48 protein-coding genes (1 of these 48 running past the window's edge) are annotated in these 56,807 nt (G+C 72.3%); 20 read left to right on the top strand and 28 right to left on the bottom strand.

Annotated features, from left to right (window positions below):
- Positions 1-1,512, top strand: partial view of a penicillin acylase family protein gene (locus tag ACIGXO_RS26685; RefSeq protein WP_399791756.1) — the 3' portion only. 834 nt of this gene lie to the left of the window's left edge; the window shows 1,512 of its 2,346 coding nt (coding positions 835-2,346); its start codon lies beyond the left edge, outside the window; it ends in the stop codon at positions 1,510-1,512.
- Between the two features lie 26 nt (positions 1,513-1,538).
- Here ACIGXO_RS26685 and ACIGXO_RS26680 read toward each other — a convergent pair whose 3' ends face one another.
- The gene (locus tag ACIGXO_RS26680) at positions 1,539-1,973 is read right to left on the bottom strand and encodes a YchJ family protein (RefSeq protein ID WP_399791754.1); all 435 of its coding nucleotides are present in this window, start codon (positions 1,971-1,973) and stop codon (positions 1,539-1,541) included.
- A 263-nt stretch (positions 1,974-2,236) separates the two neighbouring features.
- On the opposite strand from ACIGXO_RS26680, the gene ACIGXO_RS26675 reads away from it, so the two are divergent.
- Entirely contained in the window at positions 2,237-3,529 is a 1,293-nt protein-coding gene (locus ACIGXO_RS26675) for a YeeE/YedE family protein (RefSeq protein WP_399791752.1), read from the top strand.
- Between the two features lie 70 nt (positions 3,530-3,599).
- Here ACIGXO_RS26675 and ACIGXO_RS26670 read toward each other — a convergent pair whose 3' ends face one another.
- Positions 3,600-5,774: an OmpL47-type beta-barrel domain-containing protein gene (locus ACIGXO_RS26670; RefSeq protein WP_399791750.1), complete on the bottom strand. Its 2,175-nt coding sequence runs from the start codon at positions 5,772-5,774 to the stop codon at positions 3,600-3,602.
- Complete coding sequence (locus tag ACIGXO_RS26665; protein WP_399791748.1) at positions 5,771-8,251, bottom strand: ThuA domain-containing protein; 2,481 nt, start codon at positions 8,249-8,251, stop codon at positions 5,771-5,773. The genes ACIGXO_RS26670 and ACIGXO_RS26665 overlap by 4 nt, the downstream gene beginning before the upstream one ends.
- Before the next feature lie 194 nt (positions 8,252-8,445).
- Between ACIGXO_RS26665 and ACIGXO_RS26660 the strand changes: the two genes are divergently transcribed.
- Both ACIGXO_RS26660 and ACIGXO_RS26655 read left to right on the top strand, forming a co-directional pair.
- Complete coding sequence (locus tag ACIGXO_RS26660) at positions 8,446-9,450, top strand: multicopper oxidase domain-containing protein (protein ID WP_399791746.1); 1,005 nt, start codon at positions 8,446-8,448, stop codon at positions 9,448-9,450.
- Between the two features lie 57 nt (positions 9,451-9,507).
- Positions 9,508-10,812, top strand: coding sequence for a DUF4185 domain-containing protein (locus tag ACIGXO_RS26655; RefSeq protein WP_399791744.1), 1,305 nt, complete (start codon positions 9,508-9,510; stop codon positions 10,810-10,812).
- 43 nt (positions 10,813-10,855) lie between these two features.
- Here ACIGXO_RS26655 and ACIGXO_RS26650 read toward each other — a convergent pair whose 3' ends face one another.
- The 11 genes from ACIGXO_RS26650 to ACIGXO_RS26600 all read right to left on the bottom strand — a co-directional run bounded on the left by ACIGXO_RS26650 (position 10,856) and on the right by ACIGXO_RS26600 (position 21,225).
- On the bottom strand, positions 10,856-12,541 hold the full coding sequence (locus ACIGXO_RS26650) for a GMC family oxidoreductase (RefSeq protein WP_399791742.1): 1,686 nt from the start codon (positions 12,539-12,541) through the stop codon (positions 10,856-10,858).
- Positions 12,542-12,618: 77 nt separating this feature from the next.
- The gene (locus tag ACIGXO_RS26645; RefSeq protein WP_399791740.1) at positions 12,619-13,173 is read right to left on the bottom strand and encodes a hypothetical protein; all 555 of its coding nucleotides are present in this window, start codon (positions 13,171-13,173) and stop codon (positions 12,619-12,621) included.
- Positions 13,170-14,603, bottom strand: coding sequence for an ATP-binding protein (locus ACIGXO_RS26640; protein WP_399792165.1), 1,434 nt, complete (start codon positions 14,601-14,603; stop codon positions 13,170-13,172). Before ACIGXO_RS26640 ends, ACIGXO_RS26645 begins: the two co-directional genes overlap by 4 nt.
- A gap of 98 nt (positions 14,604-14,701) precedes the next feature.
- The gene (locus ACIGXO_RS26635; protein WP_399791739.1) at positions 14,702-15,409 is read right to left on the bottom strand and encodes a response regulator; all 708 of its coding nucleotides are present in this window, start codon (positions 15,407-15,409) and stop codon (positions 14,702-14,704) included.
- Between the two features lie 95 nt (positions 15,410-15,504).
- Positions 15,505-15,915, bottom strand: a complete 411-nt coding sequence (locus ACIGXO_RS26630; RefSeq protein ID WP_399791737.1) for an SsgA family sporulation/cell division regulator — start codon at positions 15,913-15,915, stop codon at positions 15,505-15,507.
- Positions 15,916-16,258: 343 nt separating this feature from the next.
- Complete coding sequence (locus ACIGXO_RS26625; protein ID WP_031060309.1) at positions 16,259-16,672, bottom strand: SsgA family sporulation/cell division regulator; 414 nt, start codon at positions 16,670-16,672, stop codon at positions 16,259-16,261.
- A 393-nt stretch (positions 16,673-17,065) separates the two neighbouring features.
- Complete coding sequence (locus ACIGXO_RS26620; protein ID WP_399791734.1) at positions 17,066-17,311, bottom strand: DUF2630 family protein; 246 nt, start codon at positions 17,309-17,311, stop codon at positions 17,066-17,068.
- Between the two features lie 139 nt (positions 17,312-17,450).
- Entirely contained in the window at positions 17,451-17,957 is a 507-nt protein-coding gene (locus ACIGXO_RS26615; RefSeq protein ID WP_399791732.1) for a MarR family winged helix-turn-helix transcriptional regulator, read from the bottom strand.
- A gap of 152 nt (positions 17,958-18,109) precedes the next feature.
- Positions 18,110-20,035 (bottom strand): FUSC family protein, encoded by a 1,926-nt coding sequence (locus ACIGXO_RS26610; protein WP_399791730.1) that lies wholly within the window; start codon positions 20,033-20,035, stop codon positions 18,110-18,112.
- A gap of 76 nt (positions 20,036-20,111) precedes the next feature.
- Positions 20,112-20,432, bottom strand: coding sequence for a hypothetical protein (locus tag ACIGXO_RS26605; RefSeq protein WP_399791729.1), 321 nt, complete (start codon positions 20,430-20,432; stop codon positions 20,112-20,114).
- Positions 20,433-20,679: 247 nt separating this feature from the next.
- Positions 20,680-21,225, bottom strand: a complete 546-nt coding sequence (locus ACIGXO_RS26600) for a TetR/AcrR family transcriptional regulator (protein WP_399791727.1) — start codon at positions 21,223-21,225, stop codon at positions 20,680-20,682.
- A 269-nt stretch (positions 21,226-21,494) separates the two neighbouring features.
- Here ACIGXO_RS26600 and ACIGXO_RS26595 point away from each other — a divergent pair, with 269 nt between their 5' ends.
- On the top strand, positions 21,495-22,283 hold the full coding sequence (locus ACIGXO_RS26595) for an SDR family oxidoreductase (protein ID WP_399791725.1): 789 nt from the start codon (positions 21,495-21,497) through the stop codon (positions 22,281-22,283).
- Positions 22,284-22,403: 120 nt separating this feature from the next.
- Here ACIGXO_RS26595 and ACIGXO_RS26590 read toward each other — a convergent pair whose 3' ends face one another.
- The 4 genes from ACIGXO_RS26590 to ACIGXO_RS26575 form a co-directional block, all read right to left on the bottom strand.
- On the bottom strand, positions 22,404-23,258 hold the full coding sequence (locus tag ACIGXO_RS26590; protein WP_399791723.1) for a DeoR/GlpR family DNA-binding transcription regulator: 855 nt from the start codon (positions 23,256-23,258) through the stop codon (positions 22,404-22,406).
- A gap of 98 nt (positions 23,259-23,356) precedes the next feature.
- Positions 23,357-24,238 carry a class II fructose-bisphosphate aldolase gene (locus ACIGXO_RS26585; protein WP_399791721.1) on the bottom strand — a complete coding sequence of 294 codons (882 nt, stop codon included), beginning with the start codon at positions 24,236-24,238 and terminating at the stop codon, positions 23,357-23,359.
- 105 nt (positions 24,239-24,343) lie between these two features.
- Positions 24,344-25,258, bottom strand: coding sequence for an SIS domain-containing protein (locus tag ACIGXO_RS26580; protein WP_399791719.1), 915 nt, complete (start codon positions 25,256-25,258; stop codon positions 24,344-24,346).
- Between the two features lie 429 nt (positions 25,259-25,687).
- Positions 25,688-25,987 (bottom strand): YciI family protein, encoded by a 300-nt coding sequence (locus ACIGXO_RS26575; RefSeq protein ID WP_399791717.1) that lies wholly within the window; start codon positions 25,985-25,987, stop codon positions 25,688-25,690.
- A gap of 223 nt (positions 25,988-26,210) precedes the next feature.
- On the opposite strand from ACIGXO_RS26575, the gene ACIGXO_RS26570 reads away from it, so the two are divergent.
- Positions 26,211-26,366: a hypothetical protein gene (locus ACIGXO_RS26570; protein WP_399791715.1), complete on the top strand. Its 156-nt coding sequence runs from the start codon at positions 26,211-26,213 to the stop codon at positions 26,364-26,366.
- Between the two features lie 72 nt (positions 26,367-26,438).
- Here the strand turns inward: ACIGXO_RS26570 and ACIGXO_RS26565 are convergent, their stop codons facing one another.
- Together ACIGXO_RS26565 and ACIGXO_RS26560 are read right to left on the bottom strand one after the other, a co-directional pair.
- The gene (locus ACIGXO_RS26565; protein WP_399791713.1) at positions 26,439-27,008 is read right to left on the bottom strand and encodes a flavodoxin domain-containing protein; all 570 of its coding nucleotides are present in this window, start codon (positions 27,006-27,008) and stop codon (positions 26,439-26,441) included.
- Between the two features lie 90 nt (positions 27,009-27,098).
- Complete coding sequence (locus ACIGXO_RS26560) at positions 27,099-27,809, bottom strand: response regulator (RefSeq protein WP_399791711.1); 711 nt, start codon at positions 27,807-27,809, stop codon at positions 27,099-27,101.
- 193 nt (positions 27,810-28,002) lie between these two features.
- On the opposite strand from ACIGXO_RS26560, the gene ACIGXO_RS26555 reads away from it, so the two are divergent.
- Entirely contained in the window at positions 28,003-28,707 is a 705-nt protein-coding gene (locus ACIGXO_RS26555) for an endonuclease V (protein WP_399791709.1), read from the top strand.
- Positions 28,708-28,766: 59 nt separating this feature from the next.
- On the opposite strand, the gene ACIGXO_RS26550 is transcribed toward ACIGXO_RS26555, so the two are convergent.
- The gene (locus ACIGXO_RS26550) at positions 28,767-29,954 is read right to left on the bottom strand and encodes a saccharopine dehydrogenase family protein (protein WP_399791707.1); all 1,188 of its coding nucleotides are present in this window, start codon (positions 29,952-29,954) and stop codon (positions 28,767-28,769) included.
- Between the two features lie 133 nt (positions 29,955-30,087).
- Entirely contained in the window at positions 30,088-30,831 is a 744-nt protein-coding gene (locus tag ACIGXO_RS26545) for an MgtC/SapB family protein (protein WP_399791705.1), read from the bottom strand.
- A 146-nt stretch (positions 30,832-30,977) separates the two neighbouring features.
- Here ACIGXO_RS26545 and ACIGXO_RS26540 point away from each other — a divergent pair, with 146 nt between their 5' ends.
- The 4 genes from ACIGXO_RS26540 to ACIGXO_RS26525 are packed head-to-tail and all read left to right on the top strand — an operon-like array spanning position 30,978 to position 36,770.
- Positions 30,978-32,150, top strand: a complete 1,173-nt coding sequence (locus tag ACIGXO_RS26540; RefSeq protein ID WP_399791703.1) for a CaiB/BaiF CoA transferase family protein — start codon at positions 30,978-30,980, stop codon at positions 32,148-32,150.
- A gap of 14 nt (positions 32,151-32,164) precedes the next feature.
- Positions 32,165-33,307: an acyl-CoA dehydrogenase family protein gene (locus tag ACIGXO_RS26535; RefSeq protein WP_399792163.1), complete on the top strand. Its 1,143-nt coding sequence runs from the start codon at positions 32,165-32,167 to the stop codon at positions 33,305-33,307.
- 43 nt (positions 33,308-33,350) lie between these two features.
- Positions 33,351-34,565 (top strand): acetyl-CoA C-acetyltransferase, encoded by a 1,215-nt coding sequence (locus tag ACIGXO_RS26530; protein ID WP_223734244.1) that lies wholly within the window; start codon positions 33,351-33,353, stop codon positions 34,563-34,565.
- A gap of 33 nt (positions 34,566-34,598) precedes the next feature.
- Positions 34,599-36,770 carry a 3-hydroxyacyl-CoA dehydrogenase NAD-binding domain-containing protein gene (locus ACIGXO_RS26525; RefSeq protein WP_399791701.1) on the top strand — a complete coding sequence of 724 codons (2,172 nt, stop codon included), beginning with the start codon at positions 34,599-34,601 and terminating at the stop codon, positions 36,768-36,770.
- Positions 36,771-36,812: 42 nt separating this feature from the next.
- On the opposite strand, the gene ACIGXO_RS26520 is transcribed toward ACIGXO_RS26525, so the two are convergent.
- Positions 36,813-37,550 carry a MerR family transcriptional regulator gene (locus ACIGXO_RS26520; RefSeq protein WP_399791699.1) on the bottom strand — a complete coding sequence of 246 codons (738 nt, stop codon included), beginning with the start codon at positions 37,548-37,550 and terminating at the stop codon, positions 36,813-36,815.
- A 128-nt stretch (positions 37,551-37,678) separates the two neighbouring features.
- Here ACIGXO_RS26520 and ACIGXO_RS26515 point away from each other — a divergent pair, with 128 nt between their 5' ends.
- From ACIGXO_RS26515 to ACIGXO_RS26505, 3 genes are all read left to right on the top strand, one after another.
- Entirely contained in the window at positions 37,679-38,893 is a 1,215-nt protein-coding gene (locus ACIGXO_RS26515) for an ATPase/DNA packaging protein (RefSeq protein ID WP_399791697.1), read from the top strand.
- A complete protein-coding gene (locus ACIGXO_RS26510) occupies positions 38,890-39,669 on the top strand; it encodes a hypothetical protein (RefSeq protein ID WP_399791695.1) in 780 nt (259 codons plus the stop codon). The genes ACIGXO_RS26515 and ACIGXO_RS26510 overlap by 4 nt, the downstream gene beginning before the upstream one ends.
- A gap of 296 nt (positions 39,670-39,965) precedes the next feature.
- Positions 39,966-41,345 carry an amino acid permease gene (locus ACIGXO_RS26505; RefSeq protein ID WP_399792161.1) on the top strand — a complete coding sequence of 460 codons (1,380 nt, stop codon included), beginning with the start codon at positions 39,966-39,968 and terminating at the stop codon, positions 41,343-41,345.
- Positions 41,346-41,455: 110 nt separating this feature from the next.
- Here the strand turns inward: ACIGXO_RS26505 and ACIGXO_RS26500 are convergent, their stop codons facing one another.
- A complete protein-coding gene (locus ACIGXO_RS26500) occupies positions 41,456-42,646 on the bottom strand; it encodes an alpha/beta hydrolase (RefSeq protein ID WP_399791694.1) in 1,191 nt (396 codons plus the stop codon).
- A 192-nt stretch (positions 42,647-42,838) separates the two neighbouring features.
- Between ACIGXO_RS26500 and ACIGXO_RS26495 the strand changes: the two genes are divergently transcribed.
- Complete coding sequence (locus ACIGXO_RS26495; protein ID WP_399791692.1) at positions 42,839-43,804, top strand: ArsR/SmtB family transcription factor; 966 nt, start codon at positions 42,839-42,841, stop codon at positions 43,802-43,804.
- A 23-nt stretch (positions 43,805-43,827) separates the two neighbouring features.
- Here ACIGXO_RS26495 and sph read toward each other — a convergent pair whose 3' ends face one another.
- Entirely contained in the window at positions 43,828-44,826 is a 999-nt protein-coding gene (gene sph, locus ACIGXO_RS26490) for a sphingomyelin phosphodiesterase (RefSeq protein WP_399791690.1), read from the bottom strand.
- A gap of 92 nt (positions 44,827-44,918) precedes the next feature.
- Positions 44,919-46,445, bottom strand: a complete 1,527-nt coding sequence (locus ACIGXO_RS26485) for a M1 family metallopeptidase (RefSeq protein ID WP_399791688.1) — start codon at positions 46,443-46,445, stop codon at positions 44,919-44,921.
- Between the two features lie 131 nt (positions 46,446-46,576).
- Between ACIGXO_RS26485 and ACIGXO_RS26480 the strand changes: the two genes are divergently transcribed.
- The 3 genes from ACIGXO_RS26480 to ACIGXO_RS26470 all read left to right on the top strand — a co-directional run bounded on the left by ACIGXO_RS26480 (position 46,577) and on the right by ACIGXO_RS26470 (position 51,840).
- The gene (locus ACIGXO_RS26480) at positions 46,577-48,631 is read left to right on the top strand and encodes a Xaa-Pro dipeptidyl-peptidase (RefSeq protein WP_399791685.1); all 2,055 of its coding nucleotides are present in this window, start codon (positions 46,577-46,579) and stop codon (positions 48,629-48,631) included.
- A gap of 80 nt (positions 48,632-48,711) precedes the next feature.
- Complete coding sequence (locus ACIGXO_RS26475) at positions 48,712-50,025, top strand: M14 family metallocarboxypeptidase (RefSeq protein ID WP_399791683.1); 1,314 nt, start codon at positions 48,712-48,714, stop codon at positions 50,023-50,025.
- A gap of 54 nt (positions 50,026-50,079) precedes the next feature.
- Positions 50,080-51,840 (top strand): BCCT family transporter, encoded by a 1,761-nt coding sequence (locus tag ACIGXO_RS26470; RefSeq protein WP_399791681.1) that lies wholly within the window; start codon positions 50,080-50,082, stop codon positions 51,838-51,840.
- Positions 51,841-51,959: 119 nt separating this feature from the next.
- Here ACIGXO_RS26470 and ACIGXO_RS26465 read toward each other — a convergent pair whose 3' ends face one another.
- A complete protein-coding gene (locus ACIGXO_RS26465) occupies positions 51,960-52,910 on the bottom strand; it encodes an FAD-dependent oxidoreductase (protein ID WP_399791679.1) in 951 nt (316 codons plus the stop codon).
- Between the two features lie 205 nt (positions 52,911-53,115).
- Here ACIGXO_RS26465 and ACIGXO_RS26460 point away from each other — a divergent pair, with 205 nt between their 5' ends.
- Entirely contained in the window at positions 53,116-55,227 is a 2,112-nt protein-coding gene (locus tag ACIGXO_RS26460; protein ID WP_399791677.1) for an FUSC family protein, read from the top strand.
- 92 nt (positions 55,228-55,319) lie between these two features.
- Here ACIGXO_RS26460 and ACIGXO_RS26455 read toward each other — a convergent pair whose 3' ends face one another.
- Entirely contained in the window at positions 55,320-56,039 is a 720-nt protein-coding gene (locus ACIGXO_RS26455; protein ID WP_399791675.1) for an SDR family NAD(P)-dependent oxidoreductase, read from the bottom strand.
- A 66-nt stretch (positions 56,040-56,105) separates the two neighbouring features.
- Here ACIGXO_RS26455 and ACIGXO_RS26450 point away from each other — a divergent pair, with 66 nt between their 5' ends.
- A complete protein-coding gene (locus ACIGXO_RS26450) occupies positions 56,106-56,687 on the top strand; it encodes a MarR family winged helix-turn-helix transcriptional regulator (protein ID WP_399791673.1) in 582 nt (193 codons plus the stop codon).
- Positions 56,688-56,807: the final 120 nt, after the last annotated feature.

The raw sequence follows: 56,807 nt of genomic DNA, 5'->3' as shown, positions 1-56,807 counted from the left end.
CTGCCCGGCGTCTCCATCGGCCACAACGGCCGGCTCGCCTTCGGTCTCACGATCTTCCCCATCGACCAGGAGGACCTGTACGTCTACCGCACCGACCCCGCCGACCCCAAGCGGTACGCCTACGGGGACGACTGGGAGGCGATGACGAAGGTCACCGAGACCATCCCGGTGCGCGGCGGCGAGCCCGTCACCACCGACCTGTGGTTCACCCGGCACGGCCCGGTCATCGACGAACGCCCCGACCGCGCCGCCGCGTTCGCGGTCCGCGCCGCCTGGCTGGAGCCGGGCATGGCCCCGTACCTCGGCAGCATGGACTACATGGGCGCGGCAGGGCCCGACGCCTTCGTCGCCGCCATGGAGCGGTGGGGCGCGCCCGGGGAGAACCAGGTCTACGCGGCCCCGGACGGCACGACCGGCTGGCGTCCGGCCGGGCGCGTCCCCGTCCGCCGCGGCTGGGACGGCACGCTCCCGGTGCCGGGCGACGGCCGGTACGAATGGGACGGGCACCACCCGGTCGGCGGGCTGCCCTCCGTACGGGACCCGGAGGACGGCTGGTTCGCCACGGCCAACCAGCTCAACCTCCCCGCGGAGTACCCGAATGCCGAGCGGACCGTCACCTACGACTGGTACGCGCCGCACCGCCACCACCGCCTCGCCGAGGCGCTGACCGCGCGGTCGGACTGGACCGCGGCGGACTGCGTGGCGCTGCAGAACGACTATGTGAGCCTGCCGGCGCGGGAGATACAGCCGCTGCTGGCGGATCTGACCAGTGATGATCCGCAGGTGGCCGGGGCGCTGAAGCTGCTGCGGGACTGGGACGCCGCGCTCGACGCGGACTCGCCCGCCGCCGCGCTCTTCGAGATCTGGTACCGCCGCCACCTACGCCCCGAGTTGCTGCGGCGGGCCCTCGCCCGGCTGGTCCCGGAGGAGCGGGTGGCCGCGGCGCTCGCCCGCGTGCTGCCCGCCGAGGACGCCAGCGCGGACCCGAGGGTCGACCTCTCGCTGCTGCTCGCGCCGGGGGACCGGCTCGGGCCCGACCCGGATGCCGCGATCCGCGCGGCGATCCTCGCCGGCCTCGGTCCCGCGATGGCGGAGACCGCAGAGTTGCTCGGGCCCGACCCCGGCGCGTGGCGATGGGGCGCGCTCCACCAGGCGCATCCGCACCACCCCCTCGCCGCGCTCCTCGGCACGGAGGCCGCCGACTGGTCCTCGGTGGGGCCCGCGCCGCGCGGCGGCAGCGGCGACACGGTCTCGGCGACGGCGTACGGCCCCGGCTTCCGGCAGACCGGCGGCGCCACGTTCCGGCTGGTCGTGGACGTCGGCTCGTGGGACGACTCGCTGGCGATGAACGCGCCCGGCCAGTCCGGCGACCCGGGCAGCCCGCACTACCGGGACCTGTTCGAGCCGTGGGCGGCGGACGAGGCGTTCCCGCTGCTGTACTCGCGCGAGCGGATCGAGGAACACACGACGGGGCGGATCAGGCTCGTACCGGGTTCGGTCCCCGGGGAGTGACCGGCGGCCTCAGGTGATCGGGGGGTTCATTCCGCGAAGAGCGCGTCCACGTAGACCCAGGCGCCGTCGTGCCGGACGAAGCGGCTGTGCTCGTGCAGCGCGTCCTCCGCGCCGCCGTACCGGAACCGCGCCCGGAATTCGACGGTGCCGGTGGTGTGGAACGCGCTGCCCTCGGACGTCCGCAGGATCTCCAGGCCCAGCCAGTGCTGCCCCGCGTCGAACTCGACGCGGGGCGGCCGGGTGTCCGGATGCCAGCTGCGCAGCAGATATGCCTCGTCCCGGACCACGAACGCGCTGTACCGCGAGCGCATCAGCCGCTCGGCGGTGGGCGCCGCCGCCGTCCCGGCGTGGAACCGCCCGCAGCACTCCCCGTACGGGGCGGACAGGCCGCAGGGGCAGGGCGAGGACGCGGTGACGGCAGGCGCTGCGGCCTGCTTCGGGCGCTTGGTGCGACGGGACATGCGCCCATTGTGCCTGGTCGGGGAGGTGCCGCCGCGGTACCGCTGGACGGACGCATCGTCTCGCCATCCGAGACGCCGTTACATGTGGCTTACACCCGGTATTACCGTGGAGCGCATGTCCGGACCCGCCCGTGTGCTCACGCTCGCGCTCTTCGCGGCGACGCCGTGGGACGTCGACGACGCGCTCTGTAGCCGCTGACGTTCCCGGTCCGGCCCTTTCCGGTACGTCAGCGCGTACCGCATCCCCTCCCACGGAGACCCACGTGACGACCGCTCCCCCCGCCGGGGCGGCCGGGGCACCGCCCCGTACCGGCACCCTGCTCACCCCGGCACCCACCCGCACGCCCGCGCCCGAGGCCGAGCCCGCGCCGCCCGTCCGCCGGACGCCCCTGGTGATCGCCGGGCTGATCGGCGCCGGGCTCACCGCCTACGTGTGGACCGCCAACGGCGCCAAGCCCGGCATCCTGCTGCTCCTCGGCATCGCCCTGGGCTTCGCCCTCTTCCACTCCCGCTTCGGCTTCACCTCCGCCTGGCGGCAGCTGATCGCCGTCGGCAACGGCACCGGGCTGCGCGCCCATGCCCTGTTGCTCGGCACCACGGCGACGCTCTTCGCGCTGCTGATCGGCACCGGCACCGGACTGTTCGGCTCGGTGCCGGCGCCCAGCGCCGGACCGCTGGGCGTCGCCCTGCTGGCCGGCGCGTTCCTCTTCGCCATCGGCATGCAGCTCGGCGGCGCCTGCGCCTCCGGCACGCTCTTCGCCGTCGGCTCGGGCCAGAGCACCATCGTGCTCACCCTGGGCGGCTTCATCGCCGGCTCGACGCTGGCGGCCTGGCAGTACAACCTCTGGCGCGACCTGCCCGCGTTTGACCCCGTGCTCTTCTCGGACCACCTGGGCTGGGCCGGCTCGTGGGCCGTGACCATGGTGCTGCTCGCCGTGATCGTGCTGGTCACCCGCCGCGTACAGGCCCGCCGCAACCCGCCGCCGGTCGGCACCCCGCCGTCCGCGCGCACCACCCCGGCCCGCGTCTTCCGCGGCTCCTGGACCCTGTGGACCGGCGCGCTGGTCCTCGCCGTCCTCGGCGCGGGCGTGCTGCTGGTCTCGGGCGGTGCCTGGGGGATCACCAGCGCCTTCGCGCTGTGGGGCTCGAAGCTGGTGGGGCTGCTCGGCGGCTCCCCGGAGCACTGGGCGTTCTGGCAGGACCCGAAGAACGCGGCCTCGTACGCGGGTCCGGTCCTGGCCGACAAGACCAGCCTCACGGACCTCGGCATCATGATCGGCGCCGCGGTCGCGGCCGCCGCGGGCGGCGTCTGGAAGCTGCACCGCGGCATTCCCGCCCGCACCGCGCTCGCCGCCGTGCTCGGCGGCATCCTGATGGGTGTCGGCGCCCGGATGGCCGGCGGCTGCAACATCGGCGCGTACCTCGCCGGCATCGCCTCCGGCAGCCTGCACGGCTGGATCTGGGGCGCGGCGGCGCTCGTCGGCACCTGGGTCGGCCTCCGGCTGCGCCCGTCCTTCGGGCTCGGCAACCCGAAGCCGGGGGACGGCGTCTGCTGAGCGCCTGACGCGGACGGAAAGCGGCGGCCACCGGGGAGGACCCCCGGCGGCCGCCGCCGTCAGTACGCGCTCACCGCTCCTGGATGCGGATATTGCGGTACGAGATGACATCGCTCGTACTGTGGACCTGGAGGCCGAGGTAGCCGGAGGCGTAGCGCCGGCCGTCGGTGCCCGGGTCGTCGGAGCGCGGCGGATAGAAGGTCTGGCCGCCGGTGTTGTCGAACTCGTTGATCAGCCTGCCGTTGCGGTAGATCTCGTAGTGCTGGTCGGTCACCCGGATCTCGTAGTCGTTCCAGGTGCCCTTGGGCGTGACCCCGGCGCCGCCGAGGCCGACCCGGTCGAAGCCGTAGACCGAGCCCGTCTTGTACATGTCGCCGTCCGGGCGGTCCAGGATCTGGACTTCATGTCCGTACTTGATGGCGACCCACTCGGGCCGGGACTCCTCGGGGTGGTCGTGGACGTCGGGGAAGCGGACGAAGACCCCGCCGTTGGCGTTGCCGGTGCCCGGCGCGTCGTCCCGGAACTGCAGCTTCAGCGAGAAGTCGTCGAAGCGCCGCTCGGGGAACCACAGCATGCCCATGCCGTCGACCGTCGTACTGCTGGTCATGGCGCCGTCACCGGTGAGCGAGAAGGCGCCGCCGCCCACGTGCTCCCACTTCTCGAAGGACTCCGGCGTCCCGTCGAAGAGGGTGCGGTAGCCGGTGTCGTGGCCCGGCTTGCCGATGCCGGACTGGCGGGCCGCCTTGTTGATCGCGCGGTACTCCCGTTTGTCGATCACGCCCTCCTTCAGCAGCTTGTCGGTCACCTCCGTGACGTGCTTGAGGAAGAGCGCCTGCGAGGACCAGTCCTTCTCGTCCTCGATCAGCTCGTTGATCGTGCAGCGGTTGCCGGTGACCCGGTTCGGCACGCCGGTGTCGACCGTGCCGACGATGACGGTCAGCCGCTCGTCGTACTCGGGACAGGGCGGCGGGGGCACCTCGCCCGCCACGACCGTGAAGGATGCCGTCCGCGCGGGCGAGGTGTTGCCCGCCTTGTCGGTCGCCCGGTGCGCGAGCGAGTGGTACCCCGCCCGGTCCACGATCACCGGTGCCTCGTACGCCAGGTATGGGCCGCCGTCCAGCGAGTACTCGGTCTTCGCCACGCCGGAGCCCTCGTCGGTGGCCGTGAGGGTCACCGTCGCCTTCCCGATGTAGGCGCCGTCCGAGTTCCTGTCGCCCTCGACCTTCGCCGCGGTGTCCGGTGGGGTGGTGTCCTCGGGCGGCGGCGCGACGACGGTGAAGTCCACGGACTTCTCCGCGGCCGCGTTGCCGGCCTTGTCGGCGGCCCGGTAGCGGACCTGGTGGCTGCCCGCCTCGTGGACCATCACCGGCGCGGTGTACGGCTGCCAGGCGCCGTCCCCGAGCGCGTACTCGATGGTGTTGACCCCCGACCCGGTGTCGGACGCGGTGACGGTCACCGTCGCCATGCCGACGTAGGCGCCGTCCGCGTTCTTCTCACCGGTCACGGTCGCGCTGGTCTCCGGCGGGGTCGTGTCGTCCGTCGGCGGCGCGACGACGGTGAAGTCCACGGACTTCTCCGCGGCGACATTGCCCGCCTTGTCGGCGGCCCGGTAACGGATCTTGTGGGTGCCGACCTGGTCGACCACGAGGGGCGCGGTGTACGGCTGGAAGCCGCCGTCGCCCACCGCATACTCGATCCGGTCCACGCCCGAGCCGTCGTCCGTCGCCGAGACGCTGACGGTGGCGCTGCCGACATACGCGCCGTCGGCGTTCTTCTGCCCCTCGACCGTCGCCGAGGTCTCCGGCGCCGTGGTGTCCTCGCTGCCGCCGTCGGTCACGACGAGGATGCCCTGCATCTGCTCGTGGCCCGGGATGGTGCAGTGGTAGCGGTACTTGCCGGGCGTGAGCGTGACCTCGGCGGTGTGCTTGCCGCCCGAGGAGTCACCGGGGTTGGCCAGGATGTTGAGGCTGACGTCCTGGTTGTACTCCGGGTCGGAGACGTCGAAGGTCAGGGTGTGCGGCATGCCCATCGTGTTGCCGGTGGCCTCGCTGTTCTCGAAGACGATGGTCGTCTTCCCGGCCACCGCGGTGGTGGGTGCCGAGGCGTACTTGGTGATGTCGTCGCCCGCCGTCCAGGTCAGCACCTGCTGCGCTTCGACGGGCGCCGGCTGCCCGTAGGCGGCCGTGGCGCCCACGCCCAGCAGCAGGAAGAGGACGGACAGCAGAGCGGTCAGCCGCCGGTTCATCGGACCGCCTTCCGGGCCAGATCGGCGGGGAGCGGAGTCGCCGGGCCGCCGTGGTAAGTGATGTGCCACAGCGCCGACTTGCCGTCGTGGGTGAAGAAGCCGCGCCCGTAGTCCAGGACGTAGAGCGAGCCGTCGGGCGCGAACGTCCAGCCCATCAGATTGCGGATGCCGTCGGCGCCCACCGGGACGATCTTGTCCAGGGTCTCGGCGTGCACGGGCAGCCCGCCCGAGCCGGCCGTCCTCGGGTCCATGACGACCGCGTTCCGCGGCTGCTCGCCGTCGTAGAAGTCACCGACGAACCACTTGCCGTCCCAGTACGCGGGCCAGGCGTCCTTGCCCGCGGTTTGTGCGTCGTACCGGTAGACAGGGCCGTCCATCGCGGCCTGCCCGCCGCCCTTGAGCCAGGGCAGCAGGAACTTCTGCTCGGTCTTCTTGTAGCTGGGCACGCCGTTGGCGTCGCGCGGGTAGTCCGGGCCGCCGCCGGCGGGGGAGTACCAGATGTTGTTGGCCTCGGCGGGCGGGATGTTGACCAGCCCGTCGTTGTTCGGCGACTCGTTCTTGAGGTTGTCGCAGTCGTACCAGCCCAGCGGCTTGCTCGGGTCCGGCAGGTTGCGGTCGCGGTAGGGCTGCTTGTTGCCCATGCAGAACGGCCAGCCGCGGTTGGAGGCATGGGTGATCGCGGCGAACGTGTCGTACTTCGCCGGGCCCCAGGTCTCGCTCGGGTCGGTCGCGTCCGGGCCGACCCAGCCCGCGTAGAGGGTGTCGGTCTTCTTGTCGACGGAGATGCGGGAGGGGTTGCGGACGCCCATGACGTAGATCTCGCCGCGGGTCTTGCCGCCGCCCTCGTCGGTCTCCTTGCCGGTGAAGAGGTTGCCCTCGGGCAGGGTGTACGTGCCGTCGTCCTCCGGGTGGATCCGCAGGATCTTCCCGTTGAGGTTGTTGGTGTTGCCCGCGGTGCGGCGGGCGTCGGCGAACGACACGCCCTTGAAGTTCGGCTCCGGGTTGTTGCCCGAGTAACCGTCGCTGAACTGACTGGAGTTGTTGTCACCCGTGGCGATGTACAGGTTGTCCTTGGAGTCCCACGCCATGCCGCCGCCCGCGTGGCAGCAGCTGTGGATCTGCACCGGCCACTTCAGCAGCACCTTCTCCGAGGCGAGGTCCAGCTTGTCGGTCTCGAGGTCCATGGTGAAGCGGGAGACGCGGCGCTCGGCCATGTGCGTGTCACGGTTGATCTCCGAGTGCGGCGTGTAGTGCAGGTACACCCAGCCGTTGTCGAGGAAGTCCGGGTCCAGCTCGATGCCGAGCAGCCCCTCCTCGTTCTTGACCAGCTCACCGCCGCCGCCCTTGTTGCCGAAGACGGTGAGCTCGCCCGCGAGGGTGACCTTCTTCGTCTCGGGGTCGTAGACGTGGACGGTGCCCTTGCCCTTGCCGATGTCCGGGTTGTTCCAGTCGGTGACCACGGGCGCGTCGCCGCTTTCGCCGCCGCGGCCGATGTAGAACACCCGGCCGTCCTTGGCGGTCACCACGCCGTGCGGCTCGCCGATCTGGTCGTGCTGCCCGGGCTGATTGGGCTGGGTGACCCGCTCGGCCTTGTAGTTCGAGGCGATGGTCGCCTGGCAGTCGGCGCGGGCCAGCCGGGTGGTCCACAGCAGCGCGCCGCGCAGGTGGGTGCGGAAGTCGGTCTCCTGGAAGGCGGCCGAGGTGCCGCCCATGCCGGTGTAGAAGGACCGGCCGCCGTCGTAGTCCCGGCACCAGGAGATGGGGTGGTCGGCGCCGTTGGCACCGGTGCCCGGCCGGAAGGTGGTCTCCCGTACACGGGCTACTGTATGCACCGAACCGCTCGGATTCTCCGCCCAGTTGAGCCACCGGTCGGGGCGCTTCCACTCCAGCGGCAGGCTCTTGGTGGCGGGGTTGTCCCGGTCGCCGACCTCGACGGTGGCGCGCTGCACGTTGTCCGTGCCGCCCGTGGGGCGGGCGCCGATCAGGCCGGTGAACCACTCGGAGTACGGCTCGGCGCGGGCCGCGTTGTGAATGCCGACGAACCCGCCGCCGGCCTCCATGTAACTCTCCAGCCCGGCTTCCTGCTCCGGGTCGAGGATGTCCCCGCCGCCGGTCAGGAAGACGACCGCGTTGTACCGGCCGAGCCTGCTCTTGGTGAAGATCGACGGGTCGGCCGTGGCGTCGATCGTGAAGTGCTCGGCGGCCGGCCCCTGCTGCCCGATCTTCTCGATCGCCTCGATACCGGCGTTCACCGTCGGCGGCTCCTCGCCGGCCGAGGCGTGGAAGACCAGTACGCGGACGTTCTCGCCACCGGGCGGCGAGGGCAGCGCGAGCCTGGGTACGGACGGTTCCGGCGGAGCCCCGGCCAGCGCGGGCGTGCCGCCCAGCAGGGCCGCCGTGACGGCCAGCGCGGACAGCCCGGCCGTCCGTCTCAGCCGTCCGGTGGTGGTGCGTTTCTGACGTGGTGCGCGACGCATGGTTCACCCACCCCTCTGAAGACACAGCTGTGAGCACACAGCGACAGCCGACGAAGCTAGACCTCTTTCGGCGGCTCGCCAATAGCTATGACCGCAAGTCAACAAACTTTGTCCTTGCCGTGGATAAACGAAGATCACGGCGCTACCGTCCCAAGCGGCACACTGCCGAGAGCGCTTTCTGCGAGGGGAGCACGATGACCGGTCCAGTCGAAAGCCCCACCGTGCGGGGCACGTTCAGCCGCCGGCTGTTCACCGGCGGGGCCGCCGCCGCGGCACTCGGCACGATCGGCCTGGCCCCGGCGGCCTCGGCCGCAGCGCCCCAAGGTGCCGCCCCGGCCGCCGCGTCCCAGGGCTCCGTGCGCAGGGCCGGCGCCGGCGGCGAGGTGAAGCACATGAAGCTCTACATGGAGCAACTCCCCGACGGGAAGCTCGGCTACGGCCTGGAGAAGGGCAAGGCCACGATCCCCGGCCCGCTCATCGAGCTCATCGAGGGCGACACCCTGCACGTCGAGGTCACCAACACTCTCGACGTCGCGGCCAGCCTGCACGTCCACGGCGTGGACTACGACACCGCCAGCGACGGCACGAAGATGAACCGCAGCCACATCGAGCCGGGCGGCACCCGCACCTACACCTGGCGCACGCACGCCCCCGGCAGACGCAAGGACGGCACCTGGCGCCCCGGCAGCGCCGGTTACTGGCACTACCACGACCACGTCGTCGGCACCGAGCACGGCACCGGCGGCATCCGCAAGGGCCTCTACGGCCCGGTCGTGGTGCGCAGGGAGGGCGACATCCTGCCCGACCCGGACCGCCAGTTCACCATCGTCTTCAACGACATGACGATCAACAACCTGCCGAAGGGGCCCGACTTCAAGGCCACCATCGGCGACCGCGTCGAGATCATCATGATCACGCACGGCGAGTACTACCACACGTTCCATGTGCACGGGCACCGCTGGGCCGACAACCGCACGGGCCTGCTGACAGGACCCGACGACCCCAGCCGGATCGTCGACAACAAGATCACCGGCCCGGCCGACTCCTTCGGCTTCCAGTTCCTGGCCGGCGAGGGCGTGGGCGCGGGCGCCTGGATGTACCACTGCCACGTCCAGAGCCACTCCGACATGGGCATGGCCGGCATGCTGCTGATCGCCAAGCCGGACGGCACGGTTCCCGGACACGACGGGCACCATTGACGCATCGTCCGGCACGCCCTGACCGGGCCGGGCGTCCCGGCGCGGCATGATCGGGGCATGAGGCGTCCCGTCGGCCGGGTGTCCCGGCGCACCGCCGTCCTGGCGGCGCTGTTCGTCGCGGCCGTCCTGGCCGCCGTACTCGGCACCGTCCCGACCGGCAGGAACGCCGCCCCCTGCGCCGCCAGGGAGATCGCCTCCTGGGCTCCCGAACCCCGCTTCACGAACGCCTTCGCCCGGTACGGCAACGACAACTCCCGGCTGGACGACTGGACGGGCGGCGACGGCACCCACTCCGTACGGCTGCCGGGCGGCCGCGTCCTCTGGCTGTTCTCCGACACCTTCCTCGACAAGATCCAGGACCCGCCCAATCCCAAGGGGCAGCCGCACTCCTGGCGCCGGAGGGCCGACGGCGGCCTGCCCGGTCTGCTCCGCAACTCCCTCGTCCTCGCGGACCCGACGGGACGCCCGTACCGGACCCTGGTCCGCCGCACGACGGACGGACCTGCCGGCTACTTCCCCGACCCGTCGCGTGCACACGGGCCGAAGGGGGCGTGGCGCTGGCCCGTGGCCGCGCGCGTGGAACCCCGCACGCCCGGATCATCCGAACGGGTACTCCGCGTCCTGCTGTGGAACCGCGCCCCGGGAACGGGTCCCTGGCTCTTCGGCGAGCCCCGCAGCACCGAGGTCGCCACGCTCTCCCTGCCCCGGCTGCGCCTGGAACGCGTCACCACGGTCGCCGACCGCACGGCGGTGCCCGACCCCGGAGCCCGCGTGCTCTACGGGACGGCGGCCGTACCGGAGGGGCGCTACACCTATGTGTACGGGGGCGACGCCCCCACCGGCCGCCCGGCGGCCCAGGCGTACCTCGCCCGGGTCCCCACCGGCCGGCTCGCCGAAGCCCGCGCCTGGCGCTACTGGGACGGCACGGGCTGGCGCGCCGACGCCGGGCGGGCCGTCCCCGTGCTGCGGGGCGAAGGCCGGCGCGGCGTCGGCAGCGCCTACACCGTCGTCCGCGACGGCGGTACCTGGGTGCTGTTCACCATGGACGCGGCGGGCGGTGGCGGCCGCGGCCTGGCCACCTTCACCAGCTACTGGTCCTGCACCCCACACGGCCCCTGGCACGGCCCGAACGGCGCGGTCACCCCGCCCCGGCCGCCCGACCCCGCCGACTCCGACGAGCGCACCGCCGTCTACAACCCGCAGGCGCACCCGGAGTTCACCGGCCGCCCCGGCTTGCTGCTCAGCTACGACGTGAACACCCTCGGCCCGCCGGGCACCCCGGCCGCCGGCGCGGTCAACGACGACGTGACGCTGTACCGGCCGCGGTTCCTGCGGCTACGGATGACGACGCCGGCCGGCTGAACCTCAGCCGGCCGCCGCGTAGTTCACCCGGCCACCCCGTAGTTCACCCGGCCGCCCCGTACCGGATCAGATCGGCGGCGCGCTCGGCGATCATCACGGTCGGGGCGTTGGTGTGGCCCCGCGTGATGCTCGGCATGACTGAAGCGTCCACCACCCGCAGGCCCTCGACGCCGCGCACCCGCAGCGCCGGATCGGTCACCGCGTCGTCGCCCGTGCCCATCCGGCAGGTGCCGACCGGGTGGTACAGGGTCTCCGCCAGCGCCCGCACCATGGCCTCGGTCCCGGCGTCGTCCGTCCGCTCCGGGCAGGGCGGCAGCGCGCCGCCGACGTGCGGGCGCAGCGCCGCGGTGCCGTACAGCTCCTCGGCGAAGCGCACGCCCGCGACCATCCGCCGCAGGTCGGCCGGCGCGCTCAGGTACGCGGGCTCGATGCACGGCGGCGCGGCCGGATCGGCGTCGGTCAGCGTGATCCGGCCGTGGCTCTCCGGCTGCAGCAGGATGACCCCGATGGTCACGCCGTGCTCGGCCGGCGGCGTGAGCCCATGGCCGACGAACGGCACCGGCGCGAAGATCAGTTCCAGGTCCGGCGCCGCCAGCTCCGGCGCGCTGCGCACGAACGCCACGGCCTCGCCGACGTTCGAGGTCAGCGGGCCGCGCCGGGCCAGCAGATAGCGCGCGATGTTGGCGGGCGTATCGGCGCCGGTGAGCGTGACCGGATGCTGTGCGTACCGCAGTACGGGCACGGAGAGGTGGTCCTGCAAGTGCCGCCCGACGCCCGGCAGATCGGCCACCGGCGCGATCCCCAGCGCCTTGAGGTCCTCGGCGTCCCCGATGCCCGAGCGCAGCAGCAGCTGCGGGGAGCCGATCGCACCGGCGCTCAGCAGCACCTCGCGCCGGGCCCGCAGCACGCCGTCCGCCAGCTCCACGCCGCATGCCCGGTCCCCGTCGAAGAGGACCCGGCGCGTCTCGCGGTCCGTCAGCACCGTGAGGTTGGCGCGCCGCAGCGCGGGCCGCAGATAGCCGTCCGCCGTGCTCCAGCGCCGCCCGCGCCGCTGCGAGAGCGGGGTGGCCGCACAGCCGCTGTGATCGGGGCCGTTGAGCTCCGGCAGCAGCGGCAGGCCGGATTCCGTACAGGCGTCGAGGAAGGCGGTGGAGAGCGGGTGCAGATCGCGCGCCGGGGAGATCCACAGGGGGCCGGCCGAGCCGTGCACCGGCGCCTTCCGCGGTTCGCCATCGGAAGGTGCCTCGCCATCGGAAGGTGCCTCGGCACCCGCCTCGCGACCCGCGGGCGGGCCCGCCCAGCGCTCGGCCCGCCGGAAGTAGCGTACGACCTGGTCGTACGACCACTCCTCGCCTGCCGTCGCCGCCCAGGCGTCGTAGTCGTCCCGATGCCCGCGCACCCACATCATCGCGTTCAGCGAGGACGAGCCGCCGAGGGTGCGGCCGCGCGGCCAGTACAGCGCCCGGCCGTCGAGCGCGTCCTGCGCGGTGGTGATGAAGTCCCAGTCGTACGCGGTCTTGAACAGCTTGGGGAAGGCCGCGGGGATACGGACCTCCTGCCTGCGGTCCGGGCCGCCCGCCTCGACCAGCGCGACCCGCACCGTCGGGTCCTCGGACAGCCGGGCGGCGAGCACACAACCCGCCGAACCCGCCCCGACGACGATGTAGTCGTAAGTGGAGTCGTACGCTCCCGAAGCCGCTTTCCCGCGCGGTCCTGACCGCCGTGCCATCCGCAACTCCCTTGCGCCGTCGGCATGGTGACCGGTGTGATCGCCGACTGCAGCGTAGAGGAACGGACGCCGCGGGGTCAGGGGGCGGCGCTCGGTGACGCGGACCGCGGCGTGATGTGCGGGTAGGCGTTGTTGCCGCCGCAGACCAGCGGGCCGACCTCCACGTCCTTGCCGCGCACGGTCACCGGTACCTCCTCGGGCGGCCGCCCGCCGGGCACCTGCCCGTTGGCCGCCGTGCACACCAGCTGGCTGAGCGCGGGCTGGTCGAGCTTCTCCGGGTCGGCCGGCATGGTCACCGTGAGACGCCCCTCGCGCGAGGTGACCGTGACCCGGCCGCGCAGGTCCGGCAGCGCGGTCGTCAGGCCCCGCTGCCGCTCGGCGGCGTTCGGGCCGGTCAGCAACAGATCGATGGCGCGCTGCGGGGTGGCCGGGCGGTCCGCGGAGCGCGCCGCGGACCGCAGCCCGGTCGAGGCGAGGAAGAACAGCTGCACGTCGGCGGGGGCCTGCCCGTCCGACTTCAGCCCCGTCGCCGGCTCCCCGGCGTCGATCACATCGCTGGGCTCGATGCCGCAGCCGGCCAGGGCGCCGGCGAGCAGCGCGGCGAGGACGACAGTCGCCCGGGTGGTCCTCACGCCTCCTCCTCGCCCGCACGCAGCGGGAGGCAGATGGTGAAGACGGCGCCGCCCTCCTCGGAGTTGGCCGCGCGCAGGGTGCCGCCGTGCAGTCGTACGTTCTCCATGGCGATCGCCAGCCCCAGGCCGCTGCCCTCGGAGCGGGCCCGCGCCGAGTCCGCCTTGTAGAAGCGGTCGAAGACGTGCGGCAGCACCTCCGGGTCGATGCCCGGCCCGTTGTCGGCCACCTCGATCACCAGCCGGCCGTCCTCCGGGGCGCGCAGCCGTACCGCGACGGGCTCGCCCCCGTGGTGCAGCGCGTTGCCGACCAGATTGGCCACCACCACGTCCAGCCGCCGCGGATCCAGCCGGGCCCGCACGTCCGCGGCGAGATCCGCCGTCACCCGCTCCTGCCACGCCCTGGCCTGCAGCGTCTTGCGGATCGCCTCGGCGACGTCCACGTCGTACACATGGAGCGCCGCGGCACCCGCGTCGAACCGCGACACCTCCATCAGGTCCTCCACCATGCGGGCCAGTTTGCCGGTCTCCTGGCTGATCAGCCGCACCGCCGACGCGGTGTCCGGGTCCAGCTCCCCGGCCTCCGCGTCCTCGTCCAGCACGTCCGTGACCGCGCTCATCGCGGCGAGCGGCGTCCGCAGCTCGTGCGAGACGTCCGCCGCGAACCGCCGCGAGTTGGACTCCAGCCGGCGCAGCTCCGCGACGTTCTCCTCCAGGTGCGCCGCCATGTCGTTGAACGTGCGGGACAGCTCGGCGAGTTCGTCCCCGCCCTTGACCTCCAGCCGGGTGTCCAGCTTGCCCTCGGCGAGCCGCCCGGCCGCCTGCCGCAGCTTGCGTACCGGCCGCAGCACGCCGCGCGCCGCGAACAGCGCCGGTACGAGGGCCAGCGCCAGCACCGGCAGCGCGCCCCGCTGCGCGGCGTTCACCAGCTCCTCGACGTTGGCCTCCTCGGCGCGCAGCGGCACCCGGGCGTACACGGAAAGCTTGGAAGGGGCGTGGTCGTGCGCCCGGGTGACCGGCATGCCGATCAGCAGCCACGGCTCGCCGCCGCGCTCGACCCGCTGGAACACCGGTACATGCCGCTGCTCCACGGACTCCCGCAGCGCGTCCGGCACTGCCACGTCCGCGTCCGAGCCCTCACCCGGTACGCCTTCGTAGTCCGCCTCGACGTCCCAGTCCCTGGCCTTGCCGGACCGGTCCAGCTGCCGGGCGAACTCGTCCAGATCGGCCCGGCTGGGCGGCACGGGCAGGTCGGGCGCGAGCGAATTGATCTGCGCCCGCAGATCGTTGATGGCCGTGTCCTGCGACCGCTCCAGGATCGCGTTCCGCGCCTCCCGGTAGGTGAGCGCGGCAGTCGTCAGCGCGCTGACGGCCGCGACCAGCAGGAACGCGACGACGAGCCGGGCCCGCAGCCCGCGCAGCAACTGCCGCAGCCGGGCCCTGCGGGACTCCGCTGACGGTGCGTCCGGTGCGTCCGTTCGCGCGTCCGTTCCCGTCTCCGGTCCCGCGCCCGTTCCCGTCTCCGTCCGGCTCACAGCGGGCCGAAGCGGTAGCCGAAGCCGCGGACCGTCTGGACGTACCGCGGGCTGCGCGGGGTGTCCTCGATCTTCGTCCGCAGCCGCATCACACACGCGTCCACCAGCCGCGCGTCCCCGTGGTAGCTGTGCTCCCACACGTGCTCCAGCAGCTGCTGACGGCTGAACACCTGCCCCGGCGCCGCCGACAGGAACAGCAGCAGCTTCATCTCGGAGGGGGCCAGCGCGAGGTCTTGGCCGTTCTTGGCCACCACCAGCCCGGCCCGGTCCACGACCAGTTCGCCGTGCGTCTCCACGGGGGCCGGGCCCGGCTCGGGCGGCCCGGCATCACCCAGCGCGGGCGGCGCCGTCCGGCGCAGCACCGCGCGGATGCGGGCCTCCAGCACCTCACCACGGGCGGGCTTGACGATGTAGTCGTCCGCGCCCGCCTCCAGGCCGAGCACCACGTCGAGGTCGTCGCCGCGCGCCGTGAGCATGATGATCGGCAGCTGCCGGTCGGCCCGGATGCGGCGGCACACCTCGAAGCCGTCCTTGCCCGGCAGCATCAGGTCGAGCAGCACGATGTCGGGCCGGAAGGCCGGCAGCGTGGTCAGCCCCTCCTCGCCGCTGGCCGCGGCCGCCACCTCGTGGCCGCGCCGCCGCAGCGCGAGCGAGACCCCGTGCCGAACGGCGGCGTCGTCCTCGATGAGCAGTACTCGTGGCATGCGACCAGTATCGATACGTTTCTTGACGGGTCGGTAACAGGGGCCCGGTGGGCCTCCGCGCGGCCCGTTCAGAGATCTCCGGGATCTCGGCTCTCTCAGCTTTCGCCGCCGAGCAGCTCCGCGAGGCCGCCGTCCACATCGAGCTGCTCCTCCCCGGCGGGCACCGCGTCGTACGCGCGCGCCAGGAAGAGCCGGATGTCGGCGGAGCTCATCTGGACCATCGCGACGCCGTCCGCCACGTGCAGCTCCAGTACGGTCCGGTCGTCGCCGAGCGGCCGCACCCGTACGTCGCCGGTGCCGGCCGCCCCGCGCAGCCCCTCGGAGAGGAGCTCTCGCGCGAACGTCCACTCCACCGCGGCACCGTCCAGCGAGATCTCCGGCGGGAAGGACATCCGCACGGCCAGCGGGTCTGCCGGGTGGTAGTGCAGGGTGGCGGGCACCGGACGCGACCCCGGCGCGGTCGCGATCAGACGGACCTGCACGGCTTGGTCGATGGCGCTCTGCATCGCGGCTGCTCCCTTACGGCTGTCGGGTCGTGATGGTGGCCGGGTGTGCACACGGCTCACTCTCCTAGACGCTGTGCCCAGGTGAGCCGTGCCTGTGACAGGGGTGTGATCTATGTCATGTCAGGTGTGAACCGTGTCATCTGGGGGAGGCGTCCCCATTCGGCACCCTCCCGGTCCGGTGTGTCAGATACGGAATATCAGGTGGTCCCGGCAGGCATGCACCCGGGGCCCGGCTTTCCTGCCCGGGGGCGCCTCGCATGCCCGGGTTTGGTATCTCGCGCCCGGCTCCGGTTTCACATCTCGCGCGGCGACTGCCTTTACGCCTCGCGCCGCGGCTCTGCCTTTACGCCTCGCGCAGCAGTGCCGCGAGGTCGGCGTCCACGTCCAGGAAGCGGGGCTCGGCGCCGCGCGGCACCACCAGGTACGCACTCGCCAGGAAGCGCCGGAGATCGGCGGACGCGAACCGGACCATCGCCATGCCGTCGGCGGCGTGGAACTCCAGCATCGTGTGGCGCGGTCCGCAGGGCCAGGCGTGCACGTCGCCGTCCCCGGCCGGGCCCAGCAGCCCCTCCGCCAGCAGGTCGCGGCCGAACGTCCAGCGGACCTCCGCGCCGTCCAGGGAGGCCGCGGCCGGGAAGATCGCCTGTACGGCGAACGGATCGGTGCTCTTGTAGCGCAGACGGGCGAGGACGGCGCGCGACTGCGGTTCCGTCGCGATGAGGCCGGCCTGAACAGCGTGGTCGATGATGTCCGGCATCGTCGGCTCCCTGGTGTCTGTCCGGTGCGGTTCCTTGCCTGTACGACATCTATGACGGCCGCATCGTTACGGCAGTGCACCGGATTTCCGCGTGAGCTGCGTCACGGGCCCCGAGGGAAGCGGACAACCGCTCCTCACACCGACCGCGCACCGCCTCCCGGAGGCAGCGGTCGGGAGCGGGACGCGTTCGCTCTCCGCCGGTTCCCGTACGCACCCCGGCGCCCGGGACGACCGCCGGATACGCCGAACGTACCGGCCGCCGCCACGGACGTGCGTACGCCACTCCGGAGCGTGCCGCGCCGGGGCCGGTCGTACGATCGGTCGCCGCGCCGGTTACGGTCCGTACGAACGGGCCGTACGGTCGGTGACCGGCCCTGCGACCCGGTACCGGTCCTACGACCGGTACTGCTCCACCTGGGACGACGGGCGGACGGCGGCCTCGTCCGGGTTCTGCCCGAACTCGCTCTTGGCGCGCCGCTGCCGCAGCAGGTCCCAGCACTGGTTGAGCTCGCGTTCCAGCGCCGCCAGCTGCTCGCGCTCCTCGTCACCGCCGGTCTCCTCGGTGCCGATGCGCTCGCGCAGCGCCTTCTCGGTCTCCACCATCGCCGCGATACGGGAGAGGATCTCCTGCTGGTCCATGGGTCACTCCTCACTACCGGACAAGCCCCTGGGCCTTTACGGCTCACTGTAGGAAGCGGGGCACCCGGCCGCGATTCGGCGCGGCGGGGCTCTGCCCTGCCGGCCGGGCACGGACCCGCGAGGGGCCGCTGGGCGGCTCTCAGGTGCGCGGGGCGCCCAGCCGGCCTTCGAGGTGCAGCAACAGGTCGGAGAGGGTCGCGGAGAGGTTCCCCAGCTCCTCGCCGGAGAGCCCGGACAGCAGGCTGGACTCGAACGAGAGCTGATCGGGCAGCAGCCGGTCGATCAGCTCGCGGCCCTGGTCGGTGAGGCTGAGGTGGGCGACCCGGCGGTCGCGCGCGTCGGCGCGCCGGGCGACCAGGCCGCGTTCCTCCAGCAGCCGCAGCCGTTTGGTGACGGCGGCGCCCGACGCGAACGTCTCCCGCGCCAGCTGGCCCGGAGTCAGCTCGCGTCCGGTGCGCCGCAACGTGCCGAGAAGGTCGAATTCCGCGCGGGTCAGCCCCTCCTGCACGAGGGGTGCGTCCACCGCCTGCTGGAGCAGCGCGGAGCAGCGGTTGAGCCGTCCGATCACGGCCATCGGCCCGGTGTCGAGACCGGGATGCACCTGCTGCCACTGCCGCAGCACCCCTGCGACGATGTCCTCGGCCACGCTCAGCTCTCCTTCGTCCGCCGTTCTTCCGCGCCCATTCTGCCCACGGGGCGCGTACCCGTGTCGCACGCCGGTGCCGGACCGCCGACGCGGTTGCTTCGTACGCCTGGCGCGTGGGTCGGGTGCGTACGCCTGCTACTGCTGCTGGACCGCTATGCGGCCAGTGTCGGCGCCGTGAGGTGCCGGACCAGGCGGGCGAGGGTGCGGTGGCCGTCGCGCTCGGTGAGGGCGACGCGCTCGGCGGGCAGGGCCCGCTGCCACCACTCGCCGGAGGCGACCTCGACGGCCTCGCGCAGTTCGACCAGTGCCGCGGCGAGCCGGTCGCGGGCCCAGCCCGCCTCGTGCAGCGCTTCGTGTCCCGTCTCGTGTCCCGTCTCGCGCCCCTCCTCGTGTCCGGACTCGTGGTCGTCCGGCAGGGTCGCGAGCACCGCGGCCGCCGCTTCCCGGGCCGCGACGACGCGGGCCACCGCGGCCTCGATGCGGTCGGTGGCGCGCCGATTGGTCACCAGTACGCAGCAGACCAGGCCGATGACCGCGCCGACCACCGTGTCCACCCACCGGTCGCGGACGAGAACGCCCGCGGGCATCGCGTTGCCGAAGGAGGTGAGCAGCAGCGCCATCGGGGTGACGCAGACCGACCCGAGCCAGTAGTTGCGCGGAATCCACGCCTCCGCGCCGATCTGGAAGAGGAGTACCAGCAGCACCATCGCCAGGTGACCGGTGTGGATCACCGGGAGCAGCGCGGTGAAGAGCAGCAGCCCGAGGAGGTTGCCGAGGGCGCGCTGGACGGCGCGCTGCCAGGAGAGCGTGGTGTTGGCCTGGAAGACCGAGGCCGCGGTGACCACCGCCCAGTACGGATGCTCGGAGCCGATGGCCATGGAGGCCCAGCCCGCGAGCGTACAGCCGATCATGACGCGCGCCCCGAGCGGCAACAGCGGCGAACCGGGCCGCAGCTGCTTCAGTACGGGCCGGAAGCCGCGCAGGTGGTCGGGGGAGGGGCGGCGCAGGCTGGCCGCGCCGCGGCCGTTCCGCCCGGACCGGATCGCGGCGCCGTTCCGTCCGGACCGGATCGCGGTCCCGTCCTGTGTCTCTTGTGCCTCCTGGTCGGCGGCGATGCCCGCCAGTTCCGCGGTCTGCCCGGCGTCCAGTGCCACCTCGGGGAGCGGTCGGCCGCGGCGCAGGTCCCGCGCCCAGGCGTCGAAGCGTGCGGCGTCCGCGGCGCGGGTCCCGGCGGCCGGCTCGGCCAGGGCCGATTCGGCGTGGATGAGCAGCCGCTCCAGGCGGGCCCTGGCGGTGTACTTGGCCGCGCTGCGGGCCGGTACGAGGAAGAGCGTCTGCCAGGCGGCGTTGACCGCGGCCGCGGTGGCGTGGCGGGGGCCGGCGGCGTCGGGTGCGGCACGCAGCAGCCCGGCCGCGGCCTCCAGCGCCCGCGCCGTGGCGATCCGCTGCGGCCCCTCCGGCCGTACGAGCCAGGGCGCCATGCACACCAGCCACGCGACGGCGCCGCCCGCGACGGCGAGCAGCAGGTGGAACGGGATCAGGCCGGGCTGCTGCGGCACGAAGAAGGCCGAGGCCGAGATGAAGGTGATGATGAGGTTGCCGGGCGGCCCGATACGGGTCGCGTCGCACATCATCTTGTGCACCGCCGCCAGCGCCGAGGCGATCAGCACGAGCAGCATGGTGGTGCCGATGAAGGCGGAGCTGACCAGGCCGACGGCGAGGCTGGCGATCATGGAAAGGACCACCCAGGCAACGGTCCGGGCGCGCGCCGCGTACGGCTTGTTGTGCCCGTACAGCGCGCACATCGCGCCGGCCGAGGTGTAAAGGACCAGGTCCATCCGGTCCAGGGCGAGCAGCGCCAGATCGGGTACGGCGATGGCGACGGCCGCGCTGAACGCGGGCTTGTGCCAGTGCCGCGTCTCCAGGGGGCGACGCAGCCGCACGGTGCTCTTGACCGGCAGCGGTCGCGTCCGGATGACGCCGTCGCCGCCGACGCGCTGCGTGCCGCTCTTGGCGTGGTTCTTGTGGTTTTTGGTGTCCTTTTGTCTCAGTCGCGTCGATCCAGCATGCTTGCCCATGCTTAAAGATTAGCAGGTGTTTTACTAGTGAAGAATTAGCCGGGAGCCGTGCTGTGCGTCTCCGTCGTCTCCGTCCTCAGCAGGGACGATTCTTGACGTACAGCGCCCGCGGGTCGCGGTCCGTGCCGTAGCGCACGTTCTTCGTCGTGCCCTTCTTGAGCCGGCCGCGCGTATCGGGGCGCGCCGGTACGACGACGGTGTAGCAGGCGGTCCGCTTGTCGCACAGGTTCGTCAGCCGGACGTACCGCTTGTGCTTCTTCGTGAAGTACTTGACCACCTTGACGCACTGCGGTGCCCGCTGGTGCCGGGACGCGGCGGCGGCCGGCTCCGCCGACGCTATTCCGAGCGTCCCGCTCAGCGTGGCGGCAGCGACGACTGCAGCCAGAAATCTACGCATGGGTCCCCCCGTGATCGGTCCACTTGACTATCGCATTTTCCGCGAGCCGGACAAGGGGCACCCCACCCGTACAAGGGAGCACGCTGCGGTACGGGGGGCACGCGGGGCGCCCGGCACGGGAGCACGCCCCCGAGAACGCTCCACCCCCGCTGCGCCCCCCGATCCGCAGCCGGTGACCGGCTACCGGTCGTCGATCGCCGGTCGCCGGTTGCTGGTCGTCGATCGCCGGTCGCCGGTCTTCGGTCGGCTACAGGTGGTCGATCCGCAGGTATCGCAACGCCCGGGCGGTCAGCGCCATGACGTCCTCCGCTCCGTCTCCCCGTGCCCAGTACTCCATCGCCACCGTGATCGCATCGATCAGGGCCGCGGCGAGCAGCCGGGTCTCCATGCTGTCCGGGTCGCCGCCGGTGCGTGGCGCGAGTGCCGGCGCCAGCCGGTCCTGCAGCTCCCGTCCGGCTGCCAGCCAGCGCGTACGCAGTGCCGGTACCGAGCCCATCACCCGGAGCAGCCGCCGCGCCCGGTCCGCGTCCGCCAGGCGGCGCAGGGACACCGAGTCGGCGAACGCCGCTTCGACGGCCTGGCTCAGCGGCTCGTCGGCCGGCCGCGCCGCCAGCTCGTCGGCGAGGCCGCTGACGCTCGACGTGAAGACCGGCGTGAGCGCGTCCTCCTTCGCCGGGCAGTACCGGTAAAAGGTACGCAGCGAGATACCGGCCGCCCCGGCGATGTGCTCGACCGTCGTCGCCTCGTACCCACGCTCGGAGAAGAGCTCCGCCGCCGCCTCGGCAATCGCCATCCGAGTCGCCTGACGCCGCGCTTCATCGATCGACGGCCGCCCCCGCCCCGCTGCCATATGCGTCGCCCCTCTCCCGCCCGCTCCCGCCGTCCGGTGCTCCAGCGCCACCTCCCGGAATCTCGTCACTCTGCCACAGCCCCGACATCACGCCCCTCCTACCGCACCCCCATCTCCCTGTCCCCCTTATTGGCACGCCATGCCATTTAATCTAGGTTGGTCACTCCACTCGCTCGAGGCCGGCGGTGCCGGCAGCGAAGGAGCCACCGACCATGCCCCCTTCCTCGCGCACCTACCTCGTCACCGGAGCGGCCTCCGGCATCGGCGAGGCCACCGCGGCCCGCCTCCGCGCTGCGGGCCACACCGTCATCGGCGCCGACCTGACCACCGAGGCGGCCGGCGTCGCGATAGCGGCCGATCTCGCCACGGAACAGGGCCGCGCCGAACTGGCCGCCCGCGCCCGGGAACTCACCGGCGGCCGGCTCGACGCCGTCATCGCCTGTGCCGGCCTCGCCCACTTCACGCCCGCGACCCTCAAGGTCAACTACTTCGGCGCGGTCGCCACCCTGGAACGCCTGCGCCCCCTGCTCGCCGCCGGCACCGACCCGCGCGCCGCCGTCGTCGCCTCCGTAGCCGCCGTGCACCCCTCCGACCCGGCCATCGTCGACGCCGCCCTGGCCGGCGACGAGGCGGCGACGACCGCGGCGGCGCAGCGCGCCATCGACCGGGGCGAGGGGTATCTCCTGTACGGCTCGTCCAAGGCGGCCATCGCCCGCTGGGTACGGCGCACCGCGGTCACCCCCGACTGGGCGGGCGCCGGCATCCCCCTGAACGCCATCGGCCCCGGCACCGTCCTGACCCCGATGACGGAAGGCATGCTCGCCGACCCCGCCACCCGCCAGGCCGTCGACACCGCCGTCCCGATGCCGCTCCACGGTCACGCCCACCCGGAACAGATCGCCCCGCTCCTGACCTGGCTCACCTCACCCGAGAACACCCACGTGACCGGCCAGCTCCTCTTCATAGACGGCGGCGCGGAAGCCCTCCTCCGCCCCACGTGACGGTTCGCCCCACATAACGGCTTGCCCCACGTGACGGCTGCCCTGGCGGCCGACGCGAGGGCCCGGGCGTAACAGGCCCCGTCGGTCCGCCGCGTCAGTCCTCCCCGTCGGTCCGCCCCGTCAGTCCTCCGCGATCGTGACCGTCTCATGGTGCTGGGACGAGGCGGGGGAGGAAGCGGCTTGCTGGGGCGAGGCGGTGATGACGCGTAGGCCGCGGTCGGTGAACTCCCTTCTGGCGGATTCCTCCGCCCTGTTGTCCGTGATGAACGTGTCGAAGACATCGGCGTCGCCGACCCGGGCGAAGCAACGGGTGCCGATCTTGGACGAGTCGGCGACGACGACGGCTCGCCGGGACCGCTCGGCCATGAGGCGGTTGACGCGGGCCTCCGACTCGTCGTGCACGGTGGCCCCCATCCGCGGGTCCATGCCGTTCGCGCCGATGAACGCGATGTCCAGGGAGATCTGCTGCAGCACCAGCTCACTGAACGGGCCGACCAGCTCGAACGACCGCGACTGTGCGACGCCACCCGTCAGCACGATCTTGATCTGTGGCCGTACGGCGAGTTCGTTGGCGATGTTGAGCGAGTTCGTGACGATCGTCAGGTGCGGCTGCGGACCGGCCTCCGCGAACTCCGGCCGGGTCGCGAGTACCCGGGCGATCTCCGTGGTGGTCGTGCCGCCGCTGAGTCCGACGACATCGCCGCGCTCGACCAGCTTGGCCGCCGCCTGGGCCACCGCCTCCTTGTCCGCCGCGCGATGGGCGTGCTTGTAACGGATGGGCAGGTCGTACGCCACGGAGCTCAGTACTGCTCCACCACGCGTCCGGGTGAGCAGCTGCTGCTCGGCCAGCGCGTCCATGTCGCGGCGCATCGTCGCGGCGGAGACCTCCAGCGCGGTCGCCGCCTCGTCGACATCCACCCTGCCGCGTTCCCCGAGCAGTTCCAGCAGGGCATTCATCCGTTCATGGCGCTTCATGCCAAGACCCTAACCGCCGCCTGTACCCCGCTCGCAGCCGTTGGTGCGTCCGCCTCGGCCTCGGCCTCAGCCTCGGCGTTGGCATGGACGGCGGCCCGTCAGCCGCGGGTCGAGGCCGCGGGTGCGTACTGGCCGGGGAGTGCCGTCGTCCCGCCGAGGACGCTCAGTATTCGGGCCGCCTCGTCGGCGACCGCCGCCCGGGCCGGCTTGATGTACTTCCGCGAGTCCACCAGGTCCGGGTCGCCGGCCAGCGTGCCCCGGAGGGAGCGGGTGAAGACCGAGACCAGGTGCGTCGAGATATTGATCTTCGTCATGCCGGCGGCGATCGCCCGGCGCAGCTCTTCGTCCGGTACGCCCGAGGAGCCGTGCAGCACCAGGGGAACCGGCAGTTTCTCGTGCAGTTCGGCGATGAGCTCCTTGTCCAGTACGGCCGTGCGTTCCCGCATGGCGTGTGACGACCCGACCGCCACGGCGAGCGCGTCCACGCCCGTGGCCGTGACATACGCCAGCGCTTCCTTCGGGTCGGTGCGCACGCCCGGTGCGTGGACACCGTCCTTGCCGCCGACCTCGCCCAGCTCGGCTTCGACGTACACCCCCCGCTCGTGGCACCAGGCGGTCAGCTCGGCGGTGGTGGCGACGTTCTCCGCGTAGGGGAGGGCCGAGGCGTCGACCATCACCGAACTCACCCCGGCCGCGACTCCCTCGTGCACCAGCCGCGGCTGGGTGATGTGGTCCAGGTGCACCGCTGTCCGCGCGGGGGAGGCTTCCGCGAGCGCGAGGGTGGCTCGCGTGATCGGCAGCAGGCTGCCGTGATAGCGGACGCAGTTCTCGCTGATCTGGAGGATGACCGGGATGCCCGTCCGCTCGGCGGCGGCGACCAGCGCCTCGGCTGTCTCCAGGTGGATGACGTTGAACGACACCGCGCCGACCCGTGCCTCGGCGGCGGCCTGGACTATCTCTGACGTGGGGACGAGGGGCATGGAGCCGGCCTCCCTGGCGTAGGGACGGGTGAGGAAAGGCAGTCGGGAACGGCAGTCGGCAACGGCAGTCGGGAACGGCAGTTGGGAAGGCAGCCGGGAAGGCAGTCAGGACAGGGCAGTTGGCGGGGTGCCGCCGAGCATGACCGAGCGGGTGAGGCTGCGGGGGTTGTCGGGGTCCAGGCCGCGGGCGCGGGCGCGGGCCAGTGCCACGCGGTGGATCAGTACGAGGTCCGCGAGCGGGTCACGGTCGTGCGTCACGAACCGGGCGCCGGTCCGGGTGACGTCCTCGGCCAGCCCGTCCGGCGCATCGCCGAAGAGCCAGGTGACGCGGCCGGGGGCGGCGATGGATATCGGGCCGTGCCGGTACTCCATGGCCGGATAGGACTCGGTCCAACTCTGGGCTGCCTCGCGCATCTTGAGAGCCGCCTCGTTGGCCAGGCCGACGGTCCATCCCGTACCGAGGAAGGTGAACTGTTCGGCGTCTATCCACTCCTGTGCGACGGGGGTAGTCAGTGCTTCCTCGGCGTCGCCTATCGCAGCGGAGAGGTCTTCGCCCAGCTGGGCGCGGAGCAGGGCCAGGGCTGTGGTGGCGAAGCGGGTCTGCACGACGGAGCGCTCGTCGGCGAAGGGCAGCGCGACGATCTCGTCGGAGAGCTCCCTCGCCGGGGTGTCCTGGTCGCCCAGCAGGGTCACCGTGGGGATACGGCCGCGGACGGCCTCGAGTATGCGCAGGACCTCTGTCGTGGTCCCGGAGCGGGTGATGGCCACCACCGCGTCGTAGCCGCGGTCGGCGCCCAGGAAGCTCTCGGAAGCGGGGAAGGCGTCGGTGACGCCGGCGCCCTTGGCTTCGCGCAGCGCGGCGTACGACTGCGCCATGAACCATGAGGTGCCGCAGCCGATGACGGCGACGCGCAGGCCGTGCTTCGGCAGCGGGCCGTCCTCACCGCCGAGGCGCGCGGCCTCGCGCCACGTCTGTGGCTGGCTGCTCAGCTCCTGCTCCATGTGCGACGTGCCGGTCATGGTGGTCCCGCCCCTCCGTCAGTCGGTCGATCCCTCTGCCGGTCAGTTGGTCATTGCCGGCCAGCTGGCCATTCAGTCAGTCGGATGGCCACTCGGTCGGATCGCGTTTTGCGCGTTGGCGCTGGCGCGTGGTGAGTGAAAGTGCAATATTCGGCCTCGTTGCAATCAACTGTACGCATGAGCGAGAGGGTGCGCCATCCCTCGTTCGAGTTAGCGGCTGGGGGCGGCGCATGCGAGAGAGGGGTGGGGGGGGCGGGGGGGGGCCCCCGCCCCCCCCCGGCGGGGGGGGGGGGTGGGGTGGGGGGGGGGGGGGGGGGGGGGGGGGGGGGGGGGGGGGGGGGGGGGGGGGGGCGCGCGGGCCCCGCCCCCCCACCCCTCTGTCGGGATCTCGTCTGAGCTCTGTGGTTGTCCGTCCGGTTCCGGGCGTCGTCAGGTGGGCTGCTGCTCCCGGTAGTTCGCCAGGTCGGCGACGGTCTTGGTGGCGGTGAACTCAGTAATCCGGTATTCGCACACGCCGGCCGTGACGAACGGGTCCTCCTGGGTGATCTTCTCCGCGGTGGCGCGGTCCTCGACCGAGGCGAGGATGACGCCGCCGTCGCGGGGCTTCTTGCGGCCCGAGGCGAGGAAGTGCCCGGCGGCGAAGTGCTGCTCCAACCAGGCGACGTGCTCGTCGATCACGGCCTCCACGCGGTCGAGGGGAGCGGTGTAGGTCAATTCGAGTACGAACATCTCTGGAATATAGGACAGGGGGAACGGGTGACGGCGCGGTGGGTCATGGGTCGGACGCAGGGGGCGGGAGCCGGCCGGCAACCGGCCGGAGGGACGGCCGGGTGGTCCGTTCGCAGCAGTGGGTGGGGCGTCGCGTGGCGGGCGGTCGGAGGGCGGCCGAGGATGGAGGCCGCACCTGTCTCCTCACGGTTGGGAACAGCACATGATGCGTCGTCTCACTGTCATGCTCACCGCTCTCTTCGCCGCCGGGCTCCTTGCCACAGGGTCCGCCGTCGCGGCGCCCGCAGACGAACCGGACCAGCTGACCCCGAAGGAGCAGGCGGGGCTGGAGTTCGCCGGCAATGTGCTCGGCGCGCTCTTCGGCGGCGCTCAGCGCTGACGCCTCGCGGCCGGGCCGGCGCCGCACAAGAAGGCGCCGCACAAGAAGGCGCCGCACAGGACGGCGGGCCTCTCAGGGGCCGTTCACCTCATTGGCGATGTGGTGGGCCCAGTCGCGGACGCGGCTCATGTCCTGGTGATCGGCAGCCGGGGCCCGGCCGTCGCCGGGCCAGCCCCGGCCCCGGTCCACGTCCCGGTCCGCCTCCCGGCCCACGTCCCGGTCCGCCGCCGAGCGGTCCAGCAGGCCGCGGAGGTGGCGGACGGGGCGGCTGCCGAACGTGATGTGCCCGCGGGCGCCCGCCCGGTTCATCGCGCGGCTCGCGCCCCGGACCGGCGCCGCGCCGGGCTCGCTCGCCGCGGTACCCGCGGGGCCGCTGCTGAACAGCCAGACCGGGCGGGAGCGCAGCTGCGCGGCGTGCCGGCGGGCGAAGCGGCGGGCGTCGCGGTGCCAGCGGTTCGCGCGGAGCGCGCCGCCGAGTACGACGGCGTCGTACGGGCCCACGCTGACGACCTCCGCCGCCGGGCGCAGTTCGGTATCGAAGCCGTCCTCGCGCAGCACGGCGGCTATTTCCTCCGCGATGCTCTGGGTGAATCCGTCCTTGATGCCGTGGGCGTAGGCGATCAGTACGCGGTACTTGGCCATGGCGCTTCCTGGGGTTCCGGGGGCCGGGCGCCGGAGGCGGCGAGGGACCTGCGTCCGCTGGCCGCCGGGGCGGCGAGGGACCTGCGCCGGCTAGCCGCCGGGGATCTCCTCCGCCTCCCTGTCCCGTACGCGTTCGGCGATGACCGCGGCCTGGATGCGGCGGCCGACCTTGAGCTTGGTCAGGATGGCGGAGATCCGGTTCTTGACGGTCTTCTCCGCGAGGAAGAGCCGGTCGGCGATCTGGCGGTTGGTCAGGCCCTCGCCGATGAGATCGAGGATCTGCCGCTCCCGGGGGGAGAGGCGGGCCAGTTCCGGCGGGCCGGCGGGCGCCACCGGACCACGTACACGGGCCAGGACGCGGGCCGTGGCCCCGGGGTCCAGCATCGACTGGCCGGCCGCCACGGTGCGTATGGCCGTCACCAGGTCGGAACCCTTGATCTGTTTCAGTACGTACCCGGCGGCGCCGGCCATGATGGCGTCGAACAGCGCCTCGTCGTCATCGAAGGACGTGAGCATCAGGCAGGCCAGGCCGGGGAGCGCGCAGCGCAACTCCCGGCAGACGTCGATGCCTTCGTGGTCCCCGCTGTCGGTACTGGAGCCCAGCCGTACGTCGAGCACCGCGACGTGCGGCCGCAGCGCGGGGGCGCGGGCGAGCGCCTGGCGGGCGTCGGCCGCGTCGCCGACGACGGTCATGTCCGGCTCGGCGTCCAGGAGGTCGCGCAGGCCGCGGCGGACCACTTCGTGGTCGTCCAGCAGGAAGACGCGGATGGGGGAGGCGTGCGCACCGCCGGGCTCCGTCATGGTCTCGGCTCCGTCCGTAGTCCTGTCCCGGGCCGTGCCCCCGGGCCGCCCACCCCAGCGTGGTGCACCCGCGCGCCCACCACCATGGGCCGACAAGCCCCATCCGGGACCGGAGAGCCCTCGAACGGGCCGGGGCCGGGGCCGGGGCCGACCCCGGCCGCGCCCGGTCGGGACCCGATAGTGTGGCGGGATCATGACGATCACCGGAACGGTCTCCCGCGACGACGAACTGCGCAACTGGCCCGCCGACGAGGCCGCGGCCCGGGCCGCCCAGGACCGGCTGCGCCACCACGTGGTGCTCGACGAGCCGGGCCCCGAGGCGGACTTCGACGGCACGGTGGCGGGCGTGGACGTGGCGTACGACGACGAGCGGGGCGTCGTCGCCGCGGCGGCCGTCGTGCTGGACGCCCGTACACTGCGGGTCGTCGATCAGGCGACGGCGGTGGGGCCGGTGTCCTTCCCGTACGTTCCCGGACTGCTCGCCTTCCGGGAGATCCCGACCGTGCTCGACGCGCTCGACCGGCTCGCGAGCCTCCCCGACCTCGTGATCTGTGATGGTTACGGGCTCGCCCACCCACGTCGGTTCGGGCTCGCCAGCCACCTCGGCGTGCTCACCGGGCTGCCGGTGATCGGCGTCGGGAAGAACCCGTTCACCTTCACGTACGAGGCGCCGGAGGCGGAGCGCGGCGCCACCTCCGCACTGCTGGACGGGGACGAGGAGGTCGGGCGCGCGCTGCGGACGCGGCGGGGTGTGAAGCCGGTCTTCGTGTCCGTGGGGCACCGCGTCGGGCTGGACCGCGCGTGTGCCCATACGCTGCGGCTGGCGACGAAGTACCGGCAGCCGGAGACCACCCGGGTCGCCGACGCACTGTGCCGCCGGGCACTCGCGGAGGTCTGAGCGTCGAAGAGAGGCCCGCGCCCGGGCGGGCGCGGGCGGGGCTCCCGTTCGTCAGTCCGTCAGCCCTGTTGCTCGACCACCCGGAAGCGCATTCCCGCCTTCGTCAGCCGTTCCGTGAGCGCGTCGCCCATGGCGACCGCGGCCGTCACCTGGCCCGCGGTCTCGGGGAGTTCGTCGTACGCGAGGGACAGGGCCGACTCGGCGAGCATCTTCGCCGTCTCGTCGTATCCGGGGTCGCCGCCCGCGACCTCCGTGACGAGCCGTCGGCCGCCGCCCTCGCCCACGAAGCGGACCTTGAACCAGCTCTTCGCCCGGCGCGCCTCGTCCGGGCCGTCGCCGGGCGCGAGCCGGGCCGACAGCCACCGGCGTGCGGGCGGGAGCTGGGCCAGCCCGGCCGCGACGCCCGCGCCCAGCACGCCTCCGACCGCCACCGGAAGCGACTTGACGCCGGCGTAGTGGCGGTAGCGGAAATCCGGCCCGTACCGCTCCAGTGCGGCCGCCGAGCGGGCGACCATCTGAGGGTCGAGGGTCGGCAGCGGTACGCCCCAGACGCCTTGCTCCCGGGTCGGAGTCCCGGGCGCCGCGCGCACCGTACGGCCCACCGGGCGCGGCTCGACGCGCTGCCGCTCCCGGGCGGCGCGCGCCATGCCGAGCGGGCGGGACATCGCGGTGAGCGCGGAGGCCAGCGTGCCGCCCGAGAAGGTGGCGTTGGTGCGCACGAAGCCGGCCACGCGCAGCGGTACGCCCTCGGGCAGCAGCCCCACCGTGTAGTGCACGCCGAGGTCGTACGGAATGCAGTCGAAGCCGCAGGCGTGCACCAGGCGCGCGCCCGAGGCGAGCGCCGTCGCGTGGTGGCGCAGATACATCCGGTCGACGAATTCCGGTTCACCGGTGAGGTCCACATAGTCGGTGCCGGCCTCGGCGCAGGCCGCCACCAGCGGCTCGCCGTACTTCAGGTACGGGCCGACGGTGGTGGCCAGTACCCGGGTCGCGGTGGCCACTTCGCGCAGCGACTCGGGGTCGGCGGCGTCGGCGTGCAGCAACGGCAGCTCGGCGCAGGCCGGGTGATCCGCGGCGAGTTCGGCGCGCAGCTGCTCCAGCTTCGCCCTGTTGCGCCCGGCCAGCGCCCAGCGGCACCCCTCGGGGGCGTGCGCGGCCAGGTAGGCGGCGGTGAGCCGGCCCGCGAAGCCGGTCGCGCCGAAGAGGACGACGTCGTACGCCCGTCCCGCGGCAGCCTGTCGTCCCATGGTGCGGCCCTTCGCTGTGATCGTGTCGGCAGGTGTCGCACGCTAAGGACGAGTTGTACGTGGCGTCAACACGGCCCTGCGCGCCCTGCGCGCAACGGGGCGGGAAGATGGCCGCTCCGGCCGGCCACGGGGCTCACTCCGTCCGGTCCGCCTCCCGCCCCATGGTCACCCCGCGGACGCCGTCCAGCTCGGCCAGGCGTTCGAGCAGATCGTGAGGGGAGGCGATGCCCTCCAGGCGGAGCAGTACTTCGCTGGCGACCCGGTCGGGTTCTTCCGGCCCGGTCTCGACCTGGACGTCGGTCACCTGGAAGCCGCTGCTCGTGCACATCTCCAGCATCCGGCCGAGCAGGCCGTGCTGGGAGCGGTAGGCGAGCCGGAGTTCGAAGCGCTCCAGGGACGGGGCCATCGACATCCGGTCGGTGATCTTGGGGAAGCCGCGGACGACGAGGAAGTGCACGGCCGTCGAGGCGAGCGCGAGCAGCGGCAGCCCGCCGCCGCAGGCCATGCCGATGGCGCAGGTCAGCCAGATGGTCGCGGCCGTGGTCAGGCCGCGTACGGCGTCCTTCTTCACGAAGATCAGGCCGCCGCCGATGAAGCCGATGCCGGAGACGACCTGCGCGGCGACCCGGGACGGGTCGAGTCCGATGCCCTCGATGCCGGTGACCGCCCCGAAGCCGTGGATCGACACCTCCATGAAGAGCGCGCTGCCGACGCCCACGAGGGTGTGGGTGCGCAGGCCCGCGCTCTTCTGGCGCGCCTCGCGTTCCAGCCCGATGAGGGAGGACAGCAGCAGCGCCATGGCCAGTTCGATGATCTGGCGCCAGCCCTGGCCGGTGGCGGGGTCGAACAGTGCGGCGGCGAGGTGCGAGGAAGGCATCCGGCCATTGTCGCCGCCGCGCGCGAGCAGGCAATGGCGCCGGGGCCCGACCCGCGTGCAAAGCCGCCCGGAAGGGCTTGTGGAAACTGGAACACGTTCTTAACATCTCAGGTGTTACAGCATTGGTGTCACAAGCTGGGGGCGCGATGGCGCAGACAGGGAACGGCCCGCTGAGCGGCGTGCGCGTGGTGGAACTCGCAGGTATCGGGCCGGGCCCGTTCGCCGCGATGCACCTCGCCGACCTCGGCGCCGACGTCGTACGCGTGGACCGCCCCGGCGGCTCCGGCATCGGCATCGATCCGGCGCACGACCTCACCAACCGCGGCAAGCGCTCGGTGCTGGTCGACCTGAAGGCGCCGGAGGGGCCGGGCCAGGTCCTCGACCTGGCCGGGCGCGCCGATGTGCTGATCGAGGGGTACCGGCCGGGAGTCGCCGAGCGGCTCGGCGTCGGCCCCGAGGAGTGCCTGGCCCGCAACCCCCGCCTCGTCTACGGCCGGATGACCGGCTGGGGCCAGGACGGCCCGCTCGCCGACACCGCGGGGCACGACATCGGGTACATCGCGCTCACCGGCGCGCTCGGCATGACCGGCACCGCCGACGGCCCGCCCATCGCCCCCGCCAACCTCCTCGGCGACTACGCCGGCGGCTCGCTGTACCTCGTCATCGGCATCCTCGCCGCGCTCCAGCACGCGCGTACCGAAGGCGGCGCGGGACAGGTCGTGGACGCCGCGATCGTCGACGGCACGGCCCACCTCACCACCATGATCCGCGGCATGCTGGAGGCGGGCGCCTGGCAGGACCGGCGCGCCGCCAACCTCCTGGACGGCGGGGCGCCTTTCTACGGCACGTACGAGACGGCGGACGGCGGCCACATGGCCGTCGGCGCACTGGAGCAGCGGTTCTACGCCGAGTTCCTGCGGCTGCTCGGCCTGGCGGACGAGGTGCCTGCGCGGGAGGACTTCGCCCAGTGGGGCGCGCTGCGTACGGCCATCGCCGACCGCTTCCGTACCCGTACGCGCGAGGAGTGGACGGCCGTCTTCGACGGGTCCGACGCGTGCGTGGCGCCCGTGCTGTCGCTGCGTGAGGCGCCGGAGCATCCCCATCTCGCGGCCCGCGGCACCTTTGTCGAACACGCCGATGTCACCCAGCCCGCGCCCGCGCCGCGCTTCTCGCGCACGCCCGGTTCGGTGCGCGGCGGCCCCGCCCTGCCCGGCGCGGACACCGAAGCGGTGGCCCGTGACTGGGACGTCCCCGCCCTGACCACCACCGCCCGTCCCGATCGCCCCGGAGACGGCACCGAGGAAGGCCCGCAACGATGACCCAGCCGACGCAGATGGCGCGCCAGATCTTCACCGAGGAACACGACGCCTTCCGCGAGACCGTGCGCACCTTCCTCAAGAAGGAGGTCGAACCGCACTACGAGCAGTGGGAGCGGGACGGCATCGTCAGCCGGGACGCCTGGCTGGCCGCCGGCCGCCAGGGGCTGCTGGGGCTCGCCGTGCCCGAGGAGTACGGCGGCGGGGGCAACGCCGACTTCCGCTACTCCGCCGTCCTGGCCGAGGAGTTCACCCGGGCGGGCGCCGCGGGCCTGGCCGTCGGCCTGCACAACGACATCATCGGCCCGTACCTCACCTCGCTGGCCACCGAGGAGCAGAAGCGGCGCTGGCTGCCGGGCTTCTGCAGCGGCGAGATCATCACCGCCATTGCGATGACCGAGCCGGGCGCGGGCTCCGACCTCCAGGGCATCAGAACGACCGCCGAGGACCGCGGCGACCACTGGATACTGAACGGCTCCAAGACCTTCATCTCCAATGGCATCCTCGCCGACCTGGTCGTCGTGGTCGCCAAGACGACCCCCGAAGGGGGCGCTCACGGACTCAGCCTGCTGGTCGTCGAGCGCGGTATGGAGGGCTTCGAGCGGGGCCGGAACCTCGACAAGATCGGGCAGAAGGCCCAGGACACCGCCGAGCTGTTCTTCAATGACGTGCGCGTGCCCAAGGAGAATCTGCTCGGCGAGCTGAACGGCGCCTTCATCCACCTGATGACCAATCTCGCGCAGGAGCGGATGGGCATAGCGGTGGCCGGCATCGCCGCGGCCGAGCACCTGCTGGAGATCACCACGCAGTACGTCAAGGAGCGCGAGGCGTTCGGGCGGCCGCTCGCCAAGCTCCAGCACATCCGCTTCGAGATCGCCGAGATGGCCACCGAGTGTGCGGTGACCCGCACTTTCCTGGACCGCTGCATTGTCGACCACTCGGCCGGGCAACTGGATGCCGTACACGCCTCGATGGCCAAGTGGTGGGCCACCGAGCTGCAGAAGCGGGTGGCCGACCGCTGTCTGCAACTGCACGGCGGATACGGCTACATGAACGAGTACCGCGTCGCCAAGGCGTTCACCGACGGCCGTATCCAGACGATCTACGGCGGCACCACCGAGATCATGAAGGAGATCATCGGCCGCTCGCTGCTCGGCTGACCTGTTACGCACGGCTCACCCTCATCTTGAAAGGCTCCACACCGTGACTTCCGAAGCGTACGTATACGACGCGATCCGCACCCCGCGCGGCCGCGGCAAGGCAGCCGGCGCGCTGCACGGCACCAAGCCGATCGACCTGGTCGTCGGCCTGATCCACGAGGTACGCCGGCGCTTCCCGGACCTCGACCCGGCCGCCGTGGACGACATCGTGCTCGGCGTCGTCGGCCCGGTCGGCGACCAGGGCTCCGACATCGCCCGCATCGCGGCCATCGCCGCCGGGCTGCCCGACACCGTCGCCGGCGTACAGGAGAACCGCTTCTGCGCCTCCGGCCTGGAAGCCGTCAACATGGCCGCCGCCAAGGTCCGCTCCGGCTGGGAGGACCTGGTACTGGCCGGTGGCGTCGAGTCGATGTCGCGCGTGCCGATGGCCTCGGACGGCGGCGCCTGGTTCAACGACCCGATGACCAACTTCGACACCAACTTCGTGCCGCAGGGCATCGGTGCCGACCTGATCGCCACCATCGGGGGCTGGAGCCGCCGCGACGTGGACGAGTACGCCGCGCTGTCCCAGGAGCGCGCCGCCGCGGCCTGGAAGGACGGCCGCTTCAAGCGCTCCGTCGTCCCGGTCACCGACCGCAACGGCCTCACCGTCCTCGACCACGACGAGCACATGCGCCCCGGCACCACCGCCGATTCGCTCGCCTCCCTCAAGCCCTCCTTCGCCGCCATCGGCGACATGGGCGGCTTTGACGCCGTGGCGCTGCAGAAGTACCACTGGGTCGAGGCCATCGACCACGTCCACCACGCGGGCAACTCCTCCGGCATCGTGGACGGCGCGGCGCTGGTCGCGATCGGCTCCAAGGAGGTCGGCGAGCGGTACGGCCTGACCCCGCGCGCCCGGATCATCTCCGCCGCGGTCTCCGGCTCCGAGCCCACCATCATGCTCACCGGCCCGGCCCCCGCCTCCCGCAAGGCGCTCGCCAAGGCCGGCCTGACCATCGACGACATCGACCTGGTCGAGATCAACGAGGCGTTCGCCGCCGTCGTGCTGCGCTTCGTGCAGGACATGGGCCTGAGCCTGGACAAGGTCAACGTCAACGGCGGCGCGATCGCCATGGGCCACCCGCTCGGCGCCACCGGCGCGATGATCCTCGGCACCCTCATCGACGAGCTGGAGCGCCAGGACAAGCGCTACGGCCTGGCCACCCTCTGCGTCGGCGGCGGCATGGGCGTCGCCACCGTCATCGAGCGCCTCTGACCGTCCGTCCCGACCCCTTACGGAGAACGCACCATGAGTGAAGCCAGCACCATCCGCTGGGAGCAGGACGAGACCGGCGTCGTCACCCTCGTCCTCGACGACCCGGGCCAGTCGGCGAACACGATGAACGACGCCTTCAAGACCTCCCTCGCCGCGGTCGCCGACCGCCTGGAGGCCGAGAAGGACAGCATCCGCGGCATCATCTTCACCTCCGCCAAGAAGACCTTCTTCGCCGGCGGCGACCTGCGCGAGCTGATCGCCGTCCGCCCGGAGAACGCCCAGCAGGCGTTCGAGGCGGGCCAGGGCATCAAGCGCGACCTGCGGCGCATCGAGACGCTCGGCAAGCCCGTCGTCGCGGCCATCAACGGCGCCGCTCTGGGCGGCGGTTACGAGATCGCGCTCGCCTGCCACCACCGCGTCGCGCTCGACACGCCCGGTACCAAGATCGGCCTGCCCGAGGTCACCCTCGGCCTGCTCCCGGCCGGCGGCGGCGTCGCCCGTACGGTACGGCTGCTCGGCATCGCCGACGCGCTGCTGAAGGTCCTCCTCCAGGGCACTCAGTACAACGCCACGCGCGCGAAGGACAACGGGCTGATCCACGAGGTCGCCGAGACGCCCGAGGACCTGCTCGCCAAGGCGCGCGCCTTCATCGACGCGCACCCCGAGTCCCAGCAGCCCTGGGACGTCAAGGGGTACAAGATCCCCGGCGGCACGCCCGCCAACCCCAAGTTCGCCGCGAACCTCCCGGCGTTCCCCGCCAACCTCAAGAAGCAGCTGAACGGCGCGCCGTACCCGGCCCCGCGCAACATCCTCGCCGCGGCCGTCGAGGGCTCGCAGGTCGACTTCGAGGCCGCGCAGACCATCGAGGCGCGGTACTTCGTGGAGCTGGTCACCGGCCAGATCTCGAAGAACATGATCCAGGCGTTCTTCTTCGACCTCCAGGCCGTCAACTCCGGGGCCAACCGCCCGAAGGGCATCGAGGAGCGCAAGGTCACCAAGGTCGCCGTGCTCGGCGCGGGCATGATGGGCGCGGGCATCGCGTACAGCTGCGCCAAGGCCGGCATCGAGGTCGTGCTCAAGGACGTGTCCGCGGAGGCCGCGGCCAAGGGCAAGGGCTACTCGGAGAAGCTGTGCGCCAAGGCCGTCTCCCGGGGGCGTACGACCCAGGAGAAGGCGGACGCGCTGCTCGCCCGCATCACCCCGACCGCCGACCCGCAGGACCTGGCGGGCTGTGACGCCGTCATCGAGGCGGTGTTCGAGGACACCGCGCTCAAGCACAAGGTGTTCCAGGAGATCGAGGGCATCGTCGCGCCCGACGCGCTGCTGTGCTCCAACACCTCCACCCTGCCGATCACCGGCCTCGCCGAAGGCGTCCAGCGCAAGCAGGACTTCATCGGCCTGCACTTCTTCTCGCCGGTCGACAAGATGCCGCTGGTGGAGATCATCAAGGGCGGGAAGACCGGCGACGAGGCGCTGGCCCGCGCGTTCGACCTGGTACGCCAGATCCGCAAGACCCCGATCGTGGTCAACGACAGCCGCGGCTTCTTCACCTCCCGCGTCATCGGCCACTTCATCAACGAGGGCGTGGCGATGGTCGCCGAGGGCGTCGACCCGGCCTCCGTCGAGCAGGCCGCGGGCCAGGCCGGCTACCCGGCCAAGGTGCTCTCCCTGATGGACGAGCTGACCCTCACCCTGCCGCGGAAGATCCGCGACGAGACCCGCAAGGCGATCGAGGAGGCCGGCGGCAGCTGGGCGCCGCACCCCGCCGACGCGCTGATCGACCGCATGGTCGACGAGTTCGGGCGGCCGGGTCGCAGCGGCGGCGCGGGCTTCTACGAGTACGACGAGGACGGCAAGCGGCAGGGCCTGTGGCCCGGGCTGCGCGAGCACTACACCAAGCCCGATGTCTCGATCCCCTTCAAGGACATGCAGGAGCGGATGCTCTTCGCCGAGGCGCTGGACACCGTGCGCCTCTTCGAGGAGGGCGTGCTGACCTCGGTCGCCGACGCCAACATCGGCTCCATCTTCGGCATCGGCTTCCCCGGCTGGACCGGCGGCGTGATGCAGTACATCAACGGTTACGAGGGCGGCGTCGCCGGCTTCGTGGCCCGCGCCAAGGAGCTCCAGGCGGCATACGGCGAGCGCTTCGCACCGTCGGCGCTGCTGCTGGAGAAGGCCGAGAAGGGGGAGACCTTCAAGGACTGACGGCTTACTGGGGGCGGGCCTGCGGGCCCGCCCCTCCCGCGCTCACCGCCCGCCGAACCACTCCCGCAGCTCTTCCTTCATCGACCGCTGAAACGCCGTCACCAGTGCCTGGACGACCAGGGGCTGCATGTCGGCGGAGAGGGACTTGCGCCGGGCCACCTCGGCGGCGTCCGGCCCGCCGTCCTCGTAGGCGGCCCCGACCTCGTCCCTGAACAGCCGGCTCAGTTCCCGGGCCGCCGAGCGGGTGTGCTCCAGTACGACCGAACGGGCCGCGAGGATGGTCTCCAGCGCGATCGGCACGTCCAGCAGCCGCACCCCCAGCTGCAGGAGCCCCGGATCCACCTGGAAGACGTCCGCCTCCTCGGTGCGCACCAGTACGCTCATCGCGGCCAGCCGGTCCAGGTCCTGGTCGGTCAGCGACCGGCCCACCCGCCGCTCCAGCTGCGCGAGCGTCTGCTCCTCGGCCCGGTCCGGGAGCCAGCCGGCGACGAGGGCGCGGTGGATGGCGAGGTCCTGGGCGCTGAGGTCGGGCGGCAGCTGGTCCAGGTACCGTTCGATCGCCGACAGTGTCATGCCCTGGTGCTGCAGCTCTTCGATGAGCGCGAGCCGGGAGAGGTGGTCGGCGCCGTACCGGCCGACGCGGCGCGGGCCGATCTCCGGCGGTGGGAGCAGCCCGCGGGTGCTGTAGAACCGGATCGTACGGACCGTGACACCGGCCCGGGCGGCCAGCTCGTCGACGGTCAGGCTCAGGTCGGCAGCGGACTCGGCGGACTCCATCATGTTGGACAGTATTGCTGTCTCACCACTGATGTCACCACTCCTGCGGATGAGAGAGCCCCGATCACCTTCCGGCCCGCTGCCCCCTTCAGTAGCATCCACTGCTCGGTACAGAGCTCTTCGGGGGACGCATGCTCGAACTCAGCGACGACCCGTTCACCGTCCGGGTACTGGTGATCGGGCCGTCCGGATCAGGCAAAACGGTCTACCTCTCCAGCCTCTTCAAGCGCCTCCAGGTGCAGAGCAGCGCCGCGATCTTCCTGGAGTGCTCGCAGGCGACGCGCATCGAGCTGATGGAGATCTACCGCCAGGTGCGGGACCGCGAGGAATGGCCCGCCTCGACGCGCGTGTACAACGGCCGCGAGTACACCTTCGACTGCAAGACCCGGCGGAATGCCACGAATCACTCGGTGCTGCGCATCAAGTACCTGGACTACGCGGGCGAGCTGCTCACCGAGGCCACCCAGGACGACGCGGCTTCGCGGGCCCAGGAGGAGCTGACCGAGCGGCTGGTGGCGGCCGACACGGTGCTGTGCCTGCTGGACGGGCAGTACGTGCGCGAGCTGCTGCGGGGCACCGACGAGGGCCTGGACCACTTCCACCACGAAATGTCGATGATCTTCGGGCTGCTGCAGTCGGCGGAGAAGCCGGTGCACTTCGTGATCACCAAGTGGGACCTGATCGCCGGATACGCCGGTACGGAAGCGGACTCGCTGGCCGCCGTCCAGGAGGCGCTGTGCGGGATAGAGGAATTCGCGCACCTCGTGGGGAACGTCGCGATGGCGGGGAACGAGTACGCGCCCGCCGTCCGGCTGCTGCCCGTCAGCTCGGTGGGCCCCGACTACGCGACGCTGGAGCCGGACGGCCGGATGCGCAAGCACCCGGGCGCGGTGCCGCACCCGCAGTACGTCGAGGTCCCGTTCCTCGCGATCCTGCCCGACATCTTCTCCTCCATCCTCGGCCGGCTGGACGAGGCGACCCGCCGCCAGCTGATCCGCGAGATCCAGCGCAGCACCGCCCTGACCGCCGCCGAGCGGATCAAGTGGCTGAGCGGCACCCTCAGCGCCCGGCTCAGCAAGGCCATCAGCGGCGTCCTGGGCGCCGTGGTGGGCGGCAAGAAGCTGGACAAGGTGAGCGAGGCTGCGGTGGAGATGTTCGCCAGCCGGCTCACCGAGCAGGGCGAGCGCAAGATGGGCCTGCGCCAGCAGGAGCTGGGGCAGGTCGACCGGCTCACCGAGGAGGCGGCCTCCGCGCGGCGGATCGCGATGGACCGCATGAACGCCGAGCTCGCCTCCTTCGTGGCCAAGATGCCGGCCTCCGTACTGCGCGACGGCGAGGCGTCGTGAGCCGCAGGGGGTCCCGGGACGCAGGCTGCTGGCCCTTCCTGGTGGCGCGCGGCCGCAAGGTGGGGCAGCGCACGCTGCTCGTGCCGCGCTTCCTGAGCGAGCGCAATCTGTCCGGGCTGCTGCGCGACGCGATCACCGGCAGCCTGACGCAGGCGGGGGAGAGCCGGCACGCGGAGGCGACGCTGCCGGGCGGCGACCGCATCGGGCTCTCGTACCGCATCGTCCAGGCGTCGCCGCCCGGCGCGGACGGGGTGGTGCTGCGCGACCGCAGCGGCCGGCCCATCGAGCTCGCGTACGGCGTGGTCGTCACCGGGGGGTCGGGCGCGCGGGCGCGGCTGTCCGTGGCGGACGCCGACCTGCCGGGGCTGCGCCCGATGGTGCTGGACGTCTTCGCGCGCTTCCTGGAGGACGAGCGGGCGTTCCCGTCGGCGGTCTCCGCGCGGGTGCCGGTGGCGGAGCTGGCCGCGGGGACGGTGCCGGTACCGGAGTCCGGGCAGGCGGCGGAGCCGGCGTCCGCCGCGCCCGGCCGTGAGGACGGCTCCGGCGCTCCGGGAGCGCCCGGGACGGCGGAGCCGGGGGCTGGGGCGGACGGCGGGCCGGGGCAGCCGCAGCAGGGCGACGACGGCTCCGAGGGCGCCGCCGAGGACCGGCTCGGGTTGGTCGGGCGGCTCGTGGCGCTGCTCAGGGGGCCCGGCGGCGGGCTGTGGGCGGTCGTACTGCTGGCGGGCTGGCCGCTGGCGGTGGTGCTGGCGCTGGTACTGATCCTGAAGGACTGAGAGGGCCGTCGGCCCGGTCGCGAAAGGGTCGGGCGAGACTCGCGCCCGAGCCTCTGTGATCTCCTTCACAGACGGATGCCCGCACTTCGGGGAAGGTGTGCGGTCGGCCCGGCTCGCGCGATCCGCAGCAGCCGGCCGTCGCTCCACCGCCCTCCCGAAAGCGAGATGACGCACCTGTGAGCACGCAAACCGTCCAGGAAGACGCCTACCGGCCGCCGGACGGGGGGAACGGCAATGCCCCGCACGACGCGGGCGATGCCGGATACAGCAAGGGCCTCAAGGCCCGGCACATCAACATGATCGCCATCGGCGGCGCGATCGGCACCGGCCTCTTCCTCGGCGCCGGCGGCCGGCTGCACTCCGCGGGGCCCGCGCTGGCCATCGCCTACGCGGTCTGCGGCCTCTTCGCCTTCTTCGTCGTGCGGGCGCTCGGCGAGCTGGTGCTGCACCGCCCCTCCTCCGGCTCCTTCGTCTCCTACGCCCGTGAGTTCCTGGGCGAGAAGGGCGCCTACGTGGCGGGCTGGATGTATGTCGTGAACTGGTCGACCACCGGTATCGCCGACATCACGGCCATCGCGCTCTACACGCACTACTGGAGCATGTTCACCGACATCCCGCAGTGGGTGATGGCGCTGATCGCCCTCGCGGTCGTGCTGACGGTGAACCTGATCTCCGTGAAGATCTTCGGTGAGCTGGAGTTCTGGTTCGCGATCATCAAGGTCGCGGCGCTGGTCGCCTTCATGCTCATCGGCATCTTCCTGCTGGCCACCCAGCACCCCGTGGGCGGCCATGCGCCGGGCCTCGACCTGATCACCGACAACGGCGGCCTCTTCCCGACCGGCCTGCTCCCGGTCGTGATCGTGCTCCAGGGAGTCGTCTTCGCCTACTCCGCCGTCGAGCTGGTCGGCGTCACCGCGGGCGAGACCAGCGAGCCGGAGAAGGTCGTCCCGAAGGCCGTCAACTCCATCATGTGGCGGGTCGGCGTCTTCTATGTCGGCTCGGTCGTGCTGCTCACGATGCTGCTGCCGTGGAACAAGTTCACCGACGGTGAGAGCCCCTTCGTCACCGTGCTGTCCAACGTCGGCGTTCCGTACGCGGGCGACGTCATGAACCTCGTCGTCCTGACCGCCGCGATGTCCAGCCTCAACTCCGGCCTCTACTCGACCGGGCGCATCCTGCGCTCGATGTCGATGTCCGGGTCCGCGCCCAAGTTCGTCGGCCGGATGAACCGCCACCAGGTGCCCTACGGCGGCATCATGCTCACCTCCGCGGTGTGTGTGCTGGGCGTCGGCCTGAACTACTTCCTGCCGGAAGAGGCGTTCGAGATCGTCATCAACATCGCGGCGCTGGGTGTCATCAGCACCTGGGTCGTGATCATGATCTGTCACATGGTGTTCGTCCGCCGCTCCCGTGCGGGGCTGGTCGACCGGCCGAAGTTCCGGCTGCCCGGCACGCCGGTCACGGACATCGCCACGATCACCTTCCTCCTGGGCGTCATCGTCCTGATGTGGTTCGACGGCGGCGTCGGCCGGCAGACCGTGATGCTGATCCCGGTCCTCGCGGCGGCCCTGGTCATCGGCTGGTTCGCGGTCCGCGGCAAGGTGGCGCGGATCGCGGCGGAGCGGGCGGCCCTGGACGGGCCCGACGCACCGGGGATCCCCGGGCAGCGCCACTGAGCACAAGCAGCACCCGACGGCAGCGCCCCGGCCCTCTCTCCACGGAGACGAGGGCCGGGGCGCCGGCGTTCCAGCTGCGGGGCTCGTGTGCGTGACCCGCGGGCCCGTCCTCAGCGCCGGGGCACATGACGGGCGAAGAACGACCGTACGTGGTGCCGTACCGTGGGCACCGACACGGCCGGGTCGAGTGTGCCGACCAGTGCGCGGCGGGCGTCGGCCGTCATCAGCCCGGCGGCCTGCAACTGGGGCACCATGGCGGCGTAGTCGGTGAACACCCAATGCGCGGCGTGGTCGATCCGCCGCCGGCGGGCACACGGGTGGGCGAGCATGGCCGACCAGGACGACTCCAGTTCCTTCCGCGCCTCCTCCTTGCCGATGAACCCGTCGGTTCCCAGCAGGAGCAGCGGCCGGTCCACCCCATGGCGGGCGACCGGGTACAGCTCCCCCTCCCGACCGGTCCCGTCCGGCGGATGGTTCAGATAGCCCTCCAGGTTGACCGCCGCAGCGATACGGCGGTCCTCGTACATTGCCTCGGCCGCTGCGGTGCCCCCGGCCGAATGGCCGTAGCAGCCCACCCGCCGCAGATCCAGGGCCCGCCCGAGGTGCGCCGGCAGTGCGCGGCCTGCCGCATCCGGATTGTGCCCGGCTGCCAGGGCCGCCAGCCGGCCGAGCACGAAGCGCAGATCCGCGATCCTGGTATCGATCATGGTGCGGGCCAGCCGTGGGTCCTTGCGGGGGTCGTCCCGGAACACCGTGGTGCGGTAGGGCTTGTCCCGGTACGCCGTGGTGGTGGGGAACCAGACCTCGCTGGTGTCGCCGGGGTGATCGACGGTCACCACCACATGGCCGTGACTCGCCAGGTCCTCGGCGAGCCCGGTGCCCAGGGTGCGCGGATCGCCGCCGCCCGGGCTGTAGAGAAGCACCGGTCGCCGTGCGGGGTGCGCGGGCGCGCCCGTGTGCGCATGGGACGCGGTGGCCGCCCAGTCCACACCGGACGGAGGCAGGCCGTGGATGCGGACATCGATGTCGTTGAACATCGCCGCGGCGCTCCCGGTCATCTGAGGCGCGACCGGACAGCCGCGGACGGTACGGGCCGGATAGAGCACCGAGACCACGACTTCTCGTACGGGGATCGTGGCATCCCACGGGTCGCGTCGGGAGCGGTCGACCAGCCAGAGGGTGGTGACCCCGATGCGGTGCGGGCCGGTGGGCGCGGGCAGCCGTACGGTGACATCGTCCGCGGGCCGTGCCTGGGCCCGTGCGACGCCACCGCCGCCCATGAGCAGCAATCCGGCTGCCATAGCGGCCGACTTGACGACGGTCCGACGGCCCGCTCCGGCGGCAACATGGGTATGTGCGGAAGAGGTCATGGCGTGCATGCTGTCGTTCGGCGGGGCCGCGGGCGATGTTTTAGCCCCGGACCGAAACCATGGCCAGACCGAAACCATGGCCCGGACCGAAACCACGGTCCGGTACCGCCGCCGAGGAGAGCAGTGATACGGATCCATTTCACGGCCACCGACTTCGCCCGGGTCCGGTTCGCGCCCCGGCCGGCCCCCCTCCAGGAGCTGAACGTGGCCCTCATGAGGATGTGCCGCCCCGGCGACGATCCGCTCTTCGGCCGCTGGCGGCGGCGACTGCTCCGGTCCCTGCCGGCCGCGGCCGCGCCGCTGGGGGAACTGGTTCCCGGGGTGGCGGCCCCCAAGTTCATCGATGTGTTCAGCGACGACCTGACGGAGGGGCTGGACACCGTACGGGCCTCCCGCCCGGCTCTGGTCCGCTCCGAGATCGAGCGGGTCTACGCCCAGCACCCCGGCTCGCCCCCGCTGTGGATCCATCACCTGTACCGGGGCGATGCCGATGCCTGGCAACTCCTGCGCCGTGCGCAGCGAGCGGCCTTCGAGACGGCGCTGCGCCCCGTATGGCCCCTGGTACAGGACCTGCACCAGCAAGAGTTCACCCGCTATGCCCTGACCGCGGCCGAGCACAGCACCGCCGCCGCGCTCACCGCGCTTGTTCCCGGAAGTCAACTGCACGAGAACATCTGGGAGTTAGCGGCTCCCTGGGACTCGGACCGCACGCTGGGCGGCCGTGGCCTGGTGCTCCAGCCGACCTTCCACTGGACCGGCCACCCCCTCATCGCCGATCCGCCGGACGGCCCGCTGTTCCTGACCTACCCGGCCGGTCCGGGGCTGCCGCTCCACCCGGATGCAGCGGGCGGGGCACACGGCGCGCTGGCCCGGATACTCGGCCGGACCCGCCTCGACATCCTGCTGCTGCTCGCGGAGGAGGACACCACCAGCGGCCTCGCCCGCCGACTGGGCGTCAGCAACGCCACCGTATCCGCCCACACCGCGGCGCTGCGCGGTGCGGGCTGGATCACCACGGTCCGTGCCGGCCGGTCGGTGCTGCACCGGCGCACCGCCCTGGGGGGCCTGCTGGTCCGGGGGCACACCTGACCTACCGGGCAGGCCCTGGCCCCCTAGACCGCCGCACCTGTGACGGGGTAGTGGTCGCTGAGGTTCGTGTACGTGTACTCCTTGCCGCCGCTGGTGACCGTCCAGGGCGGGCACGCCTCCTTGACGACCTCGTTGTTCCAGTCGGCGGGGCGGGCGTGCCCGGCGCGGTGCAGGACGTAGTCCAGGTCCTCGCGGGGGTCGGTGGGATACCGGTCCTTCGCGATGGAGTTCTCCTGGGTGTCGAAGGAGTACGGGTGTCCGGTGCGGGCGTCGGCGGGTGCCAGATCGGCCGCCTTGAGCATCGCCCCGTACTCGTCGCCGTGGGAGTCGACGTTGAAGTCGCCCGCCACCATGACCTGCTCGCCGGCCGGGATGTTCTTGGCGTCGAGGAAGGCATCCATCTCGGTGAGCTGCTTCGCGCGCGTCGCGGCGGCCTCGCCCGCGCCGCACCCGGGGTCGGTGGACTGCGTGTGGGTGCCGACGACGTGCACCTTCGTGCCGTTCACGTCCAGTACGGCGTAGACGAAGCCCTTGTTGGAGTAGGAGTCCGAGCCGCAGGCGTCCTTGTAGATGTACTGCTCCTTGCGGAGCACCGGCCACTTGCTGAGGACGGTGACGCCGCCGTCCTCCGGGGTGAGCGAGGAGTACGCGCCTCCGGTGGCGTCCCAGCCGTCCTTGCCGCGGCCCATGACCGGGGTCTGGTGCGGATACTCCGCTGCGGCGTTCGCCTTCAGGGCCTCGGAGGAGGAGTTGTCGAACGCCTCCTGGAGGACGACGACATCCTGGCCGCGGAAGAAGTTCGCGGCCGGGATCTCCTTCGCGCGGTGGTCCTGGCCCCAGTTGGGGTAGAGCGTCTTGCTGAACAGGAACGTGTTGTACGTGAGGACCTTGAGCGCGGGGGTGTCCGCGGCGGGGGCCGGCGCGGCCGTTGCGGTGGCGGCCGTGAGAAGCGGTGACGCGGCGACGGCGATCGCGGTGGCGAGGACGGCGGCGCGCGTGCGGCGCAGGGTGGAGTGCGGCACTGAATCTCCCTGTGGGGTGGGGAAGTTGATCCGGTGCCGCACATCCAATCAGGCGCGGTTACCTTCTGGTAACCGGTGGCTGGCGGGAAGATTTATTCCGGCCGGTGACCGTCCTGCGCGTGGACGCCGTCGTGGGAGTGCACGTCGTTCGTCGCCGCGATCTTCTTCCAGGACTTCGGCTGTGCCGCCGGGGCCTTCGTGGGGGCGATGGACGCGCCCTGTGCCGCCGGGGCCGACGGCTTGGCGGGCTGGTACAGCCAGGTGTCGAAGAAGTCCGCGAGCGGCTTGCCGGACTTCTGCTCAGCGAACTTCACGAAGTCGGCGACCGAGGCGTTGCCGTACTTGTTCTCCGTCGGCCAGGACTTGAGGATCCCGAAGAAGGTCTTGTCGCCGAGCTTGTTGCGCAGCGCCTGGAGGGCCAGCGCGCCCCGGTCGTAGACCGCGATGTCGAACTGGTTGTCCGGGCCCGGGTCGCCCGGCTTCACCGTCCAGAAGGCGTCGTCGGCCGGGTGCCGGTCGTAGACGTAGTCCGCGAGTTCCTGCGCGGTGCCCTCGCCCTCCTTCTCCGACCACAGCCACTGGCTGTAGCGCGCGAAGCCCTCGTTGACCCAGATGTCCTTCCAGTCCTTCAGCGACACGCTGTCGCCGTACCACTGGTGGGCCAGCTCGTGCACGACGACGGAGACGTTGGTGCCCGCGTCGAACGCCTTCTTGCCGTAGAAGGGGCGGGTCTGGGTCTCCAGCGCGTAACCGGCCGGGACGTTCGGTACGTAACCGCCGAGCGCGTTGAACGGGTACGGGCCGAAGACGGTCTCCAGCCACTCCGCGACCTCGGTGGTGCGCTCGATGCTGGCCTTCGCCGCGCCCTCGTTGCTGCCGAGGTCCTTGCTGACCGCGTTGATGACCGGCAGGCCGTTCGCGGTGGTGTCCTTGGTGACGTCGAACTTGCCGACCGCGAGCGTGGTCAGATACGTCGCCTGCGGCTTGTCCGAGCGCCAGTTGTAGCGCGTCCAGCCGAGCTTGGAGGACTCCGAGAGCAGCACGCCGTTGCTGAGCGCCTGGGTGCCGTCCGGCACGGCCACCGAGATGTCGTACGTGGCCTTGTCGGTGGGGTGGTCGTTGCTCGGGTACCACCAGACCGCCGCGTCCGGCTCCTGCGCGATCACGCCGCCGTCGGGGGTGCGCGCCCACGCCGAGAAGCCGTCGATCTTCAGCTCGGACGGCTTGCCCGCGTAGCGCACGACGACGCTGATGTCCTTGCCCTTGGGCAGCGGCGCGGCCGGCGTCACCTCCAGCTCGTGCTTGCCGGACGCCTTGAAGGCCGCCGGCTTGCCGTTGACGCGGACCTCGCTGACCTTCAGGCCGAAGTCGAGGTTGAAGCGCGAGAGGTCCTGCGTGGTCTTCGCGAGGAGGGTCGCGGTGCCCTCCAGCAGGTCCGTCTTCGGCTGGTACTTCAGGCGCAGGTCGTAGTGGGAGACGTCGTACCCGCCGTTGCCGCTCTCGGGGTAGTAGGAGTCGCCCACGCCCGGGGCGCCGGGGGAGTAGTCGGCAGCCGATGCCGGGATCGCCAGCAGCAGGCTGAGCGCGGCGGCGCCCGGCACGAGGAGTCTGTGACGCACGAGTCCTCCAACTCGTCGGAGAGACCGGTCGGTTCCGGCCTTCGTGGGGGGTGGTGCCGATCCAGGTCGGGATCGCTTCCGACCCTATGTACTGCGGCGTCCCACGTCAGGTGCATGGCCATATCTGACACATGACCGACATCGGGCCGTCATGGTCACTTCCGTCCCTGCCACACCCTTACGTACCGCCCTGGCCTCGCGCTACGGTCCCGCGGGTGACCATACGCACGCGGCGAGGCCGCATACCGTGGCAAGCGTTCGTCGTGGCGGCGACCGCCGCCTTACTGGCCGTCCTGCTCCCGCCCGGCGGCGCCGCGCAGGCCGCGCCCGGCGCCTCCGGGGAGAGCAGACCCGTGTACTCCTACGACCGCGCCGTCCGCGAGTCGGTATGGGTGGACACCAGGATCGACGGCGACTCGGACGGCAGGACCGACCGGGTCGCCGTCGACATCGTCCGGCCGCGCGAACCGGCGCAGCAGGGCCGCCGGATACCCGTGATCATGGACGCGAGTCCGTACTACTCCTGCTGCGGCCGCGGCAACGAGAGCCAGAAGAAGACCTACGGCGCCGACGGCCGCCCCGTGCAGTTCCCGCTCTTCTACGACAACTACTTCGTGCCGCGCGGCTACGCGACGGTCCTGGTCGACCTGGCCGGCACCAACCGCTCCGACGGCTGCGTGGACGTCGGCGGCCGCTCCGATGTGCGGTCCGCCAAGGCCGTCGTGGACTGGCTGGCCGGCCGCGCCCGCGGCTACGACGCCCCCACCGGCGGGAAACGGGTCACCGCCGACTGGTCCAACGGCAGGACCGGCATGATCGGCAAGAGTTACGACGGCACCGTGGCCAACGGCGTGGCCGCGACCGGCGTGCCCAACCTGAAGACCATCGTGCCCATCGGCGCCATCTCCTCCTGGTACGACTACTACTTCTCCCAGGGCGCGCCGCTCTACGACTCCGGCCCCGAGTGGCTGTCGGACTACGTCGAGAGCCCGGCGGCCCGCACCCGCTGCGCCGCCGTACAGAAGGAGCTCGTCGACGGCGCCCCGCGCAGTGGCGACTGGACCGGCCTGTGGGACGCGCGCGACTACGTGAAGGACGCGCACAAGGTGAAGGCCAGCGTGTTCGTCGTGCACGGCATGCAGGACCTCAACGTCCGCACCAAGCACTTCGGGCAGTGGTGGGACGCTCTCGCGAAGAACGGCGTCGAGCGCAAGATCTGGCTCTCGCAGACCGGGCACGTCGATCCGTTCGACTTCCGGCGCGCGGACTGGGTGCCCGCGCTGCACCGGTGGTTCGATCACTACCTGATGGGTTACGAGAACGGCGCCGACCGCGCCCCGATGGCCGATATCGAGCGGGCCCCGGGGGAGTGGTCGACGGACCGCGTCTGGCCCGCGCCCGGCACCGCCGTCCGTACGACGCTGCGGCCCGGCAAGGGCGAGCAGCCCGGTGTCGGGGTGCTCGGGACGAAGCCCGCGCCGCCCGGCGCCACCGAGACCTTCACCGACGACCCGAAGCTGAGCGAGACCGACTGGGCGGCGCACGCCGACCAACCGACCGCCGCGAAGGCCGCGTTCAGCACCGCGCCGCTGGCGGCACCGCTGCGGCTGTCCGGCTCCGGCAAGGTCACCGTGACCGCCACCCCGTCCACCGCCACCGCGCACCTCACGGCCGTACTGGTCGACCTCGGCCCGGCCACCATCCGCGACTACGCGGGGCAGGGCGAAGGCATCGTCACGCTGGACCGGCGCACCTGCTGGGGCGCGAGCCGGGACGGCGACAGTGCCTGCTTCAAGGAGACCGCGCCCGACACCGAGAAGGTGCGGCAGACCGTCTTCAGCCGCGGCTGGGCCGACCTCGGCACGTACGCCGACCCGCGCAAGGGCCGCCCGCTGACGCCCGGGAAGCCGTACACGATCACCCTCGACCTGGCCGCCACGGACCATGTCGTGCCCGCCGGGCACCGGCTCGCGCTGATCGTGGGCGGCACGGACGCCGGGCTCATCGACCCGCCGTCCACCCGGCCGACGCTCACCCTCGACCTGTCCCGCACCAAGGCCGAACTCCCGCTCTCGGGCGCGGCGCGCGCCCTCTCCGGCAAGCCGACGACCCCGCACACCGGGGCCGGCCCGCTCGCCGGACTGGACGCGCCGCGCCCCGGCCGGCCCGTGCCGGACGCCCGCTGACCACCGGGCCGGGGCCGCGGCGTACGCACGCGGCCCCGGCCCGGAGCACCCTGTCCGCTCCACCAAGGAGGCACCGCTTCGTGAGGTACAGATTCCGCGCCGCGCTCCTCGGCGCCGTCACCACCGCGCTCACCACGACCTTCCTGGCCGCGCCGGCCCCGGCCACGGCCGCGGCGCCCGAAGGGCCGCGTACCGGCTTCGAGACCACCCACGGCGCCCGCTGGACCACCCAGCCCGAGGAGCAGGAGTTCCTCGCCCGCGTCGACCGGGACAGCGCGCGCACGCGCGTCGACCGGATCGGCTCGACGAAGCAGGGCCGCCCGCTCCAGCTCGTCCGCATCGGCGCCACCCAGCCGCCCACCGCCGACCAGGTACGCCGCGGTAACTCCGTCCTGCTGATCTGCTCCCAGCACGGCAACGAGCCCTCCGGGCGCGAGGCGTGCCTGTCCACGGTCCGGAACCTGGCGTACGCCACCGACACGGCCACCCGCGCCTTCCTGGAGCACACCAGCGTCCTCGTCCTCCCCACCGCCAACCCCGACGGCCGGGCCGCGAACACCCGCGGCAACTCCGACGGCGTGGACATCAACCGCGACCACCTCGCCCTGAAGACCGCCGAGGCCCGCACGATGGCCGCGCTGTTCCGCGACTACCGCCCGGACACCGTCTACGACCTGCACGAGTACGGAGCCACCCCGCCGTACTACGACAAGGACCTGCTGTCCCTGTGGCCGCGCAGCCTCAACACCCAGGACGCGGTGCACGAGGAGGCCAGTACGCTCTCCGAGCGGTACGTGCGCCCCACCGTGCAGGAGCACGGCTTCAGCACCGGCATCTACGGCATCTGGACCGACCCGGAGACCGGCGAGCCCATCAAGCAGGTGGCGGGCGACGGACAGGAGCGCATCCTGCGCAACACCGCGGGCGTGAAGAACTCCGTCGGGCTGCTCGTCGAGACCCGTACGACGCCGCTCACGCAGGCCGAGAAGGACGACCCGGCCGTGAACAACCGGCGCCGGGTCGACTCCCAGCTGGCCGGGCTGAAGGGTGCGTTCGCCTTCCTCGGTGAGCGCCGTGGCCGGATCGAGGCGGCCACCACCGCGGCACGGCTGGCAGGATACGCGGACCGCGGGCCCGTTTACTTCGGCGGCGCGGACAACGATCCCGCAACGGACGAGGAGATCCTGCAGGACCCGCCGTGCGCTTACCGGCTGGACAAGGGAAGCTATGCGGAGGTCGGGGACGAGCTTGAGCTGCACGGCATCCAGGCTGAGCGCGACGGCGACGGTGCCGTCGTCCGGCTGCGCCAGCCCCAGCGGGCGCTCGTGCCGCTGCTGCTCGATGAACGATCGGCATATCACCTTACGGCCGCGAAGCCGTCGACCGCGTGTTAAACCGTGGTTGGGGGTAATGGCTAGGGGAAATCCAGCCCATCGAAAGGTCACCACGTGACGGACAGAGAGAACGAACCGGGGGGCGGGAGCGGACCAACGGCCGCGATCGACCTGCCCCCGGAGTCGCACAGTGCCCGCCCCGCGCAGACCGACCGCGTGGTCTTCGGCGTGACGGCGCTGCTCACCCTGGCCTTCATCGTCTGGGGAGCGACCTCCACCAAGTCACTCGAGAACGCATCGAACACGATGCTCGACTGGCTCATCAAGAACGGCGGCTGGGCGTTCGTCCTGGCCGCGTCCGCTTTTGTGATCTTCGCGATCTGGCTGGCGATCAGCAAGTACGGGCGCATCACACTCGGAGCGGAGGGCGAGGAGCCCGAGTTCCGTACGGTCTCCTGGATCGCGATGATGTTCAGCGCCGGTATGGGCATCGGCCTGATGTTCTACGGCGTGAGCGAGCCGCTCGGGCACTTCAGTACCCATCCGCCGGGCACCCACCCCAGGGACGCCGCGCAGGCCATGGATACGGCGATGGCCACCACGCTGTTCCACTGGACGCTGCACCCGTGGGCGATCTACGCGGTGGTCGGACTCGGCATCGCGTACAGCACCTTCCGGCGGGGCCGCAGGCAGACGATAAGTGCCGTCTTCACGCCGCTCATCGGGGCCCGGCGGGCCAACGGAGCCGGTGGCCGGCTCATCGACATCCTCGCGATCTTCGCGACGCTCTTCGGCTCGGCCGCCTCGCTGGGCCTGGGGGCGCTGCAGATCGGCAGCGGCATCAAGGTGCTCGGCTGGAAGGACAGCGTCAGCACGACCCTGCTGGTGGTCATCATCACCGTGCTGACGATCGCCTTCATCCTCTCCGCGGTCTCCGGCATCGCCAAGGGCATCCAGTGGCTGTCCAACATCAACATGGTGCTGGCGCTGATCCTGGCCGTCTTCGTGTTCATCGCGGGGCCGACCATCCTCATCCTGAACATGGTGCCCACCGGCGTGGCCACGTTCTTCGGCGAACTGTCGCAGATGGCCGGCCGTACGGGCGCCAGCAGCGGTGAGGACGTCGACGCCTGGCTGCGCAGCTGGACGGTCTTCTACTGGGCGTGGTGGATCTCCTGGACGCCCTTCGTGGGCATGTTCATCGCGCGCATCAGCCGGGGCCGCACGATCCGTCAGTTCGTCGGCGGCGTCATCCTCGTCCCCAGCGTCGTGAGCCTCATCTGGTTCGCGATCTTCGGGCAGTCCGCGATGTTCCTGAAGGAGCACAAGAAGCTGTCGGACACCGCCTCCGTGGAGGGTGCGCTCTTCGATGTGCTGCACCAGTATCCGGTCGCCACGCTCATGAGCGTGCTTGTCATGATCCTGGTCGGCATCTTCTTCGTGTCCGGTGCGGACGCCGCGTCCATCGTGATGGGCACGCTGTCCCAGAAGGGGACCATGGAGCCGACCAAGCCCGTCGTCATCTTCTGGGGCGTGGTCACCGGAGCGGTCGCCGCGATCATGCTGCTCATCGGGGGCGGCAGCGGCGACGCCCTCACGGGTCTGCAGAACCTCACGATCCTGGTCGCCGCGCCGTTCACACTAGTCATGATCATGATGTGCTGGGCGCTGCTGAAGGACCTGCGGAGCGACCCGCTCATCGTGCGCGGCCAGATCGGCGAGGAGGTCATCGAGGCCGCGGTCGTGGCCGGACACGAGAAGTACGAGGGCGACTTCGAGATCCGGATCGGGCCGTCCAACGGCGGCTCGGCCGAGGAGACGACGATCGTCAGCGACAAGGACGGGCCGGCTCCGGCGGGTACCGGGAAGGACTGACCGGGAGGACTGACCGGGAAGGGCTGACCGGCAGGCGCGGCACCGGCCTCGTCGGTGCCGTGTGCCTCATCGGAGCGGAGGGCCGTCGTGGCCCTCCGCTCCGGCGTGTCCGGGCCTTCTCAGGCCGCCGCGTCCAGCAGCCGCAGCACCTCGTCGGCGCAGCCCCACGCCACGGTGACGCCCGCGCCGCCGTGCCCGTAGTTGTGCACGACCAGCCCGCCGCCGGGCAGCCGCTCGGCCTCCAGGCGCACCGCGGGCCGGGCCGGGCGCAGCCCCACCCGGTGCGCGAGGATGCGCGCCTCTGCCAGCGCGGGGTGGAGGCGGGCGCAGCGCGCCACGATCGCCTCGGCGACCGCCGGGTCGGGCTCGGTGGACCATGCCCCCTCGACCGCCGTGCCGCCCAGCACGACGCCGTACGGCTGCGGCAGTACGTACGTCGTGGTGTCCGCGTGGCCGTCCGCGTCGACGAACCACTCCTCGATCCCCGGGTTCTCCACGATCACCAGCTGGCCCTGTACGGGGCGCACGTCCGGGTCGGGCACCAGCTCCCGGGCGCCCAGGCCCGAGCAGTTCACCACCGCGCCGGCCTCCCGCGCGAGGGCGTCCAGGGAACCGGCCGGGCGCCGCTCCACGGTGCCGCCGGCCGCGGCCAGCCGCCGCTCCAGGTACTGGAGATGCGCGTCCATGGCCACCAGAGGGGTACGGGCCCGCAGGCCCTCGGGTATGCCGGCGGGCAGCTCTTCGGGGCGCGCGGCGCGCAGCCCCGGTACGGCGTCGCGCCAGCGGTCCGGCACCGACGCCGCCGCCATCGTGCCCGTCACCATCCGTACGCCCGTGCCCTCGGTCTCCGCGAGTCCCGCGAGCGCTTCGTAGCCGCGCACCGACCACTGGACCGCCTCCTCCTCCGGGAGGATGCGGTACGGCCAGCACAGCCCGCCCGCCACGGAGGACGTCGTTCCGGCGGCCTGGTCCCGGCTGATCACCCGGACCGCACGGCCGGTCTCGGCGAGCTGGACGGCGCAGGTCAGGCCGGTGACACCGGCTCCCACCACGATCACATCGTTCGTCATGCGAGGACCGTATCGGGGACCGTATCCGGAGTCCCTTCGGGCTTTTGTGATCTTGGGTTAACCCTCCGGCAGCGACTCGGACAAAGCAGGCACTTAGGCTGGTACCAGCAGACCGTCGGCCGACGACGCCCCACGGACCGTCCGTACTCGTACGCAGCGAACCTCTTACGCACCGCATCCGTACGCAGCCGACTCAAGGAGGCCCATGCCCCGCGCCGTACCCGTCTGGCTCGCTCACCCCTTCCGCTGGCAGCGGCTGCCCGTGCCGTGGTCGGCGGTGGTCAGAGGGGCGCTGTGCGCCGGGCCGCTGCTGGGCGCGGGCGTCGCCACCGGGCACCCGGCCGCCGGCGTCCTCGCGGGCCTGGGCGCGATGCTCGCGGGCGTCAACGACCGTCCCGGCACCCGGCGCAGGGGCGTCGTGCACATCGGGCTGCCCGCGCTGGCCGTCGCGCTGGGCATGTTCGCCGGCGCCTCCCTCGCGCACGTCGGCTGGTGGCTGGTGCTCGCCCTCTTCGGCATCGGGTTCGTCTCCGGCGCCGGCAGCGTCGCCGGGCCCGTGCGCTCCGCCGCCGGCATGCAGATGCTGGCCGCCGCGATCCTCGGCGCCGGCATGCCGCTGCCGCAGCTGGAGCCGTGGAGCAAGGCGCTGCTGACGCTGGCCGGCGCCGGCTGGCTGCTCCTGCTGCGGCTGGTACTGCGCTCCCCGCGGCCCCCGGGCGGCTCGCTCAGCGGCGAGCGCGCGGCCGTCGCCACCGTCTTCGACGCGCTCGCCGACGCGCTCGTGGCCGTCGGCACGCCGGGCGCCGAACCGGCCAGGCGCCGGCTGACCACGGCACTGGACCGGGCCGACGAGGCCATGCGGCTGCGCCGGCTGCTGCGCCGCAGGCCGCGTACCGACGAGCGCCGGCTCATCGAACGCTTCGCCGCCGCCACCGCGCTCTGCGAGGCCAGCGTCGCGCTGCTCTGGGAGGCCCGTCCGCTGCCGGCCCGCGTCGCACAGGGCCCGCGCGCCCTCGCCAGGGCGCTGCGCACCGGGCGGGCGCCCGGCAGGCTGCCGGCGCCCGAGACCTCCACGCCCGCGCGCAGCGCCTTCGACCGGGCGCTGCTGGACGCGGCGGTGGTCTTCGCGCGCACCCAGCCGCCGGCCGGCGGCACCGCGGCGGGGGCCACGGACGAGCGGCTCCTCCGGGGGCTGCGTGCCGCCGCTCCCGTAGGTGCCCCGGAGCGCCGCGCACCGGAGGAGACAGGCGCCCCGGAGCGCCCCGTATCGGACGAGGACAGCGGTGCCTGGACCCCCTTCGGGTCGCGCGCGGCCTTCGATACCGGGCGCTGGGCCTCCTTCGCGCGCGGCGTCGCGGGCGTGTTCGCCTGGCGGCGCGGGCCCGGCCGCCGCGTCTTCGGGCCCGCCGGGCGCGACTACGGCCTGCGGGTCGGCGTCTGCATCGCCGCCTGCACCGCCATGGCGCTGCTGCTGCGCGCCGACCACTGGTACTGGCTGCCCGCCACCGCCACGTTCCTCGTCAAGCCCGACCTCGGCCCGCTGTTCTCCCGTACGGTCAACCGCTTCGCCGGTACCGCCTGCGGCGTGCTGGTCTTCGCCGTGGCCGGACTGGCGCTGCCCGACGCGTGGTGGCCCGTGGTGATGGCCACGGCGGGCGGCGCGCTGCTGCCCTTCGCGACCCGGCACTTCGCCCTGCAGACCGTCGCCATCACGCTCATGGTGCTGTCGTTCGTGCACGTCAGCGGCGCGCCGGAGGCCGCGCCCGAGCGGATCGTCGATACCTCGATCGCCTGCCTCATCGTGCTGGTCGTCGGCCACCTGCCGCGGCTGGCGGACCCACGGCGCCGGGTCGGACCGCGCGTCGCTGCCGCGCTGCACTGCACGGAGGCGTACTTGCGGCAGGTCCTCGCGACCGAGCCCGGGACGGACACGGGGGAGCGGCTGGCGCTGCGCCGAGCGGCCTACCAGGCGCTGGGGGAGGCCCGTACCGCCGCCGAGACGGCGGCTGCCGAGCTGCTGGCGCACCGCCGCGGCGACCCCGACTGGCCGACCGTCGTCAAGGCCGCCGAGCGCATCGTGGACGCCACCACGGCGGCGGCCGTGCGCCTGGACCAGGGCGCGCAGCGGCCCAGCGAGGAGGACGCGCGGCGGCTGTGCGCCGTCCTCACGGACATGGCGGCCGCGCTGAACGCGCCGCGCCGCCACCGCCCCCGGCCGCTGCCGCCGCCCGCCCTGGAGTCGGCGCCGGACTGCGCCACGCTCAGCGACGTCGCGGCCGAACTGGAGCGGATGCGGGGGTACGCGGGGGCGGTGTGAGGCGTACGGGGGCGCGGCGCCTTCCCTCGTAGGACGGCCCGAGACGCACAAGGGAAGGCACCGCTCGCCTCAGAGGGAAGGCACCGCTCGCCTCATCGGGTGGCGAACGCGCCGCCGTTCACGTGCAGCACCTGCCCCGTGATGTGCCGCGCCGCCGGGGAGGCGAGGAACGCCACCGCGCCCGCCACGTCGGCGGGGGAGCCGGCCCGGCCGACGGCGGTCTCGGTCATCAGCTCCGTACGCCGCTCGTCCGTGAGCCGGTCCCGGAAGAACTCGGTGTCGGCGATGTAGCCGGGCGCGACCACGTTGGCGGTGATCCCGCGCGCCCCCAGGGCACCGGCCAGGTCGATGTTCCACGTCGACAGGCCGGCCTTGGCCGCGCCGTACGAACCGCCTCCCCGGGCGGCGGCGATCGACCCGATGTGCACCACGGAGCCGCCTTCGGCGAGCCGCCCCTCCAGGGCCTTCGTCGTCAGCGCGGCGCTGACCAGGTTCGCGTCGAGGTTGGCGCGGAAGTCCCGGGCGTACGAGGCCAGGTCCGACGACGCCTCGGTGTCGAAGTCGGTGTTCCCGCCCGCGTTGTTGACCAGCACGTCGATGCTGTCGGGCAGCTCGGCGAGCAGCCGCGTGAGCGCTTCGGGGTCGGTGTGGTCGCAGACCACGGCCCGGGCGCCGATCGCGTCCGCCGCCTCCTTGAGCGGGCCGGTGCGGCGGCCGGTGACGACGACGTTCTCTCCCTGCTCGGCGAAGTGCTGGGCGATCGCGCGGCCGATGCCCGTGCCGCCACCGGTGACCAGGATGTTGCGTGGCATAAGCTGAGCCCCTCACAGTCATTCAGACCTAAATTTAGAGCTAAACGTAGAGTCGGAAGGGGTACCGTGGCAAGCGAAGCGAGGAAGAAGGCGGGGGACGGCCGGCCGGAGGGCAGGGTTCCGTCCGACCCGGTGCGCGACATCGCCGCCGCGTGGGAGCGCGAGCGCCCGGGTACGCCCGTCTCGTCCATCGGGATCGTCACGAGCATCTGGCAGCTGGCCAAGCTCTTCGGCGACGACCGCCGCCGCACCCTCGCCCACGCCGGCGTGGACACCGCCACCCTGGACCTGCTCAGCGTGTTGCGGCGAAGCGGCGAGCCCTACACGCTCAGCACCCGCGAGATCGGCCGCCGCAGCATGATCACGGCCGGCGCCGTCTCACAGCGGGTGGCCCGTGCCGAAGGGGAGGGCCTGGTGTCCCGCGGGCCCGCGCAGGGGCGTCCGCGCACCGTCGAGGTCACGCTGACCGCGACCGGACACGAGGTCGTCGAGGCGACCGTGGACCAGGTGCTCCACCGGGAAGCCGAGTTGATCGAAGGACTGTCGCCCGACCGGCAGGCCCAGCTCACCGAGTTGCTCCGCACCCTCCTCCAGGACGTGCAGCACCGGCTCGGCGACGACCGGCTGACACACGTGGGGGACGACTGAGGGCGCGGACAGCGGCGGGGGGGGGGGGGGGGGGGGGAACCCCCCCCCCCCCCCCCCCCGCGCCCCCGCGCCGCCGCCCCCCCCCCCCCGGGGGGCGCAACACGCGGGGCGGCCCCCGGC

This window comes from Streptomyces sp. NPDC053542, assembly GCF_044544685.1.
In the GTDB taxonomy this organism is placed as follows: Bacteria; Actinomycetota; Actinomycetes; order Streptomycetales; family Streptomycetaceae; genus Streptomyces.
The sequence above is the reverse complement of the archived record's forward strand: the minus strand, read 5'-3'. Positions and strand labels throughout refer to the sequence as shown.

Bases quoted from the DNA above. Each gene is read 5' to 3' on its own strand.
- ACIGXO_RS26660 (WP_399791746.1), top strand. From the start codon at position 8,446: ATGACCGGTCCAGTCGAAAGCCCCACCGTGCGGGGCACGTTCAGCCGC.
- ACIGXO_RS26600 (WP_399791727.1), bottom strand. From the start codon at position 21,225: ATGGCGATTGCCGAGGCGGCGGCGGAGCTCTTCTCCGAGCGTGGGTAC.
- ACIGXO_RS26525 (WP_399791701.1), top strand. From the start codon at position 34,599: ATGAGTGAAGCCAGCACCATCCGCTGGGAGCAGGACGAGACCGGCGTC.
- ACIGXO_RS26515 (WP_399791697.1), top strand. From the start codon at position 37,679: ATGCTCGAACTCAGCGACGACCCGTTCACCGTCCGGGTACTGGTGATC.
- ACIGXO_RS26670 (WP_399791750.1), bottom strand. From the start codon at position 5,774: ATGAACCGGCGGCTGACCGCTCTGCTGTCCGTCCTCTTCCTGCTGCTG.
- ACIGXO_RS26595 (WP_399791725.1), top strand. From the start codon at position 21,495: ATGCCCCCTTCCTCGCGCACCTACCTCGTCACCGGAGCGGCCTCCGGC.
- ACIGXO_RS26590 (WP_399791723.1), bottom strand. From the start codon at position 23,258: ATGAAGCGCCATGAACGGATGAATGCCCTGCTGGAACTGCTCGGGGAA.
- ACIGXO_RS26500 (WP_399791694.1), bottom strand. From the start codon at position 42,646: ATGGCAGCCGGATTGCTGCTCATGGGCGGCGGTGGCGTCGCACGGGCC.
- ACIGXO_RS26550 (WP_399791707.1), bottom strand. From the start codon at position 29,954: ATGGGACGACAGGCTGCCGCGGGACGGGCGTACGACGTCGTCCTCTTC.
- ACIGXO_RS26460 (WP_399791677.1), top strand. From the start codon at position 53,116: ATGCCCCGCGCCGTACCCGTCTGGCTCGCTCACCCCTTCCGCTGGCAG.
- ACIGXO_RS26655 (WP_399791744.1), top strand. From the start codon at position 9,508: ATGAGGCGTCCCGTCGGCCGGGTGTCCCGGCGCACCGCCGTCCTGGCG.
- ACIGXO_RS26505 (WP_399792161.1), top strand. From the start codon at position 39,966: ATGATCGCCATCGGCGGCGCGATCGGCACCGGCCTCTTCCTCGGCGCC.
- ACIGXO_RS26605 (WP_399791729.1), bottom strand. From the start codon at position 20,432: ATGCGTAGATTTCTGGCTGCAGTCGTCGCTGCCGCCACGCTGAGCGGG.
- ACIGXO_RS26535 (WP_399792163.1), top strand. From the start codon at position 32,165: ATGGCGCGCCAGATCTTCACCGAGGAACACGACGCCTTCCGCGAGACC.
- ACIGXO_RS26635 (WP_399791739.1), bottom strand. From the start codon at position 15,409: ATGCCACGAGTACTGCTCATCGAGGACGACGCCGCCGTTCGGCACGGG.
- ACIGXO_RS26650 (WP_399791742.1), bottom strand. From the start codon at position 12,541: ATGGCACGGCGGTCAGGACCGCGCGGGAAAGCGGCTTCGGGAGCGTAC.
- ACIGXO_RS26545 (WP_399791705.1), bottom strand. From the start codon at position 30,831: ATGCCTTCCTCGCACCTCGCCGCCGCACTGTTCGACCCCGCCACCGGC.
- ACIGXO_RS26570 (WP_399791715.1), top strand. From the start codon at position 26,211: ATGCTCACCGCTCTCTTCGCCGCCGGGCTCCTTGCCACAGGGTCCGCC.
- ACIGXO_RS26560 (WP_399791711.1), bottom strand. From the start codon at position 27,809: ATGACGGAGCCCGGCGGTGCGCACGCCTCCCCCATCCGCGTCTTCCTG.
- ACIGXO_RS26630 (WP_399791737.1), bottom strand. From the start codon at position 15,915: ATGCAGAGCGCCATCGACCAAGCCGTGCAGGTCCGTCTGATCGCGACC.
- ACIGXO_RS26540 (WP_399791703.1), top strand. From the start codon at position 30,978: ATGGCGCAGACAGGGAACGGCCCGCTGAGCGGCGTGCGCGTGGTGGAA.
- ACIGXO_RS26455 (WP_399791675.1), bottom strand. From the start codon at position 56,039: ATGCCACGCAACATCCTGGTCACCGGTGGCGGCACGGGCATCGGCCGC.
- ACIGXO_RS26625 (WP_031060309.1), bottom strand. From the start codon at position 16,672: ATGCCGGACATCATCGACCACGCTGTTCAGGCCGGCCTCATCGCGACG.
- ACIGXO_RS26565 (WP_399791713.1), bottom strand. From the start codon at position 27,008: ATGGCCAAGTACCGCGTACTGATCGCCTACGCCCACGGCATCAAGGAC.
- ACIGXO_RS26555 (WP_399791709.1), top strand. From the start codon at position 28,003: ATGACGATCACCGGAACGGTCTCCCGCGACGACGAACTGCGCAACTGG.
- ACIGXO_RS26520 (WP_399791699.1), bottom strand. From the start codon at position 37,550: ATGATGGAGTCCGCCGAGTCCGCTGCCGACCTGAGCCTGACCGTCGAC.
- ACIGXO_RS26585 (WP_399791721.1), bottom strand. From the start codon at position 24,238: ATGCCCCTCGTCCCCACGTCAGAGATAGTCCAGGCCGCCGCCGAGGCA.
- ACIGXO_RS26465 (WP_399791679.1), bottom strand. From the start codon at position 52,910: ATGACGAACGATGTGATCGTGGTGGGAGCCGGTGTCACCGGCCTGACC.
- ACIGXO_RS26620 (WP_399791734.1), bottom strand. From the start codon at position 17,311: ATGGACCAGCAGGAGATCCTCTCCCGTATCGCGGCGATGGTGGAGACC.
- ACIGXO_RS26480 (WP_399791685.1), top strand. From the start codon at position 46,577: ATGACCGACATCGGGCCGTCATGGTCACTTCCGTCCCTGCCACACCCT.
- ACIGXO_RS26580 (WP_399791719.1), bottom strand. From the start codon at position 25,258: ATGACCGGCACGTCGCACATGGAGCAGGAGCTGAGCAGCCAGCCACAG.
- ACIGXO_RS26575 (WP_399791717.1), bottom strand. From the start codon at position 25,987: ATGTTCGTACTCGAATTGACCTACACCGCTCCCCTCGACCGCGTGGAG.
- ACIGXO_RS26665 (WP_399791748.1), bottom strand. From the start codon at position 8,251: ATGCGTCGCGCACCACGTCAGAAACGCACCACCACCGGACGGCTGAGA.
- ACIGXO_RS26610 (WP_399791730.1), bottom strand. From the start codon at position 20,035: ATGGGCAAGCATGCTGGATCGACGCGACTGAGACAAAAGGACACCAAA.
- ACIGXO_RS26680 (WP_399791754.1), bottom strand. From the start codon at position 1,973: ATGTCCCGTCGCACCAAGCGCCCGAAGCAGGCCGCAGCGCCTGCCGTC.